This is a genomic window from Streptomyces sp. NPDC023573 (assembly GCF_055559735.1).
Map to the genome: position 1 here is coordinate 110,204 of NZ_JBVHKB010000013.1, position 54,486 is coordinate 164,689.

General features: G+C 71.1%; 58 protein-coding genes (2 of these 58 only partly in view). 20 read left to right on the forward strand and 38 right to left on the reverse strand.

Annotated features, from left to right (window positions below):
- From ACZ32T_RS32155 to ACZ32T_RS32170, 4 genes are all read left to right on the forward strand, one after another.
- Positions 1-116, forward strand: the 3' portion of a protein-coding gene (locus tag ACZ32T_RS32155; RefSeq protein WP_362940567.1) for a hypothetical protein. 112 nt of this gene lie to the left of the window's left edge; only the last 116 of its 228 coding nucleotides appear in the window; the start codon falls outside the window, past its left edge; its stop codon occupies positions 114-116.
- Positions 117-475: 359 nt separating this feature from the next.
- Positions 476-1,642, forward strand: coding sequence for an L-rhamnose isomerase (gene rhaI / locus ACZ32T_RS32160; RefSeq protein WP_467370646.1), 1,167 nt, complete (start codon positions 476-478; stop codon positions 1,640-1,642).
- 59 nt (positions 1,643-1,701) lie between these two features.
- A complete protein-coding gene (locus tag ACZ32T_RS32165) occupies positions 1,702-3,747 on the forward strand; it encodes a bifunctional aldolase/short-chain dehydrogenase (protein WP_467274043.1) in 2,046 nt (681 codons plus the stop codon).
- An 82-nt stretch (positions 3,748-3,829) separates the two neighbouring features.
- Entirely contained in the window at positions 3,830-5,311 is a 1,482-nt protein-coding gene (locus ACZ32T_RS32170) for a rhamnulokinase (protein WP_467274041.1), read from the forward strand.
- A gap of 91 nt (positions 5,312-5,402) precedes the next feature.
- Here ACZ32T_RS32170 and ACZ32T_RS32175 read toward each other — a convergent pair whose 3' ends face one another.
- Positions 5,403-6,461 (reverse strand): enoyl-CoA hydratase/isomerase family protein, encoded by a 1,059-nt coding sequence (locus tag ACZ32T_RS32175; protein ID WP_467274039.1) that lies wholly within the window; start codon positions 6,459-6,461, stop codon positions 5,403-5,405.
- 178 nt (positions 6,462-6,639) lie between these two features.
- Here ACZ32T_RS32175 and ACZ32T_RS32180 point away from each other — a divergent pair, with 178 nt between their 5' ends.
- Entirely contained in the window at positions 6,640-8,733 is a 2,094-nt protein-coding gene (locus ACZ32T_RS32180) for a SpoIIE family protein phosphatase (RefSeq protein WP_467370648.1), read from the forward strand.
- A 171-nt stretch (positions 8,734-8,904) separates the two neighbouring features.
- On the opposite strand, the gene ACZ32T_RS32185 is transcribed toward ACZ32T_RS32180, so the two are convergent.
- The 9 genes from ACZ32T_RS32185 to ACZ32T_RS32225 all read right to left on the reverse strand — a co-directional run bounded on the left by ACZ32T_RS32185 (position 8,905) and on the right by ACZ32T_RS32225 (position 17,205).
- On the reverse strand, positions 8,905-9,543 hold the full coding sequence (locus tag ACZ32T_RS32185) for an LAETG motif-containing sortase-dependent surface protein (RefSeq protein WP_467370650.1): 639 nt from the start codon (positions 9,541-9,543) through the stop codon (positions 8,905-8,907).
- 203 nt (positions 9,544-9,746) lie between these two features.
- Positions 9,747-10,235 (reverse strand): GNAT family N-acetyltransferase, encoded by a 489-nt coding sequence (locus ACZ32T_RS32190; RefSeq protein WP_467274032.1) that lies wholly within the window; start codon positions 10,233-10,235, stop codon positions 9,747-9,749.
- 42 nt (positions 10,236-10,277) lie between these two features.
- On the reverse strand, positions 10,278-11,288 hold the full coding sequence (locus ACZ32T_RS32195; RefSeq protein ID WP_467370653.1) for a DUF6397 family protein: 1,011 nt from the start codon (positions 11,286-11,288) through the stop codon (positions 10,278-10,280).
- A gap of 148 nt (positions 11,289-11,436) precedes the next feature.
- Entirely contained in the window at positions 11,437-11,820 is a 384-nt protein-coding gene (locus tag ACZ32T_RS32200; protein ID WP_351281271.1) for a roadblock/LC7 domain-containing protein, read from the reverse strand.
- Between the two features lie 180 nt (positions 11,821-12,000).
- Positions 12,001-12,636, reverse strand: a complete 636-nt coding sequence (locus tag ACZ32T_RS32205; RefSeq protein WP_467274028.1) for a GTP-binding protein — start codon at positions 12,634-12,636, stop codon at positions 12,001-12,003.
- 173 nt (positions 12,637-12,809) lie between these two features.
- A complete protein-coding gene (locus ACZ32T_RS32210) occupies positions 12,810-13,244 on the reverse strand; it encodes a DUF742 domain-containing protein (RefSeq protein ID WP_467370731.1) in 435 nt (144 codons plus the stop codon).
- Positions 13,245-13,322: 78 nt separating this feature from the next.
- Positions 13,323-13,760, reverse strand: coding sequence for a roadblock/LC7 domain-containing protein (locus tag ACZ32T_RS32215; protein ID WP_467370655.1), 438 nt, complete (start codon positions 13,758-13,760; stop codon positions 13,323-13,325).
- Positions 13,757-16,330: a sensor histidine kinase gene (locus ACZ32T_RS32220; protein ID WP_467370657.1), complete on the reverse strand. Its 2,574-nt coding sequence runs from the start codon at positions 16,328-16,330 to the stop codon at positions 13,757-13,759. The genes ACZ32T_RS32215 and ACZ32T_RS32220 overlap by 4 nt, the downstream gene beginning before the upstream one ends.
- Positions 16,331-16,407: 77 nt before the next feature.
- Positions 16,408-17,205, reverse strand: a complete 798-nt coding sequence (locus ACZ32T_RS32225; RefSeq protein ID WP_467370660.1) for an MHYT domain-containing protein — start codon at positions 17,203-17,205, stop codon at positions 16,408-16,410.
- 161 nt (positions 17,206-17,366) lie between these two features.
- On the opposite strand from ACZ32T_RS32225, the gene ACZ32T_RS32230 reads away from it, so the two are divergent.
- Positions 17,367-17,966, forward strand: coding sequence for a class I SAM-dependent methyltransferase (locus ACZ32T_RS32230; RefSeq protein ID WP_467370664.1), 600 nt, complete (start codon positions 17,367-17,369; stop codon positions 17,964-17,966).
- A 53-nt stretch (positions 17,967-18,019) separates the two neighbouring features.
- Here the strand turns inward: ACZ32T_RS32230 and ACZ32T_RS32235 are convergent, their stop codons facing one another.
- Positions 18,020-18,925 (reverse strand): oxygenase MpaB family protein, encoded by a 906-nt coding sequence (locus ACZ32T_RS32235; RefSeq protein ID WP_467370734.1) that lies wholly within the window; start codon positions 18,923-18,925, stop codon positions 18,020-18,022.
- A 205-nt stretch (positions 18,926-19,130) separates the two neighbouring features.
- Here ACZ32T_RS32235 and ACZ32T_RS32240 point away from each other — a divergent pair, with 205 nt between their 5' ends.
- The gene (locus ACZ32T_RS32240) at positions 19,131-20,063 is read left to right on the forward strand and encodes a hypothetical protein (RefSeq protein ID WP_467370666.1); all 933 of its coding nucleotides are present in this window, start codon (positions 19,131-19,133) and stop codon (positions 20,061-20,063) included.
- 53 nt (positions 20,064-20,116) lie between these two features.
- On the opposite strand, the gene ACZ32T_RS32245 is transcribed toward ACZ32T_RS32240, so the two are convergent.
- The 3 genes from ACZ32T_RS32245 to ACZ32T_RS32255 form a co-directional block, all read right to left on the reverse strand.
- Entirely contained in the window at positions 20,117-20,659 is a 543-nt protein-coding gene (locus tag ACZ32T_RS32245) for an MOSC domain-containing protein (RefSeq protein ID WP_467370736.1), read from the reverse strand.
- Complete coding sequence (locus tag ACZ32T_RS32250) at positions 20,656-20,838, reverse strand: hypothetical protein (protein WP_467270900.1); 183 nt, start codon at positions 20,836-20,838, stop codon at positions 20,656-20,658. The genes ACZ32T_RS32245 and ACZ32T_RS32250 overlap by 4 nt, the downstream gene beginning before the upstream one ends.
- A 96-nt stretch (positions 20,839-20,934) precedes the next feature.
- A complete protein-coding gene (locus ACZ32T_RS32255) occupies positions 20,935-21,999 on the reverse strand; it encodes a fatty acid desaturase family protein (RefSeq protein ID WP_467270902.1) in 1,065 nt (354 codons plus the stop codon).
- Positions 22,000-22,257: 258 nt separating this feature from the next.
- Between ACZ32T_RS32255 and ACZ32T_RS32260 the strand changes: the two genes are divergently transcribed.
- From ACZ32T_RS32260 to ACZ32T_RS32270, 3 genes are all read left to right on the forward strand, one after another.
- Positions 22,258-25,137: a DEAD/DEAH box helicase gene (locus ACZ32T_RS32260; protein WP_467370669.1), complete on the forward strand. Its 2,880-nt coding sequence runs from the start codon at positions 22,258-22,260 to the stop codon at positions 25,135-25,137.
- A complete protein-coding gene (locus tag ACZ32T_RS32265) occupies positions 25,134-26,426 on the forward strand; it encodes an SWIM zinc finger family protein (RefSeq protein ID WP_467370671.1) in 1,293 nt (430 codons plus the stop codon). The genes ACZ32T_RS32260 and ACZ32T_RS32265 overlap by 4 nt, the downstream gene beginning before the upstream one ends.
- 127 nt (positions 26,427-26,553) lie before the next feature.
- Positions 26,554-27,135: an N-acetylmuramoyl-L-alanine amidase gene (locus ACZ32T_RS32270; protein ID WP_467370674.1), complete on the forward strand. Its 582-nt coding sequence runs from the start codon at positions 26,554-26,556 to the stop codon at positions 27,133-27,135.
- Between the two features lie 64 nt (positions 27,136-27,199).
- Here ACZ32T_RS32270 and ACZ32T_RS32275 read toward each other — a convergent pair whose 3' ends face one another.
- From ACZ32T_RS32275 to ACZ32T_RS32340, 14 genes are all read right to left on the reverse strand, one after another.
- Positions 27,200-29,011, reverse strand: coding sequence for a serine/threonine-protein kinase (locus tag ACZ32T_RS32275; protein ID WP_467370676.1), 1,812 nt, complete (start codon positions 29,009-29,011; stop codon positions 27,200-27,202).
- A gap of 43 nt (positions 29,012-29,054) precedes the next feature.
- Entirely contained in the window at positions 29,055-30,734 is a 1,680-nt protein-coding gene (locus tag ACZ32T_RS32280; protein WP_467370678.1) for an MFS transporter, read from the reverse strand.
- A gap of 184 nt (positions 30,735-30,918) precedes the next feature.
- Positions 30,919-31,587 carry a lytic polysaccharide monooxygenase auxiliary activity family 9 protein gene (locus ACZ32T_RS32285; protein ID WP_467270914.1) on the reverse strand — a complete coding sequence of 223 codons (669 nt, stop codon included), beginning with the start codon at positions 31,585-31,587 and terminating at the stop codon, positions 30,919-30,921.
- A 124-nt stretch (positions 31,588-31,711) separates the two neighbouring features.
- On the reverse strand, positions 31,712-31,867 hold the full coding sequence (locus ACZ32T_RS32290) for a DUF6131 family protein (protein WP_167748664.1): 156 nt from the start codon (positions 31,865-31,867) through the stop codon (positions 31,712-31,714).
- Positions 31,868-32,012: 145 nt separating this feature from the next.
- Positions 32,013-32,291 (reverse strand): gas vesicle protein K, encoded by a 279-nt coding sequence (locus ACZ32T_RS32295; RefSeq protein WP_104782631.1) that lies wholly within the window; start codon positions 32,289-32,291, stop codon positions 32,013-32,015.
- Entirely contained in the window at positions 32,288-32,515 is a 228-nt protein-coding gene (locus tag ACZ32T_RS32300; protein WP_356710907.1) for a gas vesicle protein, read from the reverse strand. The genes ACZ32T_RS32295 and ACZ32T_RS32300 overlap by 4 nt, the downstream gene beginning before the upstream one ends.
- A 2-nt stretch (positions 32,516-32,517) precedes the next feature.
- The gene (locus tag ACZ32T_RS32305) at positions 32,518-33,336 is read right to left on the reverse strand and encodes a GvpL/GvpF family gas vesicle protein (protein ID WP_467370680.1); all 819 of its coding nucleotides are present in this window, start codon (positions 33,334-33,336) and stop codon (positions 32,518-32,520) included.
- 22 nt (positions 33,337-33,358) lie between these two features.
- On the reverse strand, positions 33,359-33,691 hold the full coding sequence (locus ACZ32T_RS32310) for a gas vesicle protein (protein ID WP_467270919.1): 333 nt from the start codon (positions 33,689-33,691) through the stop codon (positions 33,359-33,361).
- Positions 33,688-34,812: an SRPBCC family protein gene (locus ACZ32T_RS32315; protein WP_467370682.1), complete on the reverse strand. Its 1,125-nt coding sequence runs from the start codon at positions 34,810-34,812 to the stop codon at positions 33,688-33,690. The genes ACZ32T_RS32310 and ACZ32T_RS32315 overlap by 4 nt, the downstream gene beginning before the upstream one ends.
- A gap of 6 nt (positions 34,813-34,818) precedes the next feature.
- The gene (locus ACZ32T_RS32320) at positions 34,819-35,718 is read right to left on the reverse strand and encodes a histone protein (protein ID WP_467370685.1); all 900 of its coding nucleotides are present in this window, start codon (positions 35,716-35,718) and stop codon (positions 34,819-34,821) included.
- A 7-nt stretch (positions 35,719-35,725) separates the two neighbouring features.
- The gene (locus ACZ32T_RS32325) at positions 35,726-35,980 is read right to left on the reverse strand and encodes a gas vesicle protein GvpG (RefSeq protein WP_362930336.1); all 255 of its coding nucleotides are present in this window, start codon (positions 35,978-35,980) and stop codon (positions 35,726-35,728) included.
- A 1-nt stretch (position 35,981) separates the two neighbouring features.
- Positions 35,982-36,731, reverse strand: a complete 750-nt coding sequence (locus ACZ32T_RS32330) for a GvpL/GvpF family gas vesicle protein (protein WP_467370689.1) — start codon at positions 36,729-36,731, stop codon at positions 35,982-35,984.
- A 3-nt stretch (positions 36,732-36,734) separates the two neighbouring features.
- The gene (gene gvpJ, locus ACZ32T_RS32335) at positions 36,735-37,181 is read right to left on the reverse strand and encodes a gas vesicle protein GvpJ (RefSeq protein ID WP_467270928.1); all 447 of its coding nucleotides are present in this window, start codon (positions 37,179-37,181) and stop codon (positions 36,735-36,737) included.
- Between the two features lie 32 nt (positions 37,182-37,213).
- The gene (locus tag ACZ32T_RS32340) at positions 37,214-37,534 is read right to left on the reverse strand and encodes a gas vesicle protein GvpO (protein WP_467270930.1); all 321 of its coding nucleotides are present in this window, start codon (positions 37,532-37,534) and stop codon (positions 37,214-37,216) included.
- 123 nt (positions 37,535-37,657) lie between these two features.
- On the opposite strand from ACZ32T_RS32340, the gene ACZ32T_RS32345 reads away from it, so the two are divergent.
- From ACZ32T_RS32345 to ACZ32T_RS32365, 5 genes are all read left to right on the forward strand, one after another.
- Positions 37,658-38,101 (forward strand): hypothetical protein, encoded by a 444-nt coding sequence (locus ACZ32T_RS32345; protein ID WP_467270932.1) that lies wholly within the window; start codon positions 37,658-37,660, stop codon positions 38,099-38,101.
- Positions 38,102-38,103: 2 nt separating this feature from the next.
- Complete coding sequence (locus ACZ32T_RS32350) at positions 38,104-39,114, forward strand: PHP domain-containing protein (RefSeq protein WP_467370692.1); 1,011 nt, start codon at positions 38,104-38,106, stop codon at positions 39,112-39,114.
- A gap of 111 nt (positions 39,115-39,225) precedes the next feature.
- A complete protein-coding gene (locus ACZ32T_RS32355) occupies positions 39,226-40,188 on the forward strand; it encodes an iron-containing redox enzyme family protein (protein WP_467370693.1) in 963 nt (320 codons plus the stop codon).
- 51 nt (positions 40,189-40,239) lie between these two features.
- Positions 40,240-40,923 (forward strand): HemK2/MTQ2 family protein methyltransferase, encoded by a 684-nt coding sequence (locus tag ACZ32T_RS32360; RefSeq protein WP_467270938.1) that lies wholly within the window; start codon positions 40,240-40,242, stop codon positions 40,921-40,923.
- A complete protein-coding gene (locus tag ACZ32T_RS32365) occupies positions 40,907-41,134 on the forward strand; it encodes a CDGSH iron-sulfur domain-containing protein (protein WP_467270940.1) in 228 nt (75 codons plus the stop codon). The genes ACZ32T_RS32360 and ACZ32T_RS32365 overlap by 17 nt, the downstream gene beginning before the upstream one ends.
- A gap of 6 nt (positions 41,135-41,140) precedes the next feature.
- Here the strand turns inward: ACZ32T_RS32365 and ACZ32T_RS32370 are convergent, their stop codons facing one another.
- Positions 41,141-42,379, reverse strand: coding sequence for an FUSC family protein (locus ACZ32T_RS32370; protein ID WP_467270942.1), 1,239 nt, complete (start codon positions 42,377-42,379; stop codon positions 41,141-41,143).
- A gap of 127 nt (positions 42,380-42,506) precedes the next feature.
- On the opposite strand from ACZ32T_RS32370, the gene ACZ32T_RS32375 reads away from it, so the two are divergent.
- Together ACZ32T_RS32375 and ACZ32T_RS32380 are read left to right on the forward strand one after the other, a co-directional pair.
- A complete protein-coding gene (locus tag ACZ32T_RS32375) occupies positions 42,507-42,689 on the forward strand; it encodes a hypothetical protein (protein WP_104782654.1) in 183 nt (60 codons plus the stop codon).
- Positions 42,686-43,300, forward strand: a complete 615-nt coding sequence (locus ACZ32T_RS32380; RefSeq protein WP_467270944.1) for an HhH-GDP family DNA glycosylase — start codon at positions 42,686-42,688, stop codon at positions 43,298-43,300. Before ACZ32T_RS32375 ends, ACZ32T_RS32380 begins: the two co-directional genes overlap by 4 nt.
- A gap of 6 nt (positions 43,301-43,306) precedes the next feature.
- Here the strand turns inward: ACZ32T_RS32380 and ACZ32T_RS32385 are convergent, their stop codons facing one another.
- The 8 genes from ACZ32T_RS32385 to ACZ32T_RS32420 form a co-directional block, all read right to left on the reverse strand.
- The gene (locus ACZ32T_RS32385) at positions 43,307-44,056 is read right to left on the reverse strand and encodes a hypothetical protein (protein ID WP_467270946.1); all 750 of its coding nucleotides are present in this window, start codon (positions 44,054-44,056) and stop codon (positions 43,307-43,309) included.
- A 164-nt stretch (positions 44,057-44,220) separates the two neighbouring features.
- Positions 44,221-44,415, reverse strand: a complete 195-nt coding sequence (locus ACZ32T_RS32390; RefSeq protein ID WP_467270948.1) for a hypothetical protein — start codon at positions 44,413-44,415, stop codon at positions 44,221-44,223.
- 136 nt (positions 44,416-44,551) lie between these two features.
- On the reverse strand, positions 44,552-45,433 hold the full coding sequence (locus tag ACZ32T_RS32395; RefSeq protein ID WP_467370696.1) for a phosphatidylinositol-specific phospholipase C/glycerophosphodiester phosphodiesterase family protein: 882 nt from the start codon (positions 45,431-45,433) through the stop codon (positions 44,552-44,554).
- A gap of 241 nt (positions 45,434-45,674) precedes the next feature.
- The gene (locus ACZ32T_RS32400) at positions 45,675-46,796 is read right to left on the reverse strand and encodes an acyl-CoA dehydrogenase family protein (RefSeq protein WP_467370700.1); all 1,122 of its coding nucleotides are present in this window, start codon (positions 46,794-46,796) and stop codon (positions 45,675-45,677) included.
- Positions 46,793-47,983, reverse strand: coding sequence for an acyl-CoA dehydrogenase family protein (locus ACZ32T_RS32405; RefSeq protein WP_467370704.1), 1,191 nt, complete (start codon positions 47,981-47,983; stop codon positions 46,793-46,795). The genes ACZ32T_RS32400 and ACZ32T_RS32405 overlap by 4 nt, the downstream gene beginning before the upstream one ends.
- A complete protein-coding gene (locus tag ACZ32T_RS32410) occupies positions 47,980-48,948 on the reverse strand; it encodes an NADPH:quinone oxidoreductase family protein (protein ID WP_467270955.1) in 969 nt (322 codons plus the stop codon). Before ACZ32T_RS32410 ends, ACZ32T_RS32405 begins: the two co-directional genes overlap by 4 nt.
- Positions 48,949-49,051: 103 nt before the next feature.
- Positions 49,052-49,651: a helix-turn-helix domain-containing protein gene (locus ACZ32T_RS32415; protein WP_467370706.1), complete on the reverse strand. Its 600-nt coding sequence runs from the start codon at positions 49,649-49,651 to the stop codon at positions 49,052-49,054.
- Positions 49,652-49,718: 67 nt separating this feature from the next.
- Positions 49,719-50,450, reverse strand: a complete 732-nt coding sequence (locus ACZ32T_RS32420; RefSeq protein WP_467270959.1) for a PIG-L deacetylase family protein — start codon at positions 50,448-50,450, stop codon at positions 49,719-49,721.
- A 214-nt stretch (positions 50,451-50,664) separates the two neighbouring features.
- Here ACZ32T_RS32420 and ACZ32T_RS32425 point away from each other — a divergent pair, with 214 nt between their 5' ends.
- Entirely contained in the window at positions 50,665-51,237 is a 573-nt protein-coding gene (locus ACZ32T_RS32425) for a rhodanese-like domain-containing protein (protein ID WP_467270961.1), read from the forward strand.
- Between the two features lie 10 nt (positions 51,238-51,247).
- On the opposite strand, the gene ACZ32T_RS32430 is transcribed toward ACZ32T_RS32425, so the two are convergent.
- Complete coding sequence (locus tag ACZ32T_RS32430) at positions 51,248-52,549, reverse strand: alpha/beta fold hydrolase (RefSeq protein WP_467270963.1); 1,302 nt, start codon at positions 52,547-52,549, stop codon at positions 51,248-51,250.
- Between the two features lie 105 nt (positions 52,550-52,654).
- On the opposite strand from ACZ32T_RS32430, the gene ACZ32T_RS32435 reads away from it, so the two are divergent.
- The gene (locus ACZ32T_RS32435; protein WP_467270965.1) at positions 52,655-53,818 is read left to right on the forward strand and encodes an ABC transporter ATP-binding protein; all 1,164 of its coding nucleotides are present in this window, start codon (positions 52,655-52,657) and stop codon (positions 53,816-53,818) included.
- A 161-nt stretch (positions 53,819-53,979) separates the two neighbouring features.
- On the forward strand, positions 53,980-54,486 hold the 5' portion of the coding sequence (locus ACZ32T_RS32440) for an aldo/keto reductase (protein ID WP_467370708.1). 318 nt of this gene lie beyond the right edge of the window; only the first 507 of its 825 coding nucleotides appear in the window; it begins with the start codon at positions 53,980-53,982; its stop codon lies beyond the right edge, outside the window.

The window sequence follows — 54,486 nt, forward strand, 5'->3', positions numbered from 1 at the left end:
CCCCGATCGAGGAGGCCGACGAAGCCCTGCGCAGCGCGGGCCTCGCGGGGAACGAAGACCGGCTTTTCGCTCTCGTGCGGAAGCTCCAGCCGAGCTTGACGGGTTCCGGCCGCTGACGGTGTCCAGGCCGCGGTAGGTGTGCCCCGAGCGGAGGGCCGGCCGAACACGGGGCCGGGCGTCCTCCGGGGCCCCGCCGCGGCGGGCCGTCCGCGGCCGGCCGCTTCGGAGAAGACACTCCCCGCCGGTCGTCCGGGCGAGCGCTCGCGCTCCCGACGGGCGTCGGGCAGGCCCCGCCGCGTCGGCTCCGCCCACGCTTCGAGCGACGCGCCCCCGCCGCGATGAATTGATTCAAACTCCGAAGAATCTGGACTGGCCGCTTGACTACTTCCCTGCTCAAACCTAGCGTACGTTCCGGATGAAACGATTCACATCCCGATCTGACCGGTCGCCGGATGACTCTGCTTACGAGGTGTTCATGTCTGATGTGTCGGCCGTCAAGGCAGCTCTGAAGTCTCAGGTCATCGAGACGCCCTCCTGGGGTTACGGCAACTCCGGAACCCGTTTCAAGGTCTTCGCGCAGCCCGGCGTCCCGCGCGACCCGTTCGAGAAGCTTGCGGACGCGGCCCAGGTGAACAGCTACACCGGGGTCGCCCCGAAGGTGTCGCTGCACATCCCGTGGGACCGGGTCGAGGACTACTCGGCGCTGACGCGGCACGCCGAGGAGCTCGGGCTGCGGATCGGTGCGATCAACTCCAACGTGTTCCAGGACGACGACTTCAAGCTGGGCTCGGTCACGCACCCGGACCCGAAGGTCCGCCGCAAGGCCACCGACCACCTGCTCGAATGCGTCGACATCATGGACTCCACCGGATCCCCCGACCTCAAACTGTGGTTCTCGGACGGCACCAACTACCCCGGCCAGGACGACATCGCGGGTCGCCAGGACCGCCTGGCCGAAGCCCTCGCCGAGGTGTACGACCGGCTCGGCGACGACCAGCGGATGCTGCTGGAGTACAAGCTCTTCGAGCCCGCGTTCTACACCACCGACGTCCCGGACTGGGGCACCTCGTACGCCCACTGCCTCAAGCTCGGTCCGAAGGCCCAGGTCGTCGTCGACACGGGCCATCACGCGCCGGGCACGAACATCGAGTTCATCGTCGCGTTCCTGCTCCGCGAGGGAAAGCTCGGTGCCTTCGACTTCAACTCCCGCTTCTACGCGGACGACGACCTGATGGCCGGCGCCGCCGACCCGTTCCAGCTGTTCAGAATCATGCACGAGGTCGTCAAGAACGGCGGTCTCCGGACGGCGACGAACGTCAACTTCATGCTCGACCAGTGCCACAACATCGAGGCCAAGATCCCGGCTGTGATCCGCTCGGTCACCAATGTCCAGGAGGCGACCGCGAAGGCACTGCTGATCGACGCGGAGGCGCTGACGGAGGCGCAGCGTTCCGGTGATGTCCTGGCCGCCAACGGAGTGCTGATGGACGCGTTCAACACGGACGTACGGCCGCTGCTCGCCGAGGTCCGGGAAGAGCTCGGTCTGGCGCGCGACCCGTTCGCGGCCTACCTCGCCTCCGGCAACCAGGAACGCATCGCCACCGACCGCGTCGGCGGTGAGCAGGCGGGCTGGGGCGCCTGACGCCCCGCTCCCCCGCTGACCACGTCCGGCCCCGCCCGCCTCTTCGCGAAGGAACCCTCATGATGTCCGCGACGCACGCCGAAGTCGCCGCGCTCCTGGAGCGCGCCCACCGGATCGGATCCGATCCCCGCAACACCAATTACGCCGGTGGCAACGCCTCGGCCAAGGCGACGGAGACCGACCCGGTCACCGGTGGTGAGGCCGAGCTGCTCTGGGTCAAGGGATCGGGCGGCGACCTCGGCACGCTGACCGAGGCAGGTCTCGCGGTGCTCCGGCTGGACCGGGTGCGGGCACTCAGGGCGGTGTACCCAGGGGTGGAGCGCGAGGACGAGATGGTCTCGGCGTTCGACTACTGCCTCCACGGCAAGGGCGGCGCCGCCCCGTCGATCGACACCGCGATGCACGCGCTCGTCGAGGCCGCGCACGTGGACCATCTGCACCCGGACTCCGGCATCGCTCTGGCGTGCGCCGCCGACGGCGAGAAGCTGACCGCCGAGTGCTTCGGTGACAAGGTCGCATGGGTCGGCTGGCGACGGCCCGGCTTCCAGCTGGGCCTCGACATCGCGGCCGTCAAGGAGAACAACCCGCAGGCGGTCGGTGTCATCCTGGGTGGCCACGGCATCACGGCCTGGGGTGAGACCTCCGAGGAGTGCGAGCGCAACGCCCTCTGGATGATCCGGACCGCCGAGGTCTTCCTCGATGAGCACGGCAGGGCAGAGCCGTTCGGCCCCGTACTTCCCGGCCGGGAGGCACTGGAGGAGGAGGCACGCCGGGAACGGGCCGCGGCCCTCGCTCCGGTGATCCGCGGGCTGGCGTCCAGGGACCGGCCGCAGGTCGGGCACTTCACCGACGCGCCGCCGGTGCTGGACTTCCTTTCGCGGGCCGAGCACCCCCGTCTCGCCGCTCTCGGCACCTCCTGCCCGGACCACTTCCTCCGTACGAAGGTCAGCCCGCTGGTCCTCGATCTGCCTGCCGACGCTCCGCTGGAGGAGGCGGTGGCCCGGTTGGAGGTGCTCCACGGGGAGTACCGGGAGGCGTACCGGGCGTACTACGAGCGCCATGCGGTTCCCGGCTCGCCCGCCATGCGTGGAGCGGACCCGGCGATCGTGCTGGTGCCCGGTGTCGGCATGTTCTCGTTCGGCAAGGACAAGCAGACCGCCCGGGTCGCCGGGGAGTTCTACCTCAACGCCATCAACGTGATGCGGGGCGCCGAGGCCGTCTCCGCGTACGCACCGATCGAGGAGTCCGAGAAGTTCCGGATCGAGTACTGGGAGCTGGAGGAGGCCAAGCTCCGCCGGATGCCGAAGCCCAAGGCACTGGCCACGCGGGTCGCCCTGGTCACCGGAGCGGGATCGGGCATCGGCAAGGCCATCGCGCACCGCCTCGTCGCGGAGGGCGCGTGTGTCGTCGTCGCGGATCTGAACACCGTGAACGCGGCGGCTGTCGCCGAGGAGCTCGGCGGTGCGGACAAGGCCGTCGCGGTGACCGTGGACGTCACGTCCGAGGAGCAGATCGCCGACGCTTTCAAAGCTGCCGCACTGGCCTTCGGCGGTGTCGACCTGGTGGTGAACAACGCGGGGATCTCCATCTCCAAGCCCCTGCTGGAGACCACGGCCCGGGACTGGGACCTGCAGCACGCCATCATGGCGCGCGGTTCGTTCCTGGTGTCCCGCGAGGCGGCGAGGGTGATGCGGGCCCAGGATCTCGGCGGCGACATCATCTACATCGCGTCCAAGAACGCCGTGTTCGCGGGCCCGAACAACATCGCGTACTCGGCCACCAAGGCCGACCAGGCACATCAGGTACGCCTGCTGGCGGCCGAACTCGGCGAGCACGGCATCCGCGTCAACGGGGTCAACCCGGACGGGGTGGTACGGGGTTCCGGGATCTTCGCGGCCGGCTGGGGTGCCCAGCGCGCGGCGACCTACGGCATCGAGGAGGAGAAGCTGGGCGAGTTCTACGCCCAGCGCACGATCCTCAAGCGCGAGGTGCTCCCCGAGCATGTGGCCAACGCCGTCTTCGCCCTCACCGGTGGGGACCTCACCCACACCACCGGCCTCCACATCCCCGTCGACGCCGGTGTGGCGGCGGCGTTCCTGCGCTGACCATGTGCCACCCCGCCGCGCCCCGGGTGCTGTTCCGTGCACACCCGGGGCGCGGCTCCGCCCGGATCGGATGAAATCTTCCATGTCTGCGACTTCACGGCACGACCCGGTGTTCGCCGCGGTGGACCTGGGCGCCACCAGCGGCCGGGTGATCACCGGCAGGGTGGGCCCCGACACGCTGGAGCTGACCGAGGCACACCGCTTCGCCAACACGCCGGTCCGGCTCCCCGACGGGCTGCACTGGGATGTGCTCGCCCTGTACCAGGGCATGCTGGACGGGCTGCGCGTGGCTGCGCTCGGCGGCCCCGTGGCCTCGGTGGGCGTGGACACCTGGGCCGTGGACTACGGTCTGCTGGATGCGGACGGATCACTCCTCGGCCTGCCGTTCCACTACCGCGACGCGCGCAACACGAAGGCTGCCGAGGAGGTCATGGCGCGTTTCGACGCGCAGGAGCTGTACGGCATCGGCGGGCTGCAGCACCTGCCGTTCAACACGGTCTTCCAGCTGGCCGCCCATCGTTCGACGGCCCAGTGGCCGGCGGCCAGGACGCTGCTGCTGATGCCTGATCTCCTGGTGTACTGGCTGACGGGGGCGGTGGGTGCGGAAGTGACGAACGCGTCGACGACCGCTCTGTTCGACGCGCGGACCGGCGACTGGTCCGATGCGCTGATCGGGCGGCTGGGGCTGGAGCGTTCGCTGTTTCCCGCCCTGCGCGAGCCGGGCGAGCGGGCGGGCACCCTGCTTCCGCACGTGGCCGGGTTCACCGGTCTGCCGGAGGACACCCCGGTGACGGCCGTCGCCTCGCACGACACGGCGTCAGCTGTGGCCGCCGTCCCCGCCACCGAACCGGGGTTCGCGTACGTGTCGTGCGGTACCTGGTCGTTGGCCGGGCTCGAACTGGACGCGCCGGTGCTGACCGAGGAGTCGAGGGCCGCGAATTTCACCAACGAACGCGGGGTGGACGGCACGGTGCGCTACCTCCGCAACATCATGGGCATGTGGCTGCTGGAGGAGTGCCGCCGGACGTGGGAGCGCGACGGTACGCCGACGGGGCTCGCCGGTCTCCTCGCGGACGCGGCGCGAGCACGGCCGTTCGCGGCGGTGATCGATCCGGATGATCCGGTGTTCCTGGCGCCGGGCGACATGCCGTCGCGGATCGACGAGGCTCTCACCCGGACCGGGCAGGCGACGCCGGGCAGCCCCGGCGGGTACGTGCGGTGCGTGCTGGAGAGTCTGGCGCTGGCTCATCGCAGGACGCTGCGCGAGGCGGCCGCGCTGGCGGGGCGAGAGCTGACACGGATCCACCTGGTGGGCGGAGGTTCGCGCAACGAGCTGCTGTGCCAGTGGACCGCGGACGCCACCGGGCTGCCGGTCACCGCGGGTCCCGCCGAGGCCACCGCGCTCGGCAATGTACTGCTCCAGGCGCGGGCGCACGGGCTGATGGGCGGGCTCCCGGACATGCGCGGGCTGGTCGCGCGCACTCAGGAACTGCGCCGTTACACCCCGGAGGGGGACCCGCGGGCCTGGGACCGCGCGGCGGACCGGCTGACGGTACGCGTATGAGCGGGTCCCCCGGCGGGGCAGCCAGGGGACCCGGTGCACGGGAGGCCGGGTCTCCGCGCGAAGCGGAGGCGGATCCCCCGATCGAAGCGGGTCAGATCGAGGCCAGGCCCAGTTCCTGGTCGCCGAGCGGCTCGAAGTGGCGGGCGACCTCGGCGTCGGTGACCTCGCGGGGCTGTGCGGGGCTCCATCGCGGGGCGCGGTCCTTGTCGATGATCCGGGCGCGTACGCCCTCCATCAGGTCATGCCCGGTGAAGGCCCGGCAGGAGACGCGGAACTCCTGGTCGAGGGCGGCTTCGAGACCGCTGAGCCGCCCGGCGCGCCGCACGGCGGCGAGCGTGACCTTGAGCGCGGTGGGTGAGGCGGCGAGGAGGGCGTCCGCGGTCTCCTTCGCGGCGGGGAGTCCGCTGTCGGCCAGCCGGTCGATGATCTCCTCGACGGTGTCGGCCGCATAGCAGTCGTCGATCCACACGCGGTGAGCGGTCAGCTCCCCTTCCGGCGCGTCGGCTGCGAACCGCAGCACTGTCTCCGTCACCTCGTCGGGTGTCGTGCTCGCGGCGAGCGCGGTGGTGAGGTCGGTGAGGCGGTGCGACGGGACGAAGTGGTCGGCCAGCCCGCACAGGATGGCGTCGGCGGCGCCAACTGCCCGGCCGGTGAGTGCGAGGTGGGTACCGAGTTCGCCCGGTGCGCCGGCCAGCAGGTAGGTGCCCCCGACATCGGGGACGAAACCGATCCCGGTCTCGGGCATGGCGACGCGTGACCGCTCGGTGACGACACGCACGTCGCCATGGGCCGATACGCCCACCCCTCCGCCCATCACGATGCCGTCCATGAGCGCCACGTACGGTTTGGGGAACCCGGCGATCCGGGCGTTGAGCCGGTACTCGTCACGCCAGAAGTCCACGGACGCGCGTCGGCCCGCGCGGGCGTCCTCGTAGATCGACCGGATGTCGCCGCCTGCGCAGAGGCCCCTCCCGCCGGCTCCGCCGATCACGACGGCGGTGACCGCGTCGTCGTCCGCGGCCAGGATCAGCGCCTCGTCGACGATGCGCACCATGGTGTGGGTGAGCGCGTTCAGCGCCCGGGGGCGGTTGAGGGTGATGTGCAGGACATGGCCCTCGGTGTGCAGCAGGACGGGCTCGTCGTCGTTCATGTGTGCGCTCCGGTCAGCCGTGGACGATCTCTGCGTGCCATTCTGCGACGCACGGCGCGGGGTCCCGGCGCCGGGTCTCCCGGGCGACCGCTGTGGCATTCCGGCATCGCGGGCTCGACAATTGAGATCTACGGGCCGCGACGTCCAGCAGCCCCGCCGGACGACCTCCGGAGCAGGCATGACCGACTCTTCACGGCGAGCAGACGACGACGCGGCGTCGCGGCTCCGGATCGACCGGCGCAGCGCCGGTGAGACCGGGACGGCGGAGCGCCTCGCCATGAACCGGACGGGCAGCTTCGAATGGGATCTTGACGCCAGGACCTTGGACATCGACGATGCGGGGCTGTTGGTCTTCGGCCTGGATCCCGCGACCTTCGAGGCGCGGCCGGGGGCGGTGCTCGAGCAGCTGGACGCGACGGAGAGCGCGCGCCTGGACGCGGCGATCCATGAGGCGATCTCCGGCGGGAGCAGCTCCTACAGCGTCCACTTCCAGGTGCCCCTCAAGGACGGGTCGCGCCAGTGGACGCATGTCCAGGCGCGGATCCTGCGGACCGAGGACGGCCGGGCACACCGGGTCATCGGTGTGGTGCGCGACGCGACGGCCGAGGTCACCCATTCGGCCTTCGTGCTGGATCTGGAAAAGCGGCGCCGTCGCCAGACGAGCATCGTCGAGCGCACCACCGCCGCGATGTCGCGTGCGGTGACCGTGGACGATGTCACCGCCGCGCTCACGGGCCCGGGCGGCCTGGTCGGGATCGGGGCGGACGGGCTGGCGCTCGGGCTGGTGGAGAACTCCGCGCTCAAGATCATCGCGCTGAGCGGCGACTCGGTGGAGGTTCTCGAAGGGCTGGGATCCGGACAGCTCGACGCCGCGCTTCCGCTCGGGGACACGATCCTCAGCGGGCGCCCCCGGTTCATCACCTCGCTCGGATCACTGATCCGGCGCTACCCGGCGCTCGAACCGCACATCGGGGAGCTGAATTTCCAGGCCGTCGCCTACCTCCCGCTGATTGCTCAGGCCCGCTCGCTGGGCGGGCTGGCCCTCTTCTACCGGGAACGCACGGTCTTCAACGCAGACGAGCGGATCCTGTGCCTGGGGCTGGCCGCCATCGTGGCCCAGTCCCTGCAGCGGGCGATCCTCTTCGACGAGGAGCGCGAATTCGCCACCGGGCTTCAGTCGGCGATGCTTCCGCGTCGGATCCAGGAGATCGAGGGGGGCGAGATCGCGGTCCGCTACCACGCGGCATGGAGCGGACGCGAGGTCGGCGGCGACTGGTACGACGTGATCACGCTGCCCAGAGGCCGCATCGGCGTCGTGGTGGGCGATGTCCAGGGACACGACACGCACGCGGCGGCGATCATGGGCCAGCTGCGTATCGCCCTGCGCGCGTACGCCGCGGAGGGGCATCCCCCGGCGACCGTACTCGCGCGGGCCTCCCGCTTCCTCGCCGAGCTGGACACCGACCGGTTCGCCACATCGACGTATGCCCAGGCCGATCTCGCCACGGGCGCGGTGCGCGTGGCGCGCGCCGGGCACTTCGGGCCGCTGATCAGACATACCGACGGGCGGGTCGGCGTCCCCCAGGTGCGCGGGGGTCTTCCGCTGGGGATCTCCACGGATTTCCGGGACGAGGAGTATCCGGAGACACGCCTCGACCTGGTTCCGGGCGAGACCCTCGTCCTGTACACGGATGGTCTGGTCGAGGAACCGGGCGCCGATGTCGACACGGGGGTCGCGGCGCTGATCCACGAGGTGAGCGACGGGCCCGACGGAGCCGAGGCGCTGGCCGACCATCTGTCGGACCGGCTGTGGGAGCGATGGGGTTCGGGGGACGACGTGGCACTGCTCGTCCTGCGGCGCAGCCCGGATCTCGGTTCTCCGCGTGCTCCCCGGCTGCACCAGTACATCCATCAGGCGGATCCCCAGGGGCTGTCGGAGGCCCGGTCCATCGTCCGTCAGGCGCTCACGGACTGGGAGCTCGCCGCGCTGGCCGACGACGCGGAGCTGGTCACCGGGGAACTGCTGGTCAATGTGCTGCTGCACACGGAGGGCGGGGCGGTCCTGACGCTGGAGGTCCTGCCGGAACCCGTACGGCGCATCAGGCTGTCGGTCCAGGACCGCTCCAGTGTCTGGCCGCGGCGGCGTACTCCGGGCGAGACCTCGACCTCGGGACGCGGTCTGCTGCTGCTCGACGCGGTCGCCGAACGCTGGGGCATCGAGCCCCGGGGGGAGGGCAAAGCCGTCTGGTGCGAGATCGGTCCCCCCTCCTGATTCTCCGGCTGCGCAGGCGTTGGTGCGGCCACGGAGCGGCGAGCGGCACTGCGGTGGGACGCCCGGTGGAATGCCGCGAGGGCGCACCGCGACGGAGTGTCGTGGTACGCCCCCAACCGGTCCGCCGGTGTCCCTCCACCGCCGTGCCGGGATGCCCAGGGCGCGTCAGTGCTACGCGCTGCGGCGCTTACGGACGGACCACAGGATGCCGCCCCCGGCGAGCAGGACCGCGACGGCGGCTCCGCCGATGACGGGCGTGGTGGAGGACGAACCGGTCTCGGCCAGGTCGGGCGCGCTGGGGCTCGGCTCGGCGGGGGCAGGTGCGGCCTCCGTGGCGGTCTCGCTCGGCGTCGCACTCGGCTCGGAAGTCTCAGAGGCCGACGGCTCCGTGCTCGGAGTCTCCGAAGGCGTCGCCTCGGTCGGGGTGGGCGACGGGGTGTCGTTCTCACACACCGGAGCGGTCTTCGTGTCGGTCACGGAGTACTGGGCGTCGTCGCCGGCCTTGACGACGAGGCGGACAGTCAGCGCCTCGTCGTGTTCCGGGAGCTGGAGCGGCGTCTTCGTGCTGAAGTCGCGGCCGAACCGGGTCGTGGCAAGCAGCTCGTCCCCGCCCACGACGGAAACGGTCACCTCGTTGGTGGCCTCGGCCGAGTAGGCCGTCAGGTTGAGCGTCACTTCGGAGCAGGTCACGGCCCAGGTGGGGGTGTGAGCTGCGGCCGGGCCTGCGGAGAGGACTCCGCCGGCCAGGCCGACTACCGCGGCGGCCGCGAATGCTCCCGCGCCGCGCCACGATCTCCTGGGTATGGTCATGGATTCTTCCTCCATCTGAGTTCACCGCTGGGATGGCGGTGGGGCGCACAGTAGTGCTCCCCGTCCCAGCGGGCGCACCCGCCCCATGCCTCAGCAGTGAGCCAACCGCGCCCAGACCACCGCCACTTGTGACATGCCGGACACCGCAGGATGGCCGGAAGCCGCTGCGCTCAACTCCGTCCCGGCGGCCCGTGCCGGTGATTTCAGAGGGACTTGTGCATGATGTGCAGCCCCACATAGCCCTGCGTGGGGTGGTTGAACCCCTCGGGCAGAGTCCCGGTGACCTCGAACCCGAGCGAGCGGTAGAGGCGGACGGCGTGGACGTTCGTCTCCACCACGGCGTTGAACTGCATGGCGCGGTACCCCGCCGCCCGCGCCCAGTCCAGCGTGTACTCGCAGAGGGCCCTGCCCACGCCCAGGCCGGAGTGCTCGGGGGCGACCATGTAGCTGGCACTGGCGATGTGCGAGCCGTTGCCCATGTGGTTCCTGTTCATCTTGGCCGTGCCGAGGACGGTCCCGGCCTCGTCGACCGCGACAACCGTGCGGCCCGGCTCCGGGAGAAACCACCATCCCTGGGCTACGTCCTCGACGAGGTCCGCAGGGTAGGTGAAAGTCTCGCCCGCGACGACGATGGTATGGAAGAACGGCCAGATGGCGGGCCAGTCCTTGTCGGTGGCTTCCCTGATCAACATGGAGGCCAAGATGCCTGAGCGGACGGCCCCGCACAATCCCTTTTATCGATCAACGCCCCCCGGCCTGCGCAGCCCCAGCCTGTCGAGCAGCCTCCGCCCGGCGCCGGGGCTCCCGCCAGGGTGGCGGGTCGCCGGGCCGCGATGCCCGAATGCCGGTGCTGGGCGGTCCGGGCCCGGCCGTGCGGTCACCGGCCGCCCCGCCGGGCGCATCGGTGCGGGGCCGATCGGAGCGGGGCGGATCGCGGGGTCGTATCCGGGTCGCGGCGCGGGGCGCGAAGCACGCGCCTGTTCCAGCTCCAGCGTCAGATTCACCCGACGCCAGAGGATTTCGTCCGGGTCATCCGCCGGCATCAGCTTCGTCATGGCCTCCCTCCCGGACACGGACCCCGGGCGTCCGAAGGCGGATTCCGGCTTCATACGCGCCAGGTAGGCCCGCTCGTAGGGGTCCTCGACCACCTCTGCCAGCTGGACGGGGTCCAGGGCGCAGGCCTGCAGGGCCGCGCGCGTCCAGGGGTCCTCGGCGCGGCTCAGGAGGCGGTCGATCCTGCGTGAACGCCAGTTGCGCGCACGCCAGTCGGTGCCGCCCTCCAGCATGGCCCGCATCCCCGCCGGGCTCTTCCCGCCGATCAGACCGGGCTCTCTCGCGGCGAAGGCGAGGAGCTCGTCCACCAGATAGAGCCAGACCACCGCGCGGTAGCGGTTCAGGTAGAACGCGACCGGTGAGACGCACCCGATGCGGGCCAGGCCGGTGAAGCGCGCGGGACTGACTCCGAGGAGTGTGGCGCCCTCCGCCGTGCCCGCCGTACGCACCCGGTCCCGGAGCGAGCCGGGAAATCCCGCCAGCCCGCGCAGCCGGTCGATCTCCTGCTGACGGATCCGGGGCCTCGCCCCGGTCGTCGCCGGCTCCGCACGGATCAGTCCCAGATGGACGGCGAGATCGAACTCTCCCCGCTTCAAGGCCAGTTCCTGAGCCGCGCGTCCGGCGGACAGGCTCCTGGCCTCCGCCGCCGCCGCGTCGGCGGCGGGCGTGCGGGTGGCTTCCGTAACGGTCATGGCCGTCCTCCCCCGTGAGGTCGAATACTCTCTGTGACCACGGTAGCGCGGGGAGGAAATACCCGCAGAGCCTGTGGACAACTCCTGGAGGTCCATAGAAAGCGCAGGTCAGAGGTGGTCCGGGGGTCTCGATTCCTGTCGGGCCTGCCTACCGGGCCGTCACACCGAGGTGCTCACCCACTCGATTGACCAACAGGGTCATCTCATAGGCGACCTGGCCGACATCGGCCTCGGCGGCCGTCAGTACGCACAGGCAGCTGCCGTCCCCGGCCGCCGTCACGAACAGCAGCGCCTCGTCGAACTCCACCATGGTCTGGCGTGCTCTTCCCGCACCGAAGTGACGCCCCGATCCGCGGGCCAGGCTCTGCAGCCCGGACGAGACGGCCGCGAGGTGCTCCGCGTCCTCCCGGGCCAGGCTTGTGCTGGCCCCGGTCACCAGCCCGTCGTTCGACAGCACCAGCGCGTGCCGGATGTGCTCCACCCGGCTGGTGAGATCGTCAAGGAGCCAGTCAAGTCCCCGGTCCAGCGCCATGTGCTCGTCCTCCCCGTTCATCCGTTCCCCCGCCTGTCGCACAAGCCTTGCGTACGGGCCTCCTGCGGGCAAGCGCCTCCCGGCCGCGGGGGCGTTGCTTCGCGCCACCGTCAGCCCGGCCCCCGGGGTGGGCGGTGGGGCTGCGGCGTGGACACCGATGACCTTGCCGGGGCGCCCGTCTCAAGCCGGGCCGACAGCCTGGCCGACCGAGTCGAGGAGCCGCGCGGTGTGCATCCGCCCCGCGTACTCGACCATGCGGATCAGGACTTCCTTCCCGGAGGCACGGTCACGCGCGTCGCACAGGACGACGGGGGTGCCCCGGTCCAGATCCAGTGCGCGCGAGACGTCGTCCTCCGCGTAGGTCCTCGCGCCCGAGAAGCAGTTGACAGCGACGACAAACGGAATGCGCCGGTGCTCGAAGTAGTCGACGGCCGGGAAGCAGTCCTCGAGCCGCCGGGTGTCGGCCAGGACGACGGCTCCGAGCGCACCCTGGGACAGTTCGTCCCAGAGGAACCAGAAGCGGTCCTGCCCGGGCGTGCCGAACAGGTAGAGCGACAGTCCGGACCGGATGGTGATCCGCCCGAAGTCCATGGCGACCGTGGTGGTGGTCTTCTGATCCACCCCACCGGTGTCGTCGACGGACTGTCCGGCCTCGCTCAGCAGTTCCTCGGTCCGCAACGGACGGATTTCGCTCACCGCGCCGACGAGGGTCGTCTTGCCGACTCCGAAGCCGCCGGCGACCAATATCTTCAGGGCGAGGGCCGTGGAGTCCCCGGCCTCTTCCTGGTCTGTGCTGTCCACATGCTCGGAGGACATCGATCACTTCTCCCGCGAGTGCCGTCGGTAGGGGCGACAGCATGACAATCAGAGGCGGTCGCCGAAGACAATGAACGGATTTTGACTTATGTGTCCGGACCGGTTCGCGCAATGCCCGGATGCGGTCGCTATCCGTCCCGAGTAGGTGGTACGCGCGACAACTACCGAAGCCTTCAGAGCGCCCGTAGACCGTCGATCACCTCGCGCAGGATGCGCTCGTCGGGGAGTTGGGCGGGCGGGACGGGTCTGCTGACCCGGATACAGCCGGCCTCGAGCAGATCCCCGAGGAGCACCCGCACCACCCCTACGGGCAGATCGGCGTCGGCGGCCAGTTCGGCGACGGACTGGACCTCGTCGCGGCACAGGACGAGCAGCGCCCGGTGTTCCGGGCCCAGCAGCGCCTCACCCTGATGGCCGGCCGCCGCTCCGTCGGCGGCCGCCACGAGTGCGATCAGGTCGAATCGGACCCCGCTGGGCCCCGGCTGCGTCCGGCCTCCGGTGACGGCGTAGGGGCGGACCAGCGGGCCCGCCTCGGCGTCGTACCACTGACTGCCCGGCGGTACGGATCCGTCGTCCGGCGGCGCCGCGCCCGTGCGTCCCGGCGGCATCCCGCCCACGGCGCCCGGCAGCGCTCCGCCCATGTCTGCCGGCGGCAGTCCGCCCTCGTTCATCCGCACGAGCCGTCCTCAGCCCGTCGCCGGTGGCCCGGCGAGCCTCACGGGGGCGGCGAGGTGTTCGCCCACCCGCTTCACCAGACGCGCCATCTCGTAGGCCACGAGGCCGATGTCCGCGAACGCCGTGCTCAGGACGGTGAGGCAGGAGCCCTCCCCGGCGGCGGCGACGAACAGGAAGCCGTCGTCCATCTCGACCATGGTCTGACGCACACCCCCGACGCCGAAGTGCCGTCCCGTGCCCTTGGCCAGGCTGTTGAAGCCCGAGGCCACGGCCGCGAGGTGTTCCGCGTCCTCACGGCTCAGCGCCAGGGAGGCGCCCACCGCCAGGCCGTCGTTGCTGAGGACGACAGCGTGCCGGATCTCGGCCACCCGCGCGACGAGGTCGTCAAGCAGCCAGTCGAGTTCACCGGAACCGCGGGAGGCCCGTCCGGGTCTCTCGTTCACCATCATGTCTGCTCTCCTTCGGTGTGCCGACGGAACGGGAACACGGGTGTGGAGCGGCCCGAAGGACCGCGCCCCGGCGCTCCGCCACCCCCGCGGGCCCACCCCTCCCGGTAGGCGGTCATGCGGTCACGGGCCTGTTCGGGGGTGCGCCCCACCGTGGGCCCTCCCTCGGGGTGCGGCTCGCACTCCTCCGGCTTCGGCTGCTCACGCAGTTGGGGTACGAGACTGGCCTGGCGGACGCGCCGGGGCAGCTCGCCGTCCTCCTCGGTGGAGCGAGGGCGGCGGTGCAAGGTGGTCACCGGGGCCGGTCCGGTCCCCGCACGCACCCCCGAATCCCGCTCCAGGGCGGGCACTGCGGCAGGTGCGGAAAACGCGGTGGGGCAGGACCGGGCGGCGGGCTGCGGGGCGAGCCTCTCGGGCCCGGGCCCGTCGTCGTCCCTGGCCACCGTCGTCGTCCGGGCCGCGTCGTCCGCCGGGCCGGCCGGGAGTCCGCTCCTGAGCAGGGCGGTCGGCAGCAGGACCACGGCGGTCGTGCCCCCGTACGGAGAGGTGCGCAGCTGGACCTTGACCCCCTGACGGGCGGAGAGCCTGCTCACCACGAAGAGGCCGAGCCGGTCGCTGTCGAAGAGGTCGAGCGCCTCGGACCGTTCGATGCGGCGGTTCGCCTCGTCGAGCAGTTCCTTGCCCATGCCGAGCCCGCGGTCCTCGATCTCCAGGGCGTAACCGTTGCCCACGGGTTCTCCGCTGATCCGCACCTTGGTGTGCGGTGGTGAGAACTGGGCCGCGTTCTCCACGAGTTCGGCCAGCAGATGGGTGAGGTCGGCCACCGCCGTGCCGTGCACGCCTGCGTCGGGCAGCGCCCGGACCTCCACACGTGCGTAGTCCTCGATCTCCGAGACCGCCGCGCGGACGACGTCGGTCAGCGGCACGGGCGTCCGCCAGGCGCGCCCCGGTGCGGCACCGGAGAGGATGATCAGGCTTTCGGCGTGCCGTCTCATGCGGGTGGTGAGGTGGTCGAGGCGGAACAGGTCACCGAGTTCACCCGGGTCGTCGGTACGGCGTTCCATGCCGTCGAGGAGTGCGAGCTGACGGTGGACGAGGATCTGGCTGCGGCGGGCCAGGTTGACGAAGACCCCGGAGATGCCGCCGGCGAGCTCGGCACGTTCGACCGCGGCGTCGAGGGCCGCACGGTGCACGATACCCAGTGCCTCCCCCACCTGCCCGATCTCGTCGTGGGACGTCCGTCCGGGCGGCGCCTCGGCCCGTACGTCGATCTCCTCACCGGCGCGCAGTCGCCGCATGGCGTGGGGAAGCTTGTGCCGGGCGATCTCCAGCGCGCCGTCCCGGAGGCCGACGAGTTCGACGACGAGCGCGCGGCCGATCCGTACGGAGATCACCAACGAGGCGGCGACTGCGAGGAATCCGAGCAGGACCGCTGCCCCCGCCGGGCTGGACAACGCACGCGTGAAGGGGCCCGCGCGGTCGGGGGCGTGGCCGCCGGCCGGTGTACCGATGGCGCGCAGTTCCGTGCGTACCGTCGCCACGTCCCGCTCCCAGACCGCGGCGGGCACCGCCTCTGCCGCGCGGCGGCCGGGGGGTGCGGTCAGCACGGTGTCCTCTGCCGCCGTGAGCCGTCGGTAGGCGGTGCGGTCGGTGAGTGCACGCCAGGCTGCCCGTCCGGTGGTCGGCAGATCGGTTCCCGCCGACCCCGCCAGAGCCCGGCGGGTCGCCACGGCGCCGGTGAACAGGCGCAGTTGTTCCCCGTCGAGCGTGCCGGTCAGCAGAGCCGACGCCAGCAGGGCCTCCTCGCGGGCCAGCATCTCCCCGCTCCGGTCCAGTTCGTGAAGAACACGTGCCTCGGAGCCCGTTTCGGCGTCCTGTGCGCCGGTCAGGGCTCCGGTGACGCCGAGGGCCGCGGTGATGGTGTCGGTGTACCGCGCGTACACGGTCCCCGTCACGTCGTCGGTGGCCCGGGAGGCGCCGGAATCGCTCTCGGAAGGGTCCAGGATTCCGGTGCGGAGGGTGCTCAGGCGTTGCGCCCGCTCCAGGAACGTACTCAGCCGGCCGGCGGCTCCCGTGGAGAGGATGCCTGCGTCGGCGACGGTGTGCGCGTCACCCAGGCGAAGTGCGCCAAGTGCCTTGTCCGTGTGCTCGGCCCGCTCTTTTAAGGCCCCGGCGTGCCCGGTGCCCGGGGCGGCCAGCTGACGCAGTGCCGCCGTGCGTTCGCTCTGCAGCGCGCCGACGGCGGCCGCCACCGGGGCCCGCACGGTGCTGTGCACGCGCTGGACCTCACGCAGGCGTGCCACGTCCTGTGCCGTGGTGACGGTGGCGAGTCCCCAGAGGGCCAGCAGTGAGACGACAGGCACCATGAGGAGGGAGATGATCTTCGCCCGTACGGTCCGGGGGCGCAGGGACCCGCGTCCCGCCCCGGGACCGGCGGGAGAAGGCGGCTTCGCCTCGGGCTCGGGACGTTCGTCCGCGGGCGGTCCGGCGTGTGCGCGCCGTCCGCGCGGCGGTGTCACGGACCGGCCCGCTTGCGTGCCGGGGTCCGGGGTCGTCCTACGGGGTGTGCGCATGGCCTCCTCGTTCCGGGTGGGGAGCTACGTGTCCCGAATCGCCGTGTACGGCAGGTGAGCTGAGGATCCGGTGGCCGTCAGGTGGCGGCCGCCCCGGCGGGCCGTTCGGCGGAGGCGTCCTCGGGGGCCGCGACCGGCTCCTCGGCCGCGTGGTTCCGGGCGGGCGGGGAGAGTGCGACGAACGCCGAGGTCAGGAAGAGGTAGGAGCCGAGACCGACGGCGAGCGGGAAGATGAACTGCATCACCGTGGCTCCGGGGAGTTCGGCTCCCGACGGTGCGACCCGTACGCCGACCGCCAGCATTCCGGTGTAGTGCATGCTGCTCACCGCCGCGCCCATGACGAGCGACGCGAGGGCCACCGCCCCGGGTGACCTGATGTGGAGCGCGGCCCACAGGGCCGCGGTGGCGGCGACGACGGCGATGACGACGGAGACGGTCACCAGCAGCGGGTCGTAGGTGACGGTGCCGTGGAGGCGCAGCGCGGCCATGCCCAGGTAGTGCATGCTCGCGACGCCGAGGCCCGTCGTGAGGCCGCCGACGAACAGGGCCCGGGTGCGGTCGCGGCCGTAGCCGACGGTGAAGACTCCCGCCCCGACCACCAGCATGGCGACCAGCAGGCTGAGGAGGGTGAGCGGCACGTCGTAGCGGATGTCGGTGCCGGTGACGCCGAACCCGAGCATGGCGACGAAGTGCATCGTCCAGATGCCGGTGCCGAGGGCGGACGCCGCTGTGAGGAGCCAGTTCCGGCGCGCACGGCCGCCGGTGCCGAGCGCGCGCACGGTGCAGCGGAGTCCGAGTGCGGCGCCGACCGCTGCCATCGCGTACGACAGCACGGGGGTAAGCCAGCCGAAGGTGGCGTGGTCCAGGTGTCCCATGGATCCGGGACGCTAGCCCGCACCGGGGCGCACACCAGGGGCGCATTTCGAAAGGTGCTGGAATATGACAGAGAGATGTTCCCGAACGATCAGGCAACGTTCGAACGTGTGCACCGCTTCAGGCCGTTCCGCCCGGATGCAGGCTGCGCGATCATGTCCGTATGGGCGACGACCGGACACACGTACAGGACTTCTTCTCCGCGCGGGCAGCGGACTGGGACAGCCGTTTCCCCCACGACGGGCCGGCTTTCGCCGTCGCCGTCGGGGAGCTCGGTCTGCGTCCCGGCGACGCCGTGCTCGACGCGGGGTGCGGTACCGGGCGCGCGTTGGCGGCGCTGCGCGCGGCCGTCGGGACCGGTGGGACGGTCCTCGCCGCCGACCTGACGCCCTCGATGCTGGATGCGGCCCGGCGGGCGGGAAGGGCCGCGAGCGGCGCCTTGCTGCTGGCCGACGCCGCGCGGCTCCCGCTGCGCGCCGGGTCCCTCGACGCCGTCTTCGCCGCCGGGCTGATCTCGCATCTCCCGCACCCCGCCCAAGGGCTCTCGGAGCTGGCGCGGGTCGTGCGTCCGGGTGGCCGGCTCGCGCTGTTCCACCCCATAGGCCGTGCCGCGCTGGCCGCGCGGCACGGCCGGACCCTTTCGGACGACGATCTCAGGGCTGAGCGCCGCCTTACGCCCCTGCTGGCGGACGCGGGCTGGCGGCTGGACGCCTACACCGACGAGGAGAGCCGATTCCTGGCACTGGCCGTTCGGGCCGGCTGAGCGATCCCCTCCGGGCGCTGACGGCCCCGCCCTCGCGTCAGCCGTGCTCCCGGTTACTCGGCGGATTCGTCCGAGGGTCGTCCGTGCGGCACGGGGCAGCCGCGCACGCCCGGTGTGGGGAACGTGCCCAGCCCCGCCACCTCGTAGCCGTCCGGGTAACCCTTGATCTCCGGGTTCTGGCGGGCGTAATGAGGAGCCGACCGCGGCGGCATGAGCCGTACGGCGCGGGCCCTCAGACGCAGGGCCCCTCGGGTCAGCCCCCGGGCGAGGGGGCCCGGCCGCTCGTACCGGAACGCCCGGAGCAGCGAGTCGTCCAGCAGAGCCAGGCTGGCTCCGCGGACCACGGGGGCGAGCGGGCGCGGGTACCAGGAGCCCATCAGGGCGAGGGTGGCGTCGGAGACCGCGCGTGCGCCCTCGTCCCAGCCGAAGTGCGCCTCCTCGTACGAGTCCAGCACGCTCTCGAAGTCCTCGTACGTCTGTGGCACGTCCTGGATGCCCATCCGGGCGCCGAGTGTGCGGTAGTACGCGGCGAAGGCCCGCAGTTCGTGGCCGGACAGCCTGCGCCAGCCGTACGTGTCGAGCCAGCGTTTGGGGGTGACGACGAAGGTGCAGAGCACATAGCGCATGTCGTCGTTGCTGATGTCGTAACTGCGGTGCATCCGGTTGATCCGGCGGACGGCTGTCCGGCCCTCCTCGCTGTCGAAACCGTGCTCGACGACGGCGTCGAGAAGAAGTGCGGTGTCGTCGTACCTCTTCTGTGAACGTTCCGTCAGTTCCCCTGTCTCCGACAGCAGTCGGCCGATGCTGGGGACGGCGTACGTGCGGTACAGGGCGAGTTCGAGAGCGCGGGTGATGTCCCAGGGGAACTCGTACGACACGGTGAGCCGGTAGATCTCCAGGAAGTCCCGTTCCGGGTCCAGCCGTTGGATTTCCTTCAGGCGTTCGAACCGCTCCACCACGCTGTCCCCCTCGTCGGCCGGAGCCATAACCCTACGTGCGTCGGCCGGGCCGGCACCACGGCACGAGGGGCGTTTCGGCGTGCCCCGGTGGCCGGAGGTGTGCTCCGGGTACGTGGCCGCTATCGCTTGTCAGGGCCTCGACGACAGGGTTACCGAGTAGTAAGGTGCGCCGACGGACCAAGCGATCAGGATGAGGGTGGGTGCTGTGGCTGCGACGGACGACACGGTCGCCGACGACGACGCGCTGTTTGTGCTGACCGCGGTGCTGCTGACCCCGGCGCAGTTCCCCAGCGCGCTCGGAGACGACTACGTGGCCGCGTGCGCCGCACTCGGGCTCGTGCCGTACGCCGAGGGGTACGGCCTCGTGCTCGGCCAGGACAGCGCCGGCGCCCGGTGGACGGTGGTCGTGGAGGACGTCTCGCTGGTGGCTGTCGCCATCGCCTCGTGGGACTGCGGGATGGAGTACGACCTCTCCCCCGACGACCGCTCGGTGGTCTGCGCGCTCCCGGGTTGGCCACTCGCACTGGCGGTCGCCGCGCCCGGCGTCCCCGAGCCTCATGATCCGCTGCCCGGCCCGGACGAGAAGGGGCCGGCGCCCCTGACGCCGCCGGACACCGAGGTCTGGGGGGCTCCGCAGAGGCGTCTCGGCGCGGACGAGATCGCCCTGCAGTGGGCCGCGTGGCGCGAGCAGGTCGACGACGAGACCGCGTTCGGCCGGTCCGAGGAGCCCACTCCGGACGGTGAGGCCCCTGCCGGGCAAGCTCCGGGCACCGAGGCCCCCGCCGGGAAAGCTCCGGAGACCGAGGGCCCCTCCCGGGGGCCCCTGGCCGGGGAAACGAGGAGCACGGCGGAGCCCGTGGCTTCAGGTCAGCACCCCGGCGTACGCAGGGCACTCGAAGCGGCCCGGGCCTATGTCGAGTCCCCGCCTCCGCCCGGCCGGATCCGCTCCGCGTTCGCCCCTGGCGGGGCCCGGACGCTGCGCGCCGACGGCCCCGGCTGGTCCCTGGTGGCCAGGACCGACGACATCGCGTTCGTCCTGCTGGACGAGGAGCCGGGCGAGATCATTCCGGTCGGCCGCGGCCCGGAGCTGCCGGGCCTGCTGGAGTCGCTCGACGAACTGGCCGTCCGGCCGTCCTGATCCGTACCGCGCACACGGGCCTCGCCGGGCTCGCCCGGCGAGGCCCGTGTGTACTACACACGCTCCAGGGGACGGTGCGGCCCGACGGGCAGTTCGGCCTCGACCGCGTCGCCGGGCCGCACGACTCCGCCCGTCGTGACGACGCCCATGATTCCGGCCTTGCGGACGACGGTGCCGTCGTCCGCGCGGCCCACGACCTGCTTGAGGAGTCCGTCCTGGAAGTTGTCGATCTGCAGGCAGGGATTGCGCAGGCCGGTCACCTCGACGACGGCTTCGCCGCCGAGGTGGAGCAGCGTGCCCACGGGGAGCGAGAGGAGGTCGATCCCGCTGGTGGTGATGTTCTCCCCGAGGTCGCCCGGGCCGACGACGAATCCCGCGTCCCTCAGCTCGGTGAAGAGCTCCTGGTGGATGAGGTGCACCTGACGCAGATTGGGCTGCGTCGGGTCCTGGGCGACCCGCGAGCGGTGTTTCACCGTGACCCCGGCGTGGACGTCGCCCTCCACACCGAGTCCGGCGAGAAGCGTGACGCCGGCCCTGTTCGGCTTGGTGAAGGAGTACTCGCCGTTGCTGCTGACGGCGGTGACTGTGCTGTTCAGCGTCCGATCTCCTTACGGCTGATCCTGCGGAGTCTGCGCCGCTGCGACGGGTCGAGCATCAGGTATCCGATCGTGGGTACGCCGACGAGGACCAGCAGCGACCACCAGAATCCGATGAACGGAATCAGGACGACTGCTGCGACAACTCCCCCGATGGCGATCTTTGCGCCGTTCGACATGATCTGTGCCTCCTCCGCGGCCCGGGCCGCTCCTGATGAGAGAACGCCTGCGAGGCTCCGTCGGTTCCGGTCTCGCGGCACGAGCACCGCGACGGTCTACCGGAGCGGCTCGCCGACCTCGTGCATGTGCTCCAGCGCCTGCCGGTAGGACTCGATGATGCCGGTCTCCGCGTACGGCATCCCGATCGAGGCACAGTGTGCCTTCACCAGCGGCTGGGCGAGGCGGAGATGGGGGCGGGGCATGCTCGGGAAGAGGTGGTGCTCGATCTGGTAGTTCAGGCCGCCGAGGAACCAGTCGGTGAGGACGGCGCCCTTCACGTTCCGCGAGGTGAGGACCTGGCGCTGAAGGTGCCCCCAGCGGTCACCGTCGGGGTCCGGCATCTCCATGCCCTTGTGGTTCGGAGCGAAGGCCATACCCAGGTGGAGACCGAAGAGAGCATGGTGCACCAGGGCGAAGACGACGGCCTTGCCCGGGGACATGACGGTCAGGAGCAGCGTGGCGTACAACGCGAGGTGACCGGTCAGCAGGAGGCCGGACAGTGCGCGCTCACGGGCGGGCTGCCGCCGCAGGAACTGGAAGCCGTAGATCTTGAGGGCGATGCCTTCGAGGAGCAGCATCGGGAAGAAGAGCCGCGCCTGGTTGCGGGTGAGCCAGCGGGCGAAGCCCTCGCGCTGGGCGGCCTGCTTCTGGGTCCACACCAGGGCGCCCACCCCGACGTCGGGGTCCTTGTCTATGTGGTTGGGGTTGGCGTGGTGGCGTACGTGCTTGTCGTTCCACCAGGCCTCGTTCATTCCGAGGAGCAGATTGGCGTGGACGAGACCGACGATCCGGCCGGCCTTGCGGTCGCCGGTTATCTGGGCATGGCCCGCGTCGTGCCCGAAGAACGCCGTGCGGGTCCACAGGACGGCCAGCGGCAGGGCGAGGAACAGGCTCCACCAGGTGTCGCCGAGGAGCACCATGCCGGTGATCACGGCTCCGAGCGCGACGAGGTTGGCGGCGATCCCCGCCGCGTACCAGCCCGTGCGCCGTTCCAGGAGCCCCTGCCCCCTGACGGTCTTCAGGAGCGGTGCGAAATCACTTCCGGTGGCCGGCGGGGCCGCCGGACCCTCCGATCCGTCGCCTATGTGTTGCGCAACGGTGGCTGCTACCGCCTGGGGCATGACGTCTCCGGTTTCTGGGCATCTGCGCTGACCTCGTCAAACGTACGGAGAACGGGCCTGCGGCAGCCATGGCGCCATCACCCCGGTCATGCGGGGGGAAACCCCCTGTCCGGTGGTGACGCGGGCTGTACCCCAAGCTTCAGAAGGCAGAAATGAGTGAGGTGGATCACTGGGCATTCCTCCCGGAACGGGCCGTGGGTGGAGTACCCTCGGCGAACCCCGGGCTCACTAGTCAAATTTGAGGAATCTGACATCGCTGTGCACAGGCTCCCTGCGGCAACGCTCAACGAGATCTCCGAACTGTCCCGCTGCTCCGCAGTCTTCCTCCCCGCGGATCCGGCCCGTACCGGCCTGATCGCGTTCTGGAATGCGGACGGTAGCACCCCTCCCGGTGAAGCAGGGAGTCCGGCGGAGCTGACGGTCGTCGGAGGCGACCTCCGCCCTTGTACGGTCCCGGCGTTGACGATGCCCGTGCGGGACGCGCTGCCGCTCCTGACACGGGCGCGGGCCGGCTCCCTCTCCTCCCCTTCCGCGGCGTTCTGGGGCGCTGCCGGAGTCCTCGCGCTCCAACTCGCGGCGCGCGGGCTGCTGCTGCCCGGCCTGAGCCGCACCGATCGCGATGCCTGGCGGGCCGGCCCGCTGACTGCCGACGATCTGGAGCGGATCCGGGTGCTGGCGGCCTCCATGCCGCCCGCGGCTCATGCCGTGCCTCTCGACCCCGCGGCCGAACCCGTGATGCTCGCCGAACCGGAGTCGCTGCTGCGGTCGTTCCTCGACGCGGTGGTGGACGGACTCCCACGCACCCCGGCGGCCGGACTGGCCACGGGCGCACCGGCGTTCGCCGCACGGGAGGCGCAGCATCTGCCGGCGCTCCGGCCGTGGGCGGCCGACGTCGCGGCCGGTCACGACGCGGGCGTGCGGCTCTCGCTCCGCGTCGAGGTCTCGGGACTCGGCGACGAGGTCGACGCGGAGGGCGTGAAGGGCACCGGCAGCGTCCCCTCGTTCCGCGCGGTCCTGCAGATCCACAGCGTCCAGGACCCCGCCCGCGTCGCCGACGCGGCGGACGTGTGGGCGGATCGGTCCCCCGCCGCCGCACTGTTCGGTCCGCGCGCCCGCATGGACGCCCTGCTCGCCCTGCGGCGCGCCGCCCGTGCCTGGCCCCCGCTGGCGCCCCTTCTGTCGGCTGCGGTTCCGGACGCGGTCGAGCCTGCCGACGAGGAGATCGCCGAATTGCTGGGCCCGGCGGCCAGGGCGCTCGCCGCGACGGGTGTCCAGGTGCACTGGCCCAGAGAGCTGTCGAGGAAGCTCACCGCGCGTGCGGTGATCGGGCCGCAGGACGACGCCGGGGCAGCCGCGCGGACGGGAGGAGCCAATCCGTCCTTCCTGTCGGCCGACGCACTGCTGGCGTTCGACTGGCGGTTCGCACTGGGCGGCAGCAACCTGAGCCGCGCGGAACTCGACCAGCTGGCGGAGGCGGGCAGGCCCCTGGTCAGACTGCGTGACCAGTGGGTGCTGATCGACCCTGAGGACGCCCGCAGGGCCCGCGGGACCCAGGACCGCAAGGTCACCCCCATCGACGCGCTGGGGGCCGTGCTGACGGGAACCACCGATGTCGACGGGCACCGGGTGGAGGTGGCGGCCACGGGCTGGCTCGAGCAGCTCCGTGCGAGGATCGCCCACCCCGAGTCGGAGGACCGCCGGGCGGTCGGACAGCCGGAGGGACTCGACGCGAGTCTGCGCGACTACCAGCTGCGCGGCCTCAACTGGCTGCACACCATGACCTCACTCGGCCTCGGCTGCTGCCTCGCCGACGACATGGGACTCGGCAAGACGATCACACTGATCGCCCTGCATCTGCACCGTCAGGGCGTCGAATCCGCTGCCGGGCCCACGCTCGTGGTGTGCCCCACCTCCCTGATGGGCAACTGGCAGCGGGAGATCGAGAAGTTCGCCCCGGGGACACCGGTGCGTCGCTTCCACGGCGGGTCGCGCTCGCTGGAAGACCTGGTGGACGGCGAGTTCGTGCTCACCACCTATGGCACCATGCGCCTCGACGCCGCCCGCCTGGCGCAGACGCCCTGGGGCATCGTCGTCGCCGACGAGGCGCAGCACGTCAAGAACCCGCACTCCGCGACGGCGAGGCAGCTGCGCGCCGTCGGCGGGCGGGCCCGTGTCGCCCTCACCGGCACGCCGGTGGAGAACAACCTGTCCGAGCTGTGGGCCATCCTCGACTGGACGACTCCCGGGCTGCTCGGGCGGCTCGGCACCTTCCGCACGCGATACGCGAGCGCGGTGGAGGGGGGCAACGACCCCGCCGCGGCCGAGCGGCTCGCCTCGCTGGTCCGCCCGTTCCTCCTGCGGCGCCGCAAGTCCGACCCGGGAATCGCTCCGGAGCTTCCGCCGAAGACGGAGACCGACCGCGCCGTGTCGCTCACGGCGGAACAGGCCGGCCTGTACGAGGCGGTGGTACGCGAGACGCTCCAGGAGATCTCCGGCGCGGACGGCTTCGCCCGGCGCGGGCTGGTCATGAAGCTGTTGACGGCGCTCAAGCAGATCTGCAACCACCCGGCGCAGTACCTCAAGGAGCAACAGCCGCGGATCGTGGACCGTTCGGGGAAGGTGGAGCTGCTGGACGAGCTGCTCGACACGATCCTGGCCGAAGGCGCCGGGGTGCTGGTGTTCACCCAGTACGTACAGATGGCCCGGCTCCTGGAACAGCATCTGGCGGCGCGCGGGATCCCCACCCAGTTCCTGCACGGCGGCACGCCGGTCGCCGAGCGGGAGGCCATGGTCAACCGGTTCCAGGCAGGCGAGGTTCCGGTCTTCCTGCTGTCGCTCAAGGCAGCCGGTACGGGGCTCAACCTCACCCGGGCCGGTCATGTGGTGCACTTCGACCGCTGGTGGAATCCGGCGGTGGAGGCACAGGCCACCGACCGTGCGTACCGGATCGGGCAGACCCAGCCGGTGCAGGTGCACCGGCTGATCGCCGAGGGCACCGTCGAGGACCGGATCGCCGCCATGCTGGCACGGAAGCAGGGGCTCGCGGACGCGGTACTCGGCAGCGGCGAGGCCGCGTTGACGGAACTGAGCGATGCGGAGCTGGCCGAGCTGGTCGGCCTGCGAGGGGGCGCACGATGAACGAGGGTTACGAGCCGGAGCGCACATTCGCCGCGCTGCCGGCCGCGCAGGGCCGGGGATTCGCCTCTTCCTGGTGGGGGCGGGCGTGGCTGAAGGCCCTGGAGGACACCGCACTCGACGGTCAGCAGCTCAAGAAGGGCCGGAGGCTGGCCCGGGAGGGCGGGGTCGGCGCGGTCTCCGTCCGGCCCGGCAGGATCACTGCGGTCGTGCAGGACCGCGACGCGACTGCGTACCGCAGTGATGTGCTGCTCCAGGAGCTGACCGGGGAGGAGTGGGACAGGTTCCTGGACATGGCGTCCGAACGGTCGGGACACATCGCCGCCCTGCTCGACCGTGAGATGCCGCCGCACCTGGTGGAGGACGCGGCCGCCGCCGGTCTCGACCTGCTGCCGGGCATCGGTGACCTGGAGCCGGAGTGCAGCTGTGAGGCCTGGGACCACTGTCCGCATACGGGTGCCCTGTGTTACCAGGTGGCGCGGCTGCTCGACCAGGACCCTTTCGTGCTGCTGCTGTTGCGGGGGCGCGACGAGCGGCGGCTGCTCGACGAGTTGCAGGTGCGCAGCGCGGCCCGTGCGGTTCCCTGGGCGGCTGACGAGCCGTCGGCCGTGAGTCCGGCGAGCGGTCCCGCGTCGCGCGGGGTGCGGGCCGACGAGGCGTACGCGGCGCGGGACATCCTGCCGCCGCTGCCCCCTCCCCCGCCCCTGCCGGCGGAGCCGGGTGTGCCGCCGTCGCTGGACACGGAGACGGATCCGGCGGAAGGCGTCGACCCCTCGGCTCTGGAGTTCCTGGCTGCGGACAGCGCCGTGCGGGCTTTCGCGATGCTCGCGGAGGCGCTGGCGGCGGGGCACGGACAGCAGCCCCTGGCGGCCGTGCTGACGCCGGAGCAGGACGCCGTACGGCTGGCTGCCGACGGCCGGCCCGACGCCCGCCTCGCGGTCCGCCTCGGCGCGGCGGCCGGGCGCGGACCGGCCGGCCTCGACGCCGCGGTACGGGCCTGGCGGTACGGCGGGACGGCCGCGCTGGCGGTGTACGACGGGGAGTGGCTGCCGGGCCCCGAAGAACTCGCGCGTGCCCGGGCGCAGCTCGCCGCCGCGTGGGAGGAGGGTGAGGGCCCGCGGCTCCGTGCCGCCGACAACCGCTGGACGGTGGTCGGTTCCGGTGCGCAGCTGCGGTACGGTCCCGACGGGCGCTGGTGGCCGTACGCCGAGGAGCGCGGCAGGTGGGTCCCCGCAGGCCCGGCGGAGGACGATCCCGCGGCCGCCCTCGCCGGGGTGCGGTCCGGCTCCTGAGGGCCAGGACGCGCGGGTCGCCGTTGTGCCCCTTCGCGTACGGTCCTTCCCCGGGGCGGAACCGTACGGGTGGGGCAGGGCGTGTTGTGCCGTAGACCGGACACACGTCCATCGCACAGGAGCACCGATGCAGCGCAGACGGATTCTTCAGAGCGCCGCGGTGACGGCCACCGCGGCGCTCCTACCGGCTTCGGCCCGCGCCACGGCCGTGCCGACGGCGGACACCGACCACCCCGGCGCCCAGTGGGCTCCGGCGTCCACTTCCAACTACACGGCGGCGAGCCGCCCTTCGGAGTATTCCGTCGACCGCGTCATCATCCATGTCGCCCAGCAGACGTTCACCGAGACGATCGGCATCTTCCAGAACCCGCGCAGCGAGGTCTCCGCCCATTTCGTGGTGCGCTCGGGGGACGGGCTCGTGGCCCAGTGCGTGCGGGAGCGGGACGTCGCCTGGCACGCGGGGAACTGGGACTACAACACGCGCAGTATCGGCATCGAGCACGAGGGCTGGGTCGACCAGCCGTCGTACTTCACCCACACGATGTACGAGCGGTCGGCGAGTCTCACCGCCGGCATCTGCGACCGCTACGGCCTGCCCAAGGACCGCGCGCACATCATCGGACATCACGAGGTACCCGGCAGCGACCACACGGATCCCGGGGACCACTGGGACTGGGTGCGTTACATCCGTCTCGTGAATCTGGCCTGACGTCCGCTTCGGTCGCAGAGGGGCGGTGGGGCCCCGGCACCCCGCCGCCCGCCGGTGCGGCCCGTCAGACGCCCGCGTTGCGCCAGACCGTCAGGTCCAGAGTCATGTACTTGCTCGGTGAGTCCTCTGCCGAGAAGCCCTGCACCGTCACGAGACCGATGTGGCCGCTGCCCGTGAACACACAGACCTGACGGCCCTTCGACAGTTTCTCGGTGTCGATGTTCTCGGTGAACCTGGTGTCCGCCCGGCACGCCTCGAGCGAACCCTCCTGGGACGGGTCGAGCAGCACCAGCTTTCCGTCGGTGCTCTCCGCGTCGAGGTATCCGCCCGTGTCGTAGGAGAGTTCGTACCCGGCGTCCTCGCCTTCCTGGGGCCGTACGTCCTCGTCAGCGAGGGTCAGGTGGTAGCCGGCGGTGAGGTCGATGCCGTTGTACTCGGCGGGCTCGGGGGCCGGCTTCTCCTCCGCGTCGTCGTCCGGGGTGTCCGCGGGCTTCGCGTCCGGTGCCGGCGCCCCGCTCGCGGTCTCCTTCTGCCCACCCTGGGGCGAACTCCCGCCCTGCGTCCGCTTCTCGTCGTCCTTGCTCAGCAGGTAGGCCGTGCCACCGCCCGCGATGCCGAAGACCAGCGCGGCCGCGAAAGCGATGAGCAGGGCGCGCCTGCCCGTGCCCTTCTTCGGCGCGGCGGCCTGGTTCACAGGGGCGGGCACGGGATGCCCGGCCGCGGGATACGACTGCGAAGGCGAGGGGTGCTGGGTGGGTGCGTAGGCGTGGCCCTGCGCACCGGACGGCTGCGTGGGGTGCTGCGGCTGATGGGGCGGGTAGGGCTGCGGCGGCCCGAATCCCGGGGGCGGCGTGGCCGGGACCCGCGTGACCGGTGCCGGGGAGGCGGGCGCGGTGGGAGAGTACGCCGCTCCCGGGGCGGTGGCCGGGGGCGGTGGGGTCTGGACCGGAGCGGGAGCGGCCGCGCGCACGGTGATGTCGGCGGCCACCGGCGCGGGAAGCCAGTCCTCGGGCCGGCGCAGGACCGTCTCCGCGTTCGCGGTGCGGCACAGTTCGATGATCTCGGCGATCGACGGCCTGCCCGCGGGGTCCTTGGTGAGGCAACGGGTGACGAGCTCCGTGAGCCGCTCCGGGACCGCGGTGAGGTCCGGTTCCTCGTGCACGATCCGGTAGAGCACTCCGTGCGAGGTCCCCTCGCCGAAGGCCGGGGCGCCCGTCGCCGCGTACGCCGCCACCTGGCCGAGGGCGAAGATGTCGGTGGCCGGGGTCACCTTGCGCCCGGCGGCCTGTTCGGGTGCCATGAACGACGGCGTGCCGATGGTCACCCCGCTGCCGGTGAGGGAGGTCGCGTCGGCCGCGTAGGCGATGCCGAAGTCGATGACCCGGGGACCGTCGGCGGCGAGCAGCACGTTGGAGGGTTTCAGGTCGCGGTGGACGATGCCCGCGCCGTGGATGACATGGAGGGCCTCCGCCATGCCCGCGATCAGCAGGAGCACCGCCTGTACGGGCAGTGCGCCGTGCGCGGCGACCGCGTCGGCGAGGGAGGGGCCGGGCACGTACGCGGTCGCGAGCCACGGCTGCGTGCCCTCGGTGTCGGCGTCGATCACGGGCGCGGTGAAGAGTCCCTGCACCCGCTGCGCGGACTGCACTTCCTGGGCGAAGCGGCGCCTGAATTCCGCGTCCTCGCCGAATTCCGGGCGGATCACCTTGATCGCCACGGGCCGCCCGCCGGGCGTGTACGACAGGTAGACCTTGCCCATCCCGCCCGCGCCGAGCTTGGCCGCGATCCGGTATCCGGCGATCGTGGCCGGGTCGTCCCCCGCCAGTGGCTGGAAGATCTGGGAGCCGTTGCCCCGGTCCTGCTGCTGACCACTCATCTACTTGTATCTCCCCCGAAGGACACTGATGGCGAACGGCACCCTATCCAAGTGGAGGGGAACCTTCGCCTCCGTCTCGTTTCCGTGTCGGAACTCCGGCGTCGCGTGCGTCGCCGGCGCGGCCCGGATCCGCGTCCACTCCGCCCCCGGCCGGCTCCGGAGCGTCCTGCTCGGCCACGGGCGGGCCCATGGCCCCGCCGCCCCGCAGGCGTTCAAGGTCGGAGGACCGGACCTGGATGACCAGCAGAGCCACCAGAGCCGCGACGACGGAGAAGACGGCGGCGGCGATGAACGCGCTGGAGACACCGGAGGCCAGGACCTGGTCACCCCACGGCGCCGGGAGCTCACCCGTTCTGCGGAACTCGAGCTGCTGCGCGGGAGTCGCCTCGGCCAGGAAACGAGGTATCTGATCCGTCGCCTCGTCGCGGCTGGCCGTGCCGAAGACCGTGACCAGGATGGACAGCCCCAGGGAACCGCCGACCTGCTGGGTGGCGTTGAGGACTCCGGACGCGGCCCCCGCTTCTCTCGGCGCCACACCCGAGACCGCCATCAGCGTCAGTGACACGAACTGCATGCCCATACCGAACCCGAAGACCAGGATGGGGCCGAGGATGCTGCCCAGGTAGGTGCTGTGGACATCGGTCTGCGTGAGCCAGGCGAGTCCCACAGCGGCCAGGATCGCGCCCGCCACCATGAAGGGCTTGGGGCCCCACCGGGGCAGCAGCCGTGAGGCGAGACCGGCGCTGATGGCGATGATCGCGCTCACGGGCAGGAAGGCAAGACCGGCGCGCAGCGGGCTGAAGTCGAGGATGTTCTGGACGAAGAGGGTCAGGAAGAAGAACATGCCGAACATGGCGGCGGCCAGGCTCAGCATCATCGCGTAGGCACCGGAGCGGTTTCGGTCGCTGAACATGCGCAGGGGCGTGATGGGCTGCCTCGACCGGCGCTCGACGGCCAGGAAGGCCAGGAGGAAGACCACGGCGGCGCCGAAGGAGGCGATGGTCAGGCTGTCGCTCCAGCCGTCCTCGGAGGCCCGGATGAAGCCGTAGACGAGCAGCACCATGCCCAGGGTCGAGGTGAGGGCCCCGAGGAGGTCGAAGTGACCGGGGTGCCGCTCGGACTCCTTGATGTGGCGGGGCGTTCCGAGAGCGATCAGCAGGCCGATGGGTATGTTGACGAAGAGCACCCAGCGCCAGTCGAGCCACTCGACCAGCAGACCGCCGGCGAGCAGACCGATCGCGCTGCCGCCCGCCGACACCGCGGCGAACACGCCGAACGCCCGGTTCCGCTCGGGTCCTTCGCGAAAGGTCGTGGTGATGAGGGAGAGCGCGGTCGGTGAGGCGATCGCCCCGCCGACCCCCTGCAGGGCACGCGCCGCGAGCAGTTGCCAGGAATCCTGCGAGAGGCCGCCCAGCAGCGATGCCACCACGAAGAGCAGCACACCGAAGATGAAGACTCTGCGGCGCCCGAGTATGTCGCCCAGCCGCCCACCGAGCAGAAGCAGCCCGCCGAAGGTCAGGGTGTAGGCGTTGATCACCCACGACAGGCTCTCGGTCGAGAAACCGAGGGAGGACTGGATGTGCGGCAGGGCGATGTTCACGATGGTGACGTCAAGGACCACCATCAGCTGGCAGGAGGCGATGACGAGCAGGGCGATCCCGTTGCCGCGGCCCCGCTCGGGGGATCCGGCGACAGGCGCAGACTTCGCTTGCGATCCGGTCATAGCACTAGACGCCAAACAAGTCAGGGGAGAACGGAAACGTTCACTCATCGACGTTAGGACGGCACCGACCGGACCGCCAATCGATCACCTGACGGACGTACACACGCTCGACGCGCGGTGCCCGATGACCCCGCCGGCCAGGAACGGCCGACGAGGTCCGGGTCGGGAACGCGGTGGTTCAGGGTCAGGTGAAGTTCACGTCGCTGCAGAGGAAGTACGTCTGGTCCATGTGCGACGCCTGCCAGATCGTGTAGACCACATGACGGCCGCTGAGCCCCGAGGTGCTCACGGGAATCTCGTAGTTCTGACTGGGGGCGTAGCTGCCCGTCTCCGCGACCAGCTGCAGGTCAGCCCAGCCCAGCGCCTCCGTCGCGGGGTCGAATCCCTGCCGGGTCACGTACACCTGGAAGTAGTCGGCCCCGTGACTGGCCTGGTCGTACAGCTTCACGGTGAAGTCACCGGTGATGTCGGTGGTCTTCCACGCCCCCACGGTGTCGAGGGAGTTGTACCGACCGCTCTCCGCCCGGCCGCCACTGCACAGCTGGCCGTCGGGCACGGCAGCCGGGAAGTTGCCGCCGGATCCGTTGCGGTACAGCCCGTTCCAGTTCCACATGGCGTTCGGGTCGGCCTGCCACGCCTGCCAGCACATGGGATCTTCCTGCTCCATGGCCGGATTCTGGAAGTCGTCACCCCAGCGCAGCCAGCAGCCGTAGTTGCGGGAGGCCGGGTCGACGACGGAGCCGTGGGCGCTCGCGGTGCCTGTCCACGGGATGAGACAGAGAAGAGCGGCGACGAATACACCACCCAGACGCAGCACCCAGCCGCCTAAGTTGACGCGATCATGACAGATCATGATGTGATCTCCATTTCGACGGAACGCTCGAGGGGAGGTGGGGGGATCTCCACCGGCGTGGGAGCGCTCCCGCGCCACTTGGGCTTTGCCCCGCCACCTTCACCTCAAACATGCCGAGGTGACATCACCAGTAATGCCGGCGGCCTCCGACCGCGTGTCCCACGGCACCCAGGAGCCACAGGGCGAGCCCGATCACGAGCAGGATGATCCCGATGGTCCACAGGACGCCGACACCCGTCACCAGGCCGAGTATCAGAAGGATGGCTCCGATGATGATCATTGCTGCCTCCGGAACGAACACCTCGTGCAGACATTGTGCGCATATATGAGCATATGCCTTCGGGGCGGCAACGCCCAGACACAAGGTCATCCCAGTTGCTTCCGTGAACGCCCCGGGTTCCGCCTGCCTGGGTGGCGGGAGCACGTCAGTCGCGGGGCAGCAGGGTTCCCAGCGGGCCCAGGTCCAGGTTGAGGTCCTCGGGACGAACCCCGTGCTGTTCGCAGAGCTCAGCCATCCGCTGGTCGAGCAGCATGAGGGTGGTGCCGATCTCGTCCACCTGGCTGTCGGTGAGGTCCCCCTGATCGATACGCCGGATGGCCTGCCGCTCCATCAGCTGACGCAGCAGTTCCACCACCGTCAGCACCAAGGCGACGAGATCGCGCCCCAACTGGTCCGAGTCGACGTCGAGTCGTGAAGTGGTCACAGCGGGCCTCCGTCCGCCCAGGGAGCCGGAACGCGTTCGTTGACGGACGAGAGCAGGGCGTGAAGCGACAGCCGTACGAGCGGAACGTCCGCGATCGCGATCACCAGGTCACCGCTGATCACCACGCCCGTCGCCAGGACCCTGTCCAGCAGATCGACGAGCGGCACCCCGATGGGCCCACTCAATGGCTCGGGGTTGTCCCAGGGCACCACCTCGCGGTCCATCCCTACACCTCACCGACGAAGGAATACGGCACCCAGGGGCCGGAGATGTCGATCCCGGCGCCGGTCGCGTCCCTCAACGTCCGGGCGAGCTCCCGGAGTTCGGCTCCGCGGTGCTCCGCCACGAGGTACGTGGCGTTGAGCACCTGGACGCGTCCCTTCCCCGCGAGTTCGGGAGCGTGCAGCCTCAGACGGCGCCCGGCGGCGGCAAGGTTCCCGAAGGCCGCATCCACCGTTTCGGCGAGCCGGAGCGCGTCCTCATGCCGCTGTTCGCGCCGTGCCTGCACTCCACGCTTGCGTTCCAGATAGGCCAGACCGGCTCCGGGCGCCGGGCGGGCACGCGTCGCCGGCGTCTCCGGCCGGAGCGGAACGGGGCTCGGGCCGGACGCCGGGGAATCGGCCGCGTAGACCTTCACCCCCCATTCGGAGTGGCCCGCCGTCCGCTCCAGAGCGGTGCTGAACCGGACGGTCTCGTCGAGAAGGGCCTGCCGGGCCCGGTCCTCACCGTGGTAGAGAGTGGCGAGCGGGAGTGGGACGGTGGGGGACGTCGCGGCGGCTGCGGACACCACGTCGTGGTGCGCGCGGGCGTATCGCTCCAGCTCCTCCCGGTCCGACATACGGGCCTGCCACACCTCGTCCGTGAAATCGGCCGCGCGGACGGTCTGGACAACCGCCGTCAGCTCGCCGAAACGCAGCAGGCGCAGTGGTTCGCCGGCCGCGACACCCGGCAGGTCCGCGAACACCGCCGGATCCGGTGTGTCGCACACCGCGAATACGTAGAGGGCGCTTCTGTCCGAAGCCTGTCCGGGACCCCGCTCCGTCATGTGGTTCGATTCTCCCTGCTCATCAGTTGTCCGACGTCTCTTCCGTCTTGGACTCGAGCGCTTCCAGACGCTCACGCAGTTCACGGTTCTCGTCCAGGAGGGAGTCGCGGGCGGCGCGCGAACTCAGCGCGGGATCCGTCTCCCACCAGTCGATACCGGCCTTCTTCGCGGTATCGACGGAGGCCACGAAGAGGCGAAGCCTGATGGTGAGCAGCTCGATGTCGAGAAGGTCGATCTTGATGTCACCCGCGATGACGATGCCCTTGTCGAGGACGCGTTCGAGGATGTCCGCGAGGTTGGTGTTCGGCGGCCCCGGAATGGGATACGCCTCCGGCCCGACGTCGAGCTCGGTCACCTCGACGCCCTCCGTCCGCGTCGCCTGGGGGCGGGCTCCTCTTCTTCCTCTTCCTCTTCCTGTTCCTCTTCCTCGTCGTCTTCGGGCTCTTCGTCTTCGTCTTCTTCGTCTTCTTCGTCCTCGTCCTCGGGTTCCTCCTCGTCCTCGTACTCGTCCTCAGGCTCCTCCTCGTCCTCCTCGTCCTCCTCGTCCTCCTCGTGCTCCTCGTCCTCCTCGTCTTCCCCTTCTCCTTCCCCGTCCTCCTCGGGGCCCTCCTCGTCCTCGTCTTCCGAGTCCTCGGACTCCCCCTTCTCGGCTTCCTCCTTCTCCTCGGCCTCCTCGTGCGTCATGACGACTTCCCCGTCGCGGATCTCGCCGCGCCAGCCCTCGGGCTCCTCATCGGTGAGCGTCACGAATCGCTGGAAGTGTTTGAAATCGAGACGCATGCGCCGGCCCTGCACCCGCCACAGGTTGCCGGTCTTCTCGAAGAATCCCGAGGGGTAGTACTCGATCACGAGGACGATCCGGGTCAGGCTCGGCGCCAGTTCATGGAAACTGACACAACCGCGCGTGGAACCCTTGGCTCCCTCCGAGGTCCACACGATGCGGTCGTCCGGGATCTGCTCCTGGACCGTTGCCTTGAAACCGCGCGAGGAAGGGCCGATCTTCACCTTCCAGTCGCTCGACATCTCCTCATCCATCGAGACGCTCTGAACGCCCTTGGTGAAGCTGCCGAACTTGTCATAACGCGTCCAGTAGTCGTAGGCGTCCCTCAGTGGCACCCCCACGTCGAGGACCTCGATGATGTTCATCGATTTCCCCCCGCCGGACTGGCTCTTTCCCTTCCCGCCTCCGAACGTGTCCTTGGCCTTGTCCACGACTTTGTCCTTGACATTTCCTGCCTTCTCCGAGACGAAGGCCTTCACCGGGGAATCGCCCTGCATGACGCGAGAGGCGATCGACGGCAGCGAGCCGCCGTTCTCGGCGACATCGGTGAGCTGCCCCGTGAGACCCGTCAGCTTGTCACCGGCCTTCTGCGCGAGCTTCCCGGTCTGCGCGCCCACGAAGTTCGTGAGCTCCTCGCGAAGGCGGTCCATGCCCGAGGTTTCCGACTCGGGCTCGTCCTTGTCCGTCCTGGCCATAGCTGCCTACCTCCGCCGTGCGCCGCGCTGGGACGCGGTTCGCTTCGATGACGTCGCCTTCTTGCCTGAAGCGCTCTTCTTGGCCGACGACTTCTTGGCCGGAGCCGACTTCTTGGCAGGCGCTTTTCCGGCTGCGGACTTCTTCGCCGGTGCCGACTTCTTGGCCGCCGCCTTCTTCTGGGCCGGTGCCGCCTTCTTCGCTGCGGGCTTCTTCGCAGCAGTCTTCTTCGCAGCGGTCTTCTTGGCCGGTGCGGACTTCTTGGCCGGTTCGGCCTTTTTCGCCGGTGTCTTCTCGGCGGCAGCCTTCTTCGCAGCGGGCTGCTTCTTCGCCGCCTTCTTGTCGGCAGCCTCGTCGGAGGACCTGCCCCTGCGAGGGCTCGGCTTCGGCTCCTCCGGCTCCTCCTCGTCCTCCTCCGGTTCTTCTTCGTCGTCCTCTTCTTCTTCCTCGTCCTCTTCTTCGTCGTCCTGTTCCGGTTCTTCTTCCTCTTCGTCCTCCTCCGGCTGCTCTTCCTCGTCGTCGTACTCCTCGTCCTCAGGCTCGTCCTCGTCGTACTCGCCCTCGTACGCGTCCTCGTCCTCGTCCTCCTCGCCGGACTTCCCCAGCCGCGCCGTCCGGTCGCTGAGTGCATCGGCCAGTGAGTTCATGCCCCTGTCGGCCGCCGCTGTCAGTGCCTTTCTGCCGGAGTCGAGGACTTCGCCCTTCAACTGGTCCTGCAAATCGGCGAACTGCGGCATCTCGCCCAGCCGGCGCATGCCTTCGGCGGCGAGCTGGCGCGGCTCCAGGCCGAAGCGCCTGCCTGCCAGATAGGTCGCGACGGAGAGCGCCACGCGCCCCTTCTTCGTGCGACCGAGTACGTATCCGCCCACAACTGCTGCGGCGAGCGTCACCTTTGTCTGATCTTCCATGAGTAAGTCACCTTCGATGGTTCGGCGCGGGGCGGGCTTGTCCGGCATACAGCCGGTCGAGCAGCTCCGCCTCTTCCCGTTCGAACTCCTCCAGGCCGACGTTGCCGTCCTCCAGCTCCTGATTCAGCGCGGCGAGCTGTGCCCGGATCACACCCGGGTCGTGCAGCTCCCGGTCGGCCGCGTCGTTCACTTTCTCGGCGACCCAGATCACGCCGCGGACCGGCGCGAGGGGCAACAGGAGCAGGCCGGTGAACAGTCCCATCTCAGATCCTCGAGACCGTCGGCCGCGGAGCACGGGAGGGGACGAAGCTGTAGCAGGGCAGCGGACCCGCGACGCGAAGCTCGACGCGCTCCCTGTGCGCGTCGGCGAACCGCTGCGCCGTTGCCCGGAAGGCGTCGCTCTCCTCACGATCGACGAGAAACGACACGTTGAGCGCGCATCCGTGGACCTCTGGCCCCGGAGCCACCTCGCGGGCCATGGGCGTGAGCTGGTGGAGGAGCTTCTTCCCGGCCTCGGCCGCTCTGCGGGACAGCGCTGTCGCCACGGCCTCACCGAGACGGACGTTGGCCTCGTAGCCGGGGCGGCGGCGGACCTCGTCGCGCAGACGCCGTACGGTCTTCTCCTCGGCGACGACAGCCGCGAGGGCGTCCTGGGCGGGGAGCGCCTTCACGTTGATCTCCACGCCCCGGTCGAGGTGGTGGAGGGTCGCCAGGTGCTCGCGCTCCGATCCGGCCAGCTGGGCACGGACGGATGCCTCGTCCGCGGCGATCACGCCGAACCGCATGGGCAGCACGGGGCCACCGGCCGACAGGCGCAGCAGCAGTTCCTGGTGCGCCATCAGGTCCCGGCGGCGCGCCCGGAGTTGCCCCGGGGCGCCGCTCACAACCGCGGTGACACGCCCGTCACCGACCAGCCGCAGCCCGGCGGGAGGGCTGCCCACGCCGACCGCGTCGGCCGGGAGCTCCGCTCCCGCCGGGATGATCGCGTACACGTACACGCGGCTCTCGGTCACGGCTCACGCCTCCGCACGTTGGCGTCGGCTCGACCCCTCGCGGGCGGGCGCACGGCGCTTCCTCGGCCGCTCTTCCTTGTCGTCGTCGTCATCGTCACCGCTCCCCACCGCCTTGCGGACGGAGTCGCCGACGGACTCCGCCGCCTTGCGGACCTTGCGCTTGCCCACGGACTTGGCGGCACGTCCGCCGAGCAGCTCGGGGATGGTGGTACTGCCGGAGTCGCGCTCCAGGTCGAGCCTGTTGCACGCCTCGGCGAAGCGCAGGTAGGTGTCCACACTCGCGACGACGATGCGCGCGTCTATCTTGAGGATCTCGATGCCGACCAGCGACACCCGGATGAACACGTCGATGACCATGCCGCGGTCGAGGATGAGTTCCAGAACGTCGTAGAGCGTGCCGGCCCTGGGCGGGCACGGGGCGACTTCGTCGGCGTACATGGTCGTGGTCATGGAGCGTCCTTCCGGGTGAGAGGCGAAACGGGTCATTCGTCGGCGGAGCCACGCCGGTAGCGGCGGACTCTGCTGTACTCCACGAGTTCGCCCCGCTCATCGATCTGCACCTCGTAGGAGGCGAGCAGGCTCGTGGTGTCCGGGATGCGGGGTACTTCGAGCACGTCGACGACGACACACCAGCCGTCGTCGTTGCGCCGCACCGCCGAGACCCCCTCCGCGGGGTGGCAGATAAGTCTTTCCAGGCTCTCGCAGGCAGCACGGGCAGCGTGCTCGGGGCCGCGTCGGGACGAGGAGCGTGGGGCTGCCGTTTTCGTGGTGGGCCCGGATCGGGCGCGACGGTTCTCTGCCATGAGATCCAGTCTGATCAGAATCGGTCGCGCCGCACCTCGGCGGACGGGGGCGGCCGGGGAAGCTCTCACCCTTTCGCCGTTCCGGCGGGACGCATCGCCCGGGACGCGTGCACAGTCGTATGCATGAGTGAGAGCCCTGGCCCCGACGGGCCCGAGGAAGAGCACGTTCGGCCGTCCGGGGCCGACGACACGACCGTCGAGGCGCTCGGAGCGCTGACGGAGGCGTTGGAACGGGTGGAGCGCGCACGGGGGCAGCTCTACGGATTCCACCAGCTCACGGGCGGTGCGGACCTGACGCTGGACCGGGCGGTCGAACTGCTCCGGATGGGTGGTCACCCGGAGCAGGCCGACCTGGTGGAGCGGGAGATCCTGGGCCGCAACGTCATCCCCGGCTGCTGGACCTTTCAGATCGTGGAGGCGTACGACGACACGTACTACCGGCCGTTCGTCGCGGTCGAGGAGCGGGTGCGCCGGGAGCTCGTGGGTGGGCGGCGCCATCTCTACGAGGCCGAGATGAAGGAAGCCCGCCGTACGCACGGGCATCCTCACCACACCGCGCGGCCCTGACGATGGATCCGGCAGACGCGCTGCGGCGGATCGCGTTCCTCCTGGAGCGGTCCCAGGCGGCCACGTACAGGGTGAAGGCCTTCCGCACGGCGGCGGAGGCGATCAGCTCCATGGACGGCGAGGAGGTCGCCCAACGGGTGGCGCACGGTTCCCTGGGGACGGTTCGCGGCATCGGGCCGAAGACGGCCAAGGTGATCCGTGAAGCGGTGGAGGGGGCGACGCCCGGGTATCTCGACGTGCTGGAGGAAGAGGCGTCCGTACCGTTGGCCTCCGGCGGCGAGGCGCTCCTCGCGGCCCTTCGCGGGGACTGCCATCTGCACTCGGACTGGTCCGACGGGGGGAGCCCGATCGAGGAGATGGGCCGGACGGCGGCCGGGCTGGGCCATGAGTGGGCGGTGCTCACGGACCACTCCCCCAGGCTGACCGTGGCCAACGGGCTCTCGACCGAGCGCCTCCTCGACCAGCTGTCCGTCGTGGCGGAGCTCAACGAGCGGTGGGCGCCCTTCCGTCTGCTCACCGGGATCGAGTGCGACATCCTCGACGACGGCTCGCTGGACCAGGACCCCGACGTGCTGGAGCGGCTCGACGTGGTGGTGGTGTCGGTCCATTCGAAGCTGCGCATGGACGCGGGCGCGATGACGGAGCGGATGCTGGCCGCCGTACGCAATCCGCACGCGGACATCCTGGGGCACTGCACAGGCCGGCTCCTCGGCGGGAAGAAGCGTCCGCAATCGGAGTTCGACGCGGACCGGGTATTCGCGGCGTGTGCCGAGGCCGGGACGGCTGTGGAGATCAACTGCCGGCCGGAGCGGCTCGATCCCCCGCGCGACCTGCTCCGGCAGGCGGTCGCGTCGGGTGCCCTCCTCTCGATCGACACCGACGCGCACGCCCCTGGGCAGCTGGACTGGCAGGTCTACGGGTGTGCGCGGGCGGAGGAGTGCGGAGTACCCGTGGACCGCGTGATCACCACCTGGCCCGTGGAACGGCTCCTGGACTGGGCAGCGCGGACATAGGGCACCTCTGAGGGCCGCATCCCTGCGGACAGGCCGGTCGGGGGCGTTCGGCGTACAGTCGATCACGGTTGTCCGTGTGACTCCGGGGCATGCCGGGGCAGGAGGAAAACCATGTCACGTCAACGCACAGGACCTTCACTTCCACGAGGACGCGGCGCGCTGTCCGCAGGGGTCATCGGCTACCTGCGGGACGGCGGCGTTCTGCCGGACCCGGATGCCGCCAGGACTGCCGAGCCCTACGGCGACGACCTGCAGCTCGCTCTGTACGTCTGCTACGAGCTGCATTACCGCGGGTTCAGCGGCGTCCGCCCCGAAGCGGAGTGGGACCCGCCCCTGCTCGCCGTACGCGCAGCTCTGGAGGACCGCTTCCTGACGGCTCTCCGGCGCGACGCCCCGGTGGACGCGAGCCTGGACGAGGTCCTGGACGGCCTGCTCGTCGAGCCGGTCCGCGGATCCGGTGTCTCGTGGTTCCTCCAGGACCGGGGCGAGCTGCGCCATCTGCGCGACTACGCGGTGCAGCGTTCGCTGTACCACCTCAAGGAGGCCGACCCGCACGCCTGGGTGCTGCCCCGGCTCAGTGGACGGGCGAAGGCGGGCATGGCGGCGATCGAGTACGACGAGTTCGGCGCCGGGCGCGCCGACCGCGTCCACGCATCGCTGTTCGCCGGTCTCATGACGGATCTGGGCCTCGACACGGCGTACGGCCGCTATCTGGACGAGGGCTGCGCACCCATGCTGGCCCTGGTGAACGTCATGTCGCTCTTCGGCCTGCACCGCCGGCTGCGCGGTGCCCTGGTGGGTCACTTCGCGGCTGTCGAGATCACCTCGTCCCCCGCGTCCCGGCGCCTCGCCGACGCGATGAAGCGCACGGGCGCGGGCCCCGCGGCGGAGTTCTTCTACACCGAGCACGTCGAAGCGGACGCGGTGCACGAGCAGGTGGTGCGCCGCGAGGTGATCGGCGGTCTGCTCGAGGACGAACCCGGACTGGCGGCCGACATCGCGTTCGGCATCACCGCCACCTCATTTCTCGAGGACCGGCTCGGCGACCGGCTGCTCGCGGACTGGCAGGCCTGAACCACCGCCCTGGTCCGCACCCCGCCGGCGAAGCACCGAATGGAGTCGCAGATGTCAGCAGACATGGCCGAGGACACCCGTAACACCCGTTTGATGACCCTTCCCGGGGTGTACGCGCCCCAGCACGACACTCTCCTGCTCATGGCGGCACTGAACCGGGAGGACATCGGCCCGGGCACCGAGGTCCTGGATGTCGGCACGGGCAGCGGCGCCCTCGCCCTGCACGCCGCCCGGCGCGGAGCGCTGGTGACGGCCGTGGACGTCGCGTGGCGGGCCGTGGCGACGGCCCGGCTGAACGCGCTGTTGCACCGCCGGCGCATCACCGTGCGGCGGAGCGATCTCCTCTCGGCCGTGCCCGGCCGGTCCTACGACCTGGTGATCTGTAATCCCCCCTATGTGCCGTCCCCCCTGGGCCGGCTTCCCGGGCGCGGTGCGGCGCGGGCCTGGGAAGCCGGGCGCGACGGCCGGGCCGTCCTGGACAGGATCTGTGAGACCGCGCCGGCGGCGCTGCGCCCCGGCGGGCGCCTCCTCCTCGTGCACTCCGGCCTGTGCGACAGCGAAGTGACTCTTCAGCGCCTTTCGGATGCCGGGATGCGGGCTCATGTCAGCGACCGCGCCCTGGTGCCCCTCGGGCCCGTGCTGCGCTCCAGACTGCGGTGGCTCCGGGCGACGGGGCTGATGGACGAGGCGGAGACGGCGGAGGAACTGGTGGTCATCCGTGCCGAACGAGTCTGAACGCCCGTGCCGGATCACTCTCGGCGACGAGGGCCCTCTTCTGGTCGAGGGGCCGGTGGAGATCACCTGCGCGGACGGGAGTGTGGCAGTGTCGGACCGGTTCGTCGTGGCCGTCTGCATGTGCCGTCGCAGCCGGATGTATCCGTGGTGCGACACCAGCCACCGGCGCCGGACGCGTCCCGGCGGGGAGGGACGCCGTCCGGCGGACTGAGCCCCCTCACTCGCCCGCCGGCGGACGCGTCCGCCTGACCCCGCGCAGTCGGCGTGAGACCTCGCGCAGGCGGGGGTGGCGCTCGTGGGCCTCGGCGGAGCGGCGGTCCAGTTCCTCGGCCAGACGCTCCGTGCGCTTGTCGATGTCGAGTTCGTCGAGGATGCGGTCGACCTCGGCGAGCAGTGCCCCGTGCAACTGCCACTGCCTCGGGTGTTCCTGGACGTCTTCGAGCAGCAGATCCGCCACGCGGTCGCGTGTCGTGCGGCTCCGGGCGAGAGCGTCGGCCAGGCGCTCCTCGGCCTCCTCGCCGCTCTCGGCCATCGGTGTGGTGATCATCAGCGCGAACCCCTCGATGGCGTCGGACATGTGTCCGAAGAGCTCCCTGAGGTCCGTGGCCACGTCCTCGGGGAAGAGCGCCTCGTCGGTCCGCGCCTTGGCGAGGTCGGTCAGCGTGCGTGTCAGGACGCGCAGCACCACGGCGCAGATCTCCAGTGTGTCGAGCCCGGTCCGCAGGACGACGCGGTAGAGCAGTCCCTGCTTGACGCGGGGGTTGAGCATCAGGCTCTCCTCGGCCTGCCGCAGGGATGCGTCGACCTCCACGATGTCGTGGTCCAGACGGCGGGCCTCGTGGAGCCGGGCGGCGGCCTCCCGTACGGGGTGGTTGCCGCCGATCTCGTCGCCGAGTGCCTTGAACATCTTGCCCATCCGCTCCCCCAGGCCGCCGATGGAGGAGCCCGCCGACTCGACCCATACGGGCGGTGCCAGCAGGAGGTTGAAGAGGAGGCCGACGCCGGCGCCGATCAGCGTCTCCAGCACGCGCTCCCATGCCGTGTCCGCGACCTGCGCGACGCCGAGGACCAGCATCGCGCTGATGGCCACCTCGGGCACGAACTCGTTGACCCGTACCAGCCGCCCGATCAGCAGGGAGGTGAAGATGGTCAGGCCCAGGGTCCACCAGCTGAGGCCCACCAGGGAGCTGAACCCGCTGGCGATCAGGACCCCGACGACGACGGCGTTCACACGCCGGATCCCGGTGGTGAGTGTGGCGTAGAGCGTCACCTGCACCACGAGAAGGGCGGTCAGAGGGGCTGTGAGTGGTGCGGGGTGCGGTTCGGGCAGCACGGTCTGGGCCACGGCGAAGGCGATGACGGCCGCCGCCGTCGACCGCAGTGTCTGGGCCGCGGCCGGTTCGGTGGTGCGCTGGACGAGTTTGACTACGGGCTCGGGCGTGGAAACTGCAGGCATTCCTTGACGGTGCCCCGTTCCACGCCACCGCAGCGCTTCGGGGGCCGGTCGGACTCCGTACGGACGTACGCGTGACCCCTTCGGCACCGGCCTCGCGGGGACGGGCGCCCGGGGGGAAGGTGGATACATGGCTATCTCACTCACGCCCCCCACGGAGACACCTCCGGCCGAGGGCTGCATAAGCGAAGCGCACGTCGAACGCGCCGACGGAGGCATCTGGGAACACCCGGTCTTCTGGGCCGCCGTGGTGCTGCTCGGCTCACTCGTCGTCGCCGGTTACTTCATCGCGCGGATCTTCGGGTTCACGTGAGTGCCCGCCGGACCCTGGAGGAGCTGCTGGAACGGCACGGCACCACATACGCCACCGAGGCGGGCATCCGGCTGCGTGACACTCCCCAGCCCTTGTACCAGCTGCTCGTCCTGAGCCATCTGCTGAGCGCGCGGATCCGCGCGCAGGTGGCGGTGGCCGCGGCGCGGGCGCTCTTCTCGCACCGGCTGCGGACTCCGCGCCGTATGGCCGACGCCACGTGGCAGGAGCGCGTCGACGCACTCGGCGAGGGCGGCTACCGCCGGTACGACGAACGGACGGCGACCCAGCTGGGGGACGGTGCCCAGCTCCTGCTCGACGAGTACGGCGGTGACCTACGGCGGCTGCGCCGGAAGACCGACGGCGACGTGGACGCCCTGCGGTCCGGGCTCCGCCGCTTTCCCGGCATAGGGCCTGCGGGCGCCGACATCTTCCTGCGCGAGGTGCAGACGGTGTGGCCCGAGGCGTCGCCCTACCTGGACGCGAAGGCGCTTCAGGGGGCGGAACGGCTGGGCCTGCCCACCACGCCGGACAAGATCGCCCGGCTGGCGAAGGACCAGGACCCGGCCGTGGTCGCCGCGGCACTGGTGCGGGGCGCGCTGGACAAGGGCTGAGCGGACTCAGCCGGCCGGCCGCCGCTGGCCCGGCTTGGTGGAGCGGCCTTCCACGAGCGCGCGCCGGATCTGCGCGGCGGTCGCACGGGCGTGTTCCGAGGTGGCCGTCCGGTCGGCGACCGACGTGACGAAGCGGTGGGTGGGGCGGAGGCACTGGCCGCACGGCGTGTCGGTGGTGATCAGGTAACCGTCCTCGCACTGCGGATTCGCGCAGCGGCCCGGGCTCACGAGCGCCTCGGCGATCTCCTGCGGTGCCCAGCGGCGGCGGCCGTCCTCGTCCTTCTCGTGGAGGGCGTGGGACCAGCGGACGTTCCACCTGCGTTCGAGCCGCTCCAGGAGCTGGTCCGGGGTGCGGCGGGCGAGTTCCTGATGGATCAGGTCGTGCACCGTACGGGGGTGGCGGTGGCCGAGCGCCTGGACCAGCGGTTGCGGGAGGGCCTGAAGGATGTAGGTGACCGGATCGCCTGCCGCACGTTCGCGCCACTTGCGGCAGGCACAGATGCCTTCGGCGGGCAGAGCGCGCTGGCAGCGGCCGCAGCGGCCCCTGCACTCGGCGCAGAGTCCGTCGTCGAGCCCGTCCAGATGGGGCGCGGGGGCGCGGCCGCAGTCGCGGCAGCAGGCGGCGCACGGTCCGCAGAGACGCTCGTCGCCGAGTTTCGTCGTCCATTGGCGCTGCTGGCAGCGGCAGCACAGAGCGTTGTTGCAGTACTCGTGGTGGGCTGCGCCCGAGTGCCGGCCGGGGGGCGGGAATGACATGGATGCGTTCTCCAGGTACGTGGCGAGGATCGGTCAGGTCCAAGCCATGTCGACGAAGCGCGCGCAGGGGCCCTCGGACGACGGTACCGCCCCGGTCGGGTCCCGTGCGGCGCTGTGCCGCGATCGGGCCGACATTCTCCCGCACCCGGACGGTGCGTGTGGAATCAGGGCTTCAGGCCGCTGACCACGTTCGCGGTGGCGGTGATGCCTTCATGGATCGTGGGGGCCATGCTCGTACTGGCCAGCAGGAAGCCGAGCAGTGCGCAGACGATCGCGTGCGACAGCTTGAGTCCGCCGTTGCGCAGGAAGAGCGCTGCGAGGACCAGCAGAAGCAGCACCACTGAGATCGAAATGGCCATGGCCAACCTCCTCCGCCGCGCCGGAATTGCGGCATTCGGCCGCCAGTGTGGCGCAGCGGAGAGGCCGTTCGGTCAACTGGCGTGTCCGCCGAACGGGTGTTGACGCACGGTGACCGGATATGCCTGTCGGCGACGGTCAGCCGGTTCGGCGGCCGCCGGCCCCGGGCCGGCGGAGGAAGGCTTCCAGCCCTGCGAGATCGTCGGTGTTGAGGTGGTCGACGCCCGCCGCGAGGAGCTCGGCCCAGACCGTGTCGCGTGCCGGGCCCGCGAGGTCGGGCGTGCCCCAGAAGCGGACCCGCTGCCCGTTCGCGTGGGCCGACGCGACGAAGGCGGACAGCCTGGCACGCTCGGCGGCGGGGAAGGGACCGGTCCCCTGCCAGCTGAAGTTCGTTGTCCAGTTGCCGCTGATGAGCGGGATGAAGGAGGCGGGAGCGGCGGTTCCGAGGTCCTCCGGGCGGCCGTCGTAGAAGGCGTACCGGGTGGTCTGCCGCTCCATCGGGACGCGGGCGGCCCGGTCTCCCGAGATGACGGGCGTGACGGCGCCGGTGCGGACCCGGCCATGGACGGAGCGGGTGAGGATCGGGCGGTAGCGGCGGAGCACCCGGTCGAGTTCGAGGTAGGCGGCCGCGCCGTCGGTCTTGATGTCGATCAGCAGCTGCAGCGGGGCGGGGTGTCCGGCGTGGACGGCGCCGTGGTTGGCGCGGACCCGGGCGAGCAGGGGGTCGAGGTAGAGCGAGACGAGGGTGCGTGCGGGGTCGAGGCTCTCGGCCTCGTGTGCGACGAGCAGTTCACCGTCGACGAGGAAGATGTCCGCCTCGACGCTCGTGAAGCCGTGCGCGAGGGCGTCGTGGAGAGGGCGCGGGTGCAGGTAGTCGTTGTGGGCGTGGGCCCGGGCCAGCGGGCGGGGCCCACGGGGGCGGGCGGTCTCGGCGGCCGCCGCCTGGGCGGGGACGAACGCGCCCGCGGCTGCGGTGGCGAGGGCGGTGGTGACGACTCTGCGACGGGTCAGGTGTGCCATGGGGTCTCCCTGAAGCGGTCGGAGGGGGCAGAGCGGGCGGGGTGGACGCGACGATTATGGAGGCGTGGAGCAACCGATAGCAGGTACCTGCCAAGAGTTGGAACGCCCTTCGTCCGCACGTCGGTTGCGCTGCGCCCGCTGTTCCCCTTCGCACCGCTCCGGTAGATCCGCAGGGCACGACAGGGCGGGGGGCGGGGGCACGTGTGTGCACCGCGCCCCCGCCCGTCGTCCGCTGAGGTGCTCAGGGAGCCGGCAGCTCCACCAGACCGGCTACGGCCTCACGGTGGCGTCCCGCGGTTCCGTACGCGATCGAGTCGGCCTTGGCCCGCTTCAGATAGAGATGCGCGGGGTGCTCCCAGGTCATCCCGATGCCGCCGTGCAGTTGTACACATTCCTCCGCGGCGTGCACCGCGACCTTGGAGCAGTAGGCCTGCGCCACGGCCACCGCGAGCGGCGCGTCGGGGCTGCCGGTCGCCAGCGCGTCCGCTGCGTTGCGGGCTGCCGCGCGCGCGGAGACGACCTCCAGCCAGAGCTGGGCCATCCGGTGCTTGAGTGACTGGAACGAGCCCACCGGCCTGTTGAACTGGTGACGTTCGCGGGTGTGCCGGACCGTCTCGGTCAGGCACCATTCGGCCAGTCCGAGCTGCTCGGACGCGAGCAGCCCCGCGCCGGCGAGCAGGCCCTTGCCCACGGCGGCGGCCGCAGGGCCCGCCTCCGCGAGCAGGGTCCCGGTGGCCCCGGTCAGGGTGACCGTGGCGAGCGGGCGGGTCAGGTCGAGCGGGACGAGCGGCTGGACGGCGACACCGTCCGCGCCGGTCTCCACCGCGTACAGGCCCTCCGCGGTGGGGACCAGCAGCACGTCGGCCGCCGCCGCCTCCGCGACGCCGGTCACGGTCCGCTCCAGGGCGCCGGTCATCGCGGCGGCCCCGTCGGCGGGGGGCGTCGCGAAGGGCAGGGCGAGCACGGCGATCCTGCTCCCCGCCGCCAGCTCGCCGAGGAGCGCGGCGGCCGGCCCGTCCTCGGCGCCCAGCGCGAGGAGGATCTCGGTCGCGACGACGGCGCTCGTCAGGTACGGCGCCGGGGCGGCGCTGCGACCGAGCTCCTCCAGGACGACGGCGGCCTCGCGATGGGTGGCGCCCTGGCCGCCGAGCTTCTCCGGTACCAGCAGCCCCGCTGCCCCGATCCCCGCGGCGAGCGATTCCCACAGCCGCAGGTCGTACGGCGTGTCGGACTCGATCCCGGCGATCACCGTCGGCGCGTCGGCACGGTCGGCGAGCAGCGAGCGCACGGCCGACCGCAGGTCCTCCTCGGCTTGCGAGTAGAGCAGGTCGGGTGCCTGGGCGGCTTCGGTCTGTGCGGTCATCGGGCAAGATCCTTCCAGGCGACGTCCTTGTCGTTACGCGGTTCGACGGGCAGCCCGAGGACACGCTCGGCGACGATGTTGAGGAGGACCTCGCTCGTGCCGCCCTCGATGGAGTTGCCCTTGGACCGCAGATAGCGGTAGCCGGCGTCGCGTCCGGTGAAGTCGACCAGATCCGGGCGGCGCATGGTCCAGTCGCTGTACAACAGACCCTCGTCACCAAGGAGTTCGACCTCGAGTCCGCTGATCTCCTGGTTGAGGCGGGCGAAGGCGAGCTTCATGCCGGAGCCTTCCGGCCCGGGCTGTCCTGCGACGAGCTGCTGACGCAGCCGTTCACCGGTGAGCCGGGCGACCTCGGCCTCGACCCACAGGGTGAGCAGCCGCTGGTGGAGGTCGTGGGTGCGCAGGGCGGGCTGCTCGCGCCAGGTCTTCGCGACGGTCCCGATCATGCCGCCCTCGCGGGGGATACGGGCTCCGCCGATGGACACACGCTCGTTCATCAGGGTGGTCTGGGCGACCTTCCAGCCGGCACCGACCGGGCCGAGACGCCTGCTGTCCGGGATGCGCACCCCGGTGAGGAAGACCTCGTTGAACTCGGCCTCGCCGGTGATCTGGCGCAGTGGCCGCACCTCGACACCGGGGTCGGTCATGTCGCAGATGAAGTAGCTGATACCGCGGTGCTTCGGTACATCCGGGTCGGTGCGGGCGATCAGGATCGCCCAGCGGGCGACATGGGCGCTGGACGTCCAGACCTTCTGCCCGTCGACCACCCAGTCCTCGCCGTCACGGACCGCGCGGGTGCCGAGCGCCGCGAGGTCGGATCCGGCTCCTGGCTCGCTGAAGAGCTGGCACCACACCTCCTCCCCGACCCACAGCGGGCGCAGGAAGCGCTGCTTCTGCTCCTCGGTGCCGTATTCGAGGACCGTCGGCGCGGCCATGCCGAGGCCGATGCCGATGCGGCGGGGATCGTTGTCGGGGGCGGCCGCGGCGGCGAGCTCGGCGTCGACGACGGGCTGCAGGGAGCGTGGCGCGTCGAGGCCCCCGAGCCCGGCGGGGTAGTGCACCCAGGCCAGGCCGGCGTCGAAGCGCGCCTTGAGGAAGTCGGTGCGGTCGGTGGTGGCCGGCGGGTGGGCCGCCAGCAGTTCCCGGGTGAGGCGGCGGATCTGTGCCGCGTCGATGGCGGTGCTCATCGGGTTCCTCCTGACGGCAGGACGACGATGCGGCCGGTGCTGGTGCCGTCGGCGACCCGCTGGACGGCCTGTGCCGCGGCGGCCATGGGGACGCGCTCGCTGATCAGCGGCTTGATGACACCCTGCGCCGCGAGCTCGGTGAGCTCGTCGTGGCAGGCACGGACGGCTGCGGGGTCCTTGGTGTTGTACAGGCCCCAGTGGAGGCCGGTGATCGAGTAGTTCTTCACCAGTGCGTGGTTGAGGCCGGGCGTGGGGATGGTGCCGCTCGCGAAGCCGACGACGACGACACGGCCCTCGAAGGCGATGCACTTGACGGACTTGGCGTAGGCGTCCCCGCCGACCGGGTCGTAGACGACGTCCGCGCCGCGCCCGCCCGTGGCCTCCTTCACCGCCGAGACGATGTCCTCGCTCCGGCGGTCGATGACCAGGTCACAGCCCAGCTCGCGGGCGATCCGGGCCTTCTCGGGCCCGCCGGCGACCCCGATGACGGTGGCGCCGGCGGCCTTGCCGAGCTGGACGGCGGCGCTTCCGACCCCGCCTGCGGCCGCGTGCACCAGCAGCGTCTCACCGGCCTGCAGATGTGCGCGGCGGTGCAGCCCGAACCAGCCGGTCTGGTAGCCGATGTGCAGGGCGGCGGCCTCCGCGTCGTCCAGGGCGTCGGGAGCCGGCAGCAGGGACGTCTCGTCCGCGACGACGTACTCGGCGAAACCGCCCCGGGGAAGCGCGGGGGTGGCGAGCACGCGCCGTCCGTCCTCCGTCACGCCGCAGATCTCCACTCCGGGGGTGAAGGGCAGCGGGGGCCTGACCTGGTACTGGCCGCGGCAGAGCAGCGCGTCGGGGAAGTTGATGTTCGCCGCTCGCACCTCGAGCAGCACCTGCCCGTCCCCGGGGGTCGGCCGGTCCGTCTCCTCGAGCTCCATCACCTCGCTCGGCTCGCCGTTCCGGTGCACTCGCCATGCCTGCATGAGGGGCCTCCACAACACTGTCGGCATTACCACTGCTCCGCCGCATACTAAGCGGTCGCTTGCCTGTCTGGGAACACCTCGCTGCCACCCGGCCCGGACCCGCTCACGACCGCTTCGGCTTGGCCCTCACATGCATCCGCTCCCCCTGCGGCCCGAACAGGCTGAGGAATTCGACCGGCTCGTCGCCGGCCGGGCCGAACCAGTGCGGGAGCCTCGTGTCGAACTCGGCGGCCTCACCGGGGGCCAGGACCAGGTCGTGCTCGGCGAGCTTGAGCCGCAGCCTGCCGTTGAGCACGTACAGCCACTCGTACCCCTCGTGCGTACGCTGCTCGGGCGCCTCCGTGCACGCCGTCTCCTGGATGACCTTGTACGCCTGGAGGCCTCCCGGCCGGGCGGTGAGCGGCAGGGAGGTCTTCCCACCGTGCACGATCGGCTTCGCCTTGACTCTCGGATCACCGACCGGTGGCGCCCCGACGAGATCATCGAGCGGCACCTCGTGGGCCCGTGCGATGGGGAGCAGCAGTTCCAGACTGGGGCGCCTGCCGCCGGATTCGAGCCTGGACAGGGTGGAGACGGAGATGCCGGTGACCTCGGAGAGCCCCGTGAGCGTGACACCACGGTCCTTGCGCAGCCGCCTCAGCCGGGGACCCACCCCGGTGAGTACGGCGTCGAGCTCGGGGTCACCCTCGTTCTGTTCATTCATGAGTCCATTGCAGAATCAGCAACCTCGTTTGTCAATCAGGCACCCGTAGTCGGGCCTGCGGGGCGGGTCAGCGTCCGAAGAGTTCGAAGGCGACGGCCGGCCGGCCGCCGAATCGCTCGGCGGCCGCTTCGGTGGTGCCCGTGAGGAACGTACGGCAGTACGCCTCCGGGTCCTCGTCCGTCAGCACCTCGATGTAGGTGCGATGGGCCAGCAGCGACCGGACGGAGCGCTCGAACCCCGGCGTGGCGTCCACCGCATGGGTGGGCCGGTCGGTGCCCGCGACGGCGACCCAGCGCACCCCGTCCCACGGCTCCAGCCCCCGCTCGCCCAGCTCGGGGAAGATCCAGCGGTTTCCCGCGTCGCCCGCGGCGTCCAGGACGGCCCGGCCGACCGCACGGTGGTCCGGGGTGTTCCAGGCGACGCCGCCCCAGGTGTCCCTGTGGTTGAGGGTGATGAGCAGCTCGGGCCGGTGACGGCGGATGGCCGCGGCGATGTCCCGTCGCAGCGCGGCGCCGTACTCGATGACGCCGTCCCGGTGGTCGAGGAACTCCACGGCGGCGACACCGACGGCGGCGGCGCTCTCGCGCTGTTCCCGCTCGCGCAGCGGACCGCACTCAGCGGGAGCGATCGTGTCGATCCCGGCCTCTCCGCGGGTCGCCAGGAGGTAGGTGACCTCCCGCCCCTCGTCGGTCCAGCCGGCCACGGCGGCGGCGCAGCCGTACTCCAGGTCGTCCGGGTGGGCCACCACGGCCAGGGCACGGTGCCAGTCCGCGGGCATGGGTTCCAGCTGCTCCGTCATACCCGGCAGGTTATCCAGCGGAAGGTGACGGATGCGTGCATTGCGGAAACGGTTCGGGGCAGGGAGCAAGGAGCCGCTCCGGCCGGACGCCCGGTACGACCAGCCGCGGAGAGCCGGAGGGGAAATACCCGTGGGGGTATTATTGGCGTTCGGGCGACGGGATCAGCAGGTTCCCGCACCGCCCACGCTCCGGCGATCGAAAGGAACCCCGCTCGTGATCAGCCCCGCCTCCCTCTCCCCCTCCGAGGCCGCAGCCCGGCTGGAGGAGTTCACCGTCATCGACGTCCGGGCCCCCGGTGAGTACGCCTCCGGCCACGTGCCCGGTGCTCTGAACATCCCGCTCGACCGGCTCACCGAGGCGGTTCCCGCCCTGAAGTCGGCCTCCGCCCGTGGCTCCCTGCTGGTGGTGTGCGCTTCCGGAGTGCGGTCCACCAGGGCGTGCGAGATCCTCGCCGACGCGGACATCGACGCGGCCACCCTGACCGGCGGGACGTCCGCCTGGGAGGGCGACGGGCATGGGCTCGATCGTCCGGTGGGCGCCCGGACGACCTGGCCGATGGAGCGCCAGGTGCGCCTCGCCGCCGGTTCGCTGGTCGTGGCCGGCCTGGTCGCGGGGCGCCGTTTCCCGGCTGCGCGGTGGCTGTCGGCGGGCATCGGCGCCGGACTCGTCTACTCCGCGGTGAGCAACACCTGCGGCATGGCCGCCGCCCTCTCGAAGCTCCCGTACAACCGCGCGCCGCACTCGGCGGCCGGCCTGGACGCCACGCTGGACGCCCTGCAGGGGTGACCGAGGGGTTCTAGCGGTCGGCCTCGCCCCGGACGAGGGCGAGCAGCCGGTCCAGCACACGGGGGCCGCCCGCGCGCACGCCGTCGTGCTCGTACTCGCTGGTCACCCACGTACGCAGGCCTCGGATCGAGGACGCGGTGCGCAGCGCGTGGCCGGTGTCCACGTACATGTCGTCGTGGTAGACGGCCGCGGCCACCGGGACCTCGTTGGCCGCGAGCCGCTCCGAGTCGTACAGCACGGGCCAGTCGGCGCGGGCGGCGAGGAGCTCCGCGGTCTCACGCAGGGGGCGCAGCGCGGGATCGACGTCGAAGTGCCAGGGGTGGATGCTCTCGCCGGTGAAGAGCACGGGGCCGTCGCCCGCCAGTGCCGCGGCGGCGTCGAACTGGGGGAACTCGGCGCGGACGCGTTCGGCGGCCCAGTCGGTGGGCCGTGCGCCCTGGCCGTAGATCGCCTCGTGCATGAGGGCGTACAGCGGGTGGCCGGCGAAGGAGGTGGCGGTGCGCACGGCCTCCTGGAAGGCGTCGGACAGCTCGGTGCCGTGCGGTCCTTCGACGAAGGCGTTCTCCAGGAGGTAGTGGAGCTGGTGGCTGCCGTTGCCGCCGCCCAGCATGATGCCGAGGGACTGGAATCCTTCGGGTGTCAGCGTGTGCCCGGCGCTGTCCGGGCGGTGCTCGGCGAGGTACGCGGCGATCGCGCGGGCACGGGCGACGTCCTGCGGGTAGCGGGCGTAGTGCGCCGCCACCTTGCGCTCGATCCGCGGGTAGCCGGCCCGGTAGACGTCGTCGGCGTGTGCGTCCAGCGAAGGAAGGCCGCCGGTGATGAGGACGGCCTCGAGTCCCTCCGGGGCGGCCGACAGGTATTGGACGGCGCAGAAGCCTCCGAAGGACTGCCCCAGGACGGTCCAGGGCGCGCCGCCCGTGAGCCTCGGCCGGATCAGTTCGCAGTCGCGGACGATGCTGTCGGCGCGGAAGTGGGCGAGGTAGTCGGCCTGCTCGCGGGCGCCGCCGCGCTTCGGCAGGGTCTGTCGGTTGGCCGGGGTGGAGAGACCGGTCCCGCGCTGGTCCAGGAGCAGCACACGGAACTCACGCACGGCCCGGCCCAGCCAGGCCTCCGTGCCCACGAAGCGGCGGGCACCGAAGCCGGGACCGCCTTCCAGATAGACCAGCCACGGCAGATGGTCGGCGGCCTTCCCGCTCGCCACGGCTTCACGGGCGAAGATCTCGATGGTCTCGCCGCCGGGATCGTCGTGGTCGAGCGGGACCGTGAAGCGCCGGTCGGTGAGGACGATGCCGGGCTGGCGGTAGCTGTTCAAGGGAACTCCTGTATCCGGTGTTTCCCGGACAGTTCAGCACACCGCCGTGACCCGGTCGGTCGCGGCCCGTGTGCGGCCCGCCCCGGTGGCTCCTACCGTGCACTCATGATCCGGTTCGAGCAGGTCAGCAAGGTCTACCCGGACGGCACGACCGCTGTGGACGGCCTGTCCTTCGAGGTGGGCGAGGGGGAGCTGGTCACGCTCGTCGGGCCTTCCGGCTGCGGGAAGACGACCACGATGATGATGGTGAACCGGCTGATCGAGCCGACCTCCGGCCGGATCCTGGTGGGCGGTGAGGACATCTCGACGATCGACCCGGTGCGGCTGCGCCGCCGGATCGGCTACGTGATCCAGCAGGTGGGCCTCTTCCCGCACCGGACCGTGCTGGACAACACGGCGACGGTCCCGGCCCTGGTCGGCTGGAAGCGCGCCAGGGCGCGGGAGCGGGCCGCCGAGCTGCTGGATCTGGTGGGGCTCGACCCGAAGACCTACGGCCCGCGCTATCCGGCCCAGCTCTCCGGTGGCCAGCGCCAGCGGGTGGGGGTGGCGCGGGCCCTGGCCGCGGACCCACCGGTACTGCTGATGGACGAGCCCTTCGGAGCCGTCGACCCGGTGGTGCGCGAGCGCCTCCAGAGCGAATTCCTCAACCTCCAGTCGAGGGTGAGGAAGACCGTGCTGCTCGTGACGCACGACATCGAGGAGGCGGTGCGTATGGGCGACAGGATCGCGGTGTACGGCGAGGGGCGCATCGAGCAGTACGACAGCCCGGGTGCGGTGCTCGGGACCCCGGCGTCGCCGTACGTGGCGAGGTTCGTGGGATCCGACCGCGGTCTGAAGCGGCTGTCGGTCACCGCGGTCGAGCCCGACGACCTGGAGGAGCCTCCGGTCGCCCGCACGGACGAACCCGCGCATACGGCCGCCGAGCGCCTGGACGCTCTGGGCGCCCGCTGGGCAGTCGTCCTGAACGGCGGCGGGGAGCTGCACGGCTGGGTGGCGGCTGACGCCCTGCGGGGTGCGGGCGGGGACGGCACCGTGGGCGGTCTGGCACGGCGCATGGACGCGTGGGTGCCTGTCGGGTCCCCGCTCAAGCAGGCGTTCAGCGAGATGCTGCAGCACGACGCCGGATGGATCGCGGTGCTGGACGGGGCGAGGTTCCTCGGCGTCCTGACCCCGGCGAAGCTCCACGAGGCGCTACGCCGGTCGGTGGACGCGGACGCGCAGGGGGTGGGGCGCGGCCAGGTGCGGTTCGACTCGGTCGCGGATGCCTGAGCTCCCGCCGTGGACGACCGGCGGACAGTTCCCGCCTTGATGCCTGGCCGACCTCGCCAGCTTTACCGGCGCTTGCAATTTACCCGCGTGTGCAATTATTGTCTACGCCAGTAACCATCGTACGCAGGTCGGCTCGGTCCGACATCACGAGAGGCCCCACCATGACCACGGTCCCCACCGTCACGCTCAACAACGGCGTCCCGATTCCCCAGCTGGGCTTCGGCGTCTTCCAGGTCCCCGACGACGAGACCACCGCCGCCGTCACCGCGGCACTGGAGGCCGGTTACCGCTCCATCGACACCGCGGCCGTCTACGGCAACGAGGCCGGCGTGGGCCGCGCCCTGGCCGACTCCGGGCTCGCCCGCGAGGAGCTGTTCGTGACGACGAAGCTCTGGAACGCGGACCAGGGATACGACGCCGCGCTCGCCGCTTTCGACACGAGCCTGGCCGAGCTCGGTCTCGATCATGTGGACCTCTACCTCATCCACTGGCCGACCCCGGCGCGCGGCCTCTACGTCGAGACGTGGCGCGCGCTGGAGAAGCTGCTTGCCGAGGGCCGGATCCGCGCGGCCGGCGTCTCCAACTTCCAGCCCGCGCACCTGCGCCGCCTGCGCGAGGAGAGCTCGCTGATCCCCGCGGTCAACCAGATCGAACTGCACCCCGGGCTC

Coding starts and splice junctions, on each gene's coding strand:
- rhaI (WP_467370646.1), top strand. CDS start 476: ATGTCTGATGTGTCGGCCGTCAAGGCAGCTCTGAAGTCTCAGGTCATC.
- ACZ32T_RS32165 (WP_467274043.1), top strand. CDS start 1,702: ATGATGTCCGCGACGCACGCCGAAGTCGCCGCGCTCCTGGAGCGCGCC.
- ACZ32T_RS32170 (WP_467274041.1), top strand. CDS start 3,830: ATGTCTGCGACTTCACGGCACGACCCGGTGTTCGCCGCGGTGGACCTG.
- ACZ32T_RS32175 (WP_467274039.1), bottom strand. CDS start 6,461: ATGAACGACGACGAGCCCGTCCTGCTGCACACCGAGGGCCATGTCCTG.
- ACZ32T_RS32180 (WP_467370648.1), top strand. CDS start 6,640: ATGACCGACTCTTCACGGCGAGCAGACGACGACGCGGCGTCGCGGCTC.
- ACZ32T_RS32185 (WP_467370650.1), bottom strand. CDS start 9,543: ATGACCATACCCAGGAGATCGTGGCGCGGCGCGGGAGCATTCGCGGCC.
- ACZ32T_RS32190 (WP_467274032.1), bottom strand. CDS start 10,235: ATGTTGATCAGGGAAGCCACCGACAAGGACTGGCCCGCCATCTGGCCG.
- ACZ32T_RS32195 (WP_467370653.1), bottom strand. CDS start 11,288: ATGACCGTTACGGAAGCCACCCGCACGCCCGCCGCCGACGCGGCGGCG.
- ACZ32T_RS32200 (WP_351281271.1), bottom strand. CDS start 11,820: ATGGCGCTGGACCGGGGACTTGACTGGCTCCTTGACGATCTCACCAGC.
- ACZ32T_RS32205 (WP_467274028.1), bottom strand. CDS start 12,636: ATGTCCTCCGAGCATGTGGACAGCACAGACCAGGAAGAGGCCGGGGAC.
- ACZ32T_RS32210 (WP_467370731.1), bottom strand. CDS start 13,244: ATGCCGCCGGGACGCACGGGCGCGGCGCCGCCGGACGACGGATCCGTA.
- ACZ32T_RS32215 (WP_467370655.1), bottom strand. CDS start 13,760: ATGATGGTGAACGAGAGACCCGGACGGGCCTCCCGCGGTTCCGGTGAA.
- ACZ32T_RS32220 (WP_467370657.1), bottom strand. CDS start 16,330: ATGCGCACACCCCGTAGGACGACCCCGGACCCCGGCACGCAAGCGGGC.
- ACZ32T_RS32225 (WP_467370660.1), bottom strand. CDS start 17,205: ATGGGACACCTGGACCACGCCACCTTCGGCTGGCTTACCCCCGTGCTG.
- ACZ32T_RS32230 (WP_467370664.1), top strand. CDS start 17,367: ATGGGCGACGACCGGACACACGTACAGGACTTCTTCTCCGCGCGGGCA.
- ACZ32T_RS32250 (WP_467270900.1), bottom strand. CDS start 20,838: ATGTCGAACGGCGCAAAGATCGCCATCGGGGGAGTTGTCGCAGCAGTC.
- ACZ32T_RS32255 (WP_467270902.1), bottom strand. CDS start 21,999: ATGCCCCAGGCGGTAGCAGCCACCGTTGCGCAACACATAGGCGACGGA.
- ACZ32T_RS32265 (WP_467370671.1), top strand. CDS start 25,134: ATGAACGAGGGTTACGAGCCGGAGCGCACATTCGCCGCGCTGCCGGCC.
- ACZ32T_RS32270 (WP_467370674.1), top strand. CDS start 26,554: ATGCAGCGCAGACGGATTCTTCAGAGCGCCGCGGTGACGGCCACCGCG.
- ACZ32T_RS32275 (WP_467370676.1), bottom strand. CDS start 29,011: ATGAGTGGTCAGCAGCAGGACCGGGGCAACGGCTCCCAGATCTTCCAG.
- ACZ32T_RS32280 (WP_467370678.1), bottom strand. CDS start 30,734: ATGACCGGATCGCAAGCGAAGTCTGCGCCTGTCGCCGGATCCCCCGAG.
- ACZ32T_RS32285 (WP_467270914.1), bottom strand. CDS start 31,587: ATGATCTGTCATGATCGCGTCAACTTAGGCGGCTGGGTGCTGCGTCTG.
- ACZ32T_RS32290 (WP_167748664.1), bottom strand. CDS start 31,867: ATGATCATCATCGGAGCCATCCTTCTGATACTCGGCCTGGTGACGGGT.
- ACZ32T_RS32300 (WP_356710907.1), bottom strand. CDS start 32,515: ATGGACCGCGAGGTGGTGCCCTGGGACAACCCCGAGCCATTGAGTGGG.
- ACZ32T_RS32305 (WP_467370680.1), bottom strand. CDS start 33,336: ATGACGGAGCGGGGTCCCGGACAGGCTTCGGACAGAAGCGCCCTCTAC.
- ACZ32T_RS32315 (WP_467370682.1), bottom strand. CDS start 34,812: ATGGCCAGGACGGACAAGGACGAGCCCGAGTCGGAAACCTCGGGCATG.
- ACZ32T_RS32320 (WP_467370685.1), bottom strand. CDS start 35,718: ATGGAAGATCAGACAAAGGTGACGCTCGCCGCAGCAGTTGTGGGCGGA.
- ACZ32T_RS32325 (WP_362930336.1), bottom strand. CDS start 35,980: ATGGGACTGTTCACCGGCCTGCTCCTGTTGCCCCTCGCGCCGGTCCGC.
- gvpJ (WP_467270928.1), bottom strand. CDS start 37,181: ATGACCACGACCATGTACGCCGACGAAGTCGCCCCGTGCCCGCCCAGG.
- ACZ32T_RS32340 (WP_467270930.1), bottom strand. CDS start 37,534: ATGGCAGAGAACCGTCGCGCCCGATCCGGGCCCACCACGAAAACGGCA.
- ACZ32T_RS32345 (WP_467270932.1), top strand. CDS start 37,658: ATGAGTGAGAGCCCTGGCCCCGACGGGCCCGAGGAAGAGCACGTTCGG.
- ACZ32T_RS32350 (WP_467370692.1), top strand. CDS start 38,104: ATGGATCCGGCAGACGCGCTGCGGCGGATCGCGTTCCTCCTGGAGCGG.
- ACZ32T_RS32355 (WP_467370693.1), top strand. CDS start 39,226: ATGTCACGTCAACGCACAGGACCTTCACTTCCACGAGGACGCGGCGCG.
- ACZ32T_RS32360 (WP_467270938.1), top strand. CDS start 40,240: ATGTCAGCAGACATGGCCGAGGACACCCGTAACACCCGTTTGATGACC.
- ACZ32T_RS32370 (WP_467270942.1), bottom strand. CDS start 42,379: ATGCCTGCAGTTTCCACGCCCGAGCCCGTAGTCAAACTCGTCCAGCGC.
- ACZ32T_RS32375 (WP_104782654.1), top strand. CDS start 42,507: ATGGCTATCTCACTCACGCCCCCCACGGAGACACCTCCGGCCGAGGGC.
- ACZ32T_RS32385 (WP_467270946.1), bottom strand. CDS start 44,056: ATGTCATTCCCGCCCCCCGGCCGGCACTCGGGCGCAGCCCACCACGAG.
- ACZ32T_RS32390 (WP_467270948.1), bottom strand. CDS start 44,415: ATGGCCATTTCGATCTCAGTGGTGCTGCTTCTGCTGGTCCTCGCAGCG.
- ACZ32T_RS32395 (WP_467370696.1), bottom strand. CDS start 45,433: ATGGCACACCTGACCCGTCGCAGAGTCGTCACCACCGCCCTCGCCACC.
- ACZ32T_RS32400 (WP_467370700.1), bottom strand. CDS start 46,796: ATGACCGCACAGACCGAAGCCGCCCAGGCACCCGACCTGCTCTACTCG.
- ACZ32T_RS32405 (WP_467370704.1), bottom strand. CDS start 47,983: ATGAGCACCGCCATCGACGCGGCACAGATCCGCCGCCTCACCCGGGAA.
- ACZ32T_RS32410 (WP_467270955.1), bottom strand. CDS start 48,948: ATGCAGGCATGGCGAGTGCACCGGAACGGCGAGCCGAGCGAGGTGATG.
- ACZ32T_RS32415 (WP_467370706.1), bottom strand. CDS start 49,651: ATGAATGAACAGAACGAGGGTGACCCCGAGCTCGACGCCGTACTCACC.
- ACZ32T_RS32420 (WP_467270959.1), bottom strand. CDS start 50,450: ATGACGGAGCAGCTGGAACCCATGCCCGCGGACTGGCACCGTGCCCTG.
- ACZ32T_RS32435 (WP_467270965.1), top strand. CDS start 52,655: ATGATCCGGTTCGAGCAGGTCAGCAAGGTCTACCCGGACGGCACGACC.